This window comes from Nocardia sp. NPDC004718 (genome assembly GCF_053601535.1).
Window position 1 is genome coordinate 112801 of record NZ_JBSGCA010000004.1, and the last position, 57671, is coordinate 170471.

The 57671-nt window shown below is 69.0% G+C and carries 52 protein-coding genes, 1 tRNA gene and 1 pseudogene; 27 read left to right on the forward strand and 27 right to left on the reverse strand.

From position 1 onward, the window contains the following. Nucleotides 1–95: 95 nt before the first annotated feature. On the reverse strand, nucleotides 96–1247 hold the full coding sequence (locus tag ACWEH3_RS05165) for a class I SAM-dependent methyltransferase (RefSeq protein ID WP_450020719.1): 1152 nt from the start codon (nucleotides 1245–1247) through the stop codon (nucleotides 96–98). A gap of 398 nt (nucleotides 1248–1645) precedes the next feature. Here ACWEH3_RS05165 and ACWEH3_RS05170 point away from each other — a divergent pair, with 398 nt between their 5' ends. The 4 genes from ACWEH3_RS05170 to ACWEH3_RS05185 all read left to right on the forward strand — a co-directional run bounded on the left by ACWEH3_RS05170 (nucleotide 1646) and on the right by ACWEH3_RS05185 (nucleotide 10105). After that, on the forward strand, nucleotides 1646–2221 hold the full coding sequence (locus tag ACWEH3_RS05170; protein ID WP_450020717.1) for an AMIN-like domain-containing (lipo)protein: 576 nt from the start codon (nucleotides 1646–1648) through the stop codon (nucleotides 2219–2221). Between the two features lie 52 nt (nucleotides 2222–2273). Then, nucleotides 2274–2858 (forward strand): hypothetical protein, encoded by a 585-nt coding sequence (locus ACWEH3_RS05175; RefSeq protein ID WP_450020715.1) that lies wholly within the window; start codon nucleotides 2274–2276, stop codon nucleotides 2856–2858. An 87-nt stretch (nucleotides 2859–2945) separates the two neighbouring features. After that, complete coding sequence (locus tag ACWEH3_RS05180; RefSeq protein ID WP_450020713.1) at nucleotides 2946–3557, forward strand: DUF305 domain-containing protein; 612 nt, start codon at nucleotides 2946–2948, stop codon at nucleotides 3555–3557. 380 nt (nucleotides 3558–3937) lie between these two features. Then, nucleotides 3938–10105 carry an amino acid adenylation domain-containing protein gene (locus ACWEH3_RS05185; RefSeq protein WP_450020711.1) on the forward strand — a complete coding sequence of 2056 codons (6168 nt, stop codon included), beginning with the start codon at nucleotides 3938–3940 and terminating at the stop codon, nucleotides 10103–10105. 6 nt (nucleotides 10106–10111) lie between these two features. On the opposite strand, the gene ACWEH3_RS05190 is transcribed toward ACWEH3_RS05185, so the two are convergent. After that, nucleotides 10112–10435, reverse strand: coding sequence for a hypothetical protein (locus tag ACWEH3_RS05190; protein ID WP_450020709.1), 324 nt, complete (start codon nucleotides 10433–10435; stop codon nucleotides 10112–10114). Between the two features lie 104 nt (nucleotides 10436–10539). Next, nucleotides 10540–11943 carry a three-helix bundle dimerization domain-containing protein gene (locus tag ACWEH3_RS05195; protein ID WP_450020707.1) on the reverse strand — a complete coding sequence of 468 codons (1404 nt, stop codon included), beginning with the start codon at nucleotides 11941–11943 and terminating at the stop codon, nucleotides 10540–10542. A gap of 451 nt (nucleotides 11944–12394) precedes the next feature. Between ACWEH3_RS05195 and ACWEH3_RS05200 the strand changes: the two genes are divergently transcribed. Further along, nucleotides 12395–13198, forward strand: coding sequence for an SDR family oxidoreductase (locus tag ACWEH3_RS05200; protein WP_450020705.1), 804 nt, complete (start codon nucleotides 12395–12397; stop codon nucleotides 13196–13198). Between the two features lie 42 nt (nucleotides 13199–13240). Here the strand turns inward: ACWEH3_RS05200 and ACWEH3_RS05205 are convergent, their stop codons facing one another. Together ACWEH3_RS05205 and ACWEH3_RS05210 are read right to left on the reverse strand one after the other, a co-directional pair. Then, the gene (locus ACWEH3_RS05205) at nucleotides 13241–13384 is read right to left on the reverse strand and encodes a hypothetical protein (RefSeq protein ID WP_450020703.1); all 144 of its coding nucleotides are present in this window, start codon (nucleotides 13382–13384) and stop codon (nucleotides 13241–13243) included. A gap of 108 nt (nucleotides 13385–13492) precedes the next feature. Further along, nucleotides 13493–14674 carry a helix-turn-helix domain-containing protein gene (locus ACWEH3_RS05210; RefSeq protein WP_450020701.1) on the reverse strand — a complete coding sequence of 394 codons (1182 nt, stop codon included), beginning with the start codon at nucleotides 14672–14674 and terminating at the stop codon, nucleotides 13493–13495. A gap of 252 nt (nucleotides 14675–14926) precedes the next feature. On the opposite strand from ACWEH3_RS05210, the gene ACWEH3_RS05215 reads away from it, so the two are divergent. From ACWEH3_RS05215 to ACWEH3_RS05230, 4 genes are all read left to right on the forward strand, one after another. Next, on the forward strand, nucleotides 14927–15139 hold the full coding sequence (locus tag ACWEH3_RS05215; protein WP_379255342.1) for a hypothetical protein: 213 nt from the start codon (nucleotides 14927–14929) through the stop codon (nucleotides 15137–15139). After that, nucleotides 15127–15288, forward strand: a complete 162-nt coding sequence (locus tag ACWEH3_RS05220) for a hypothetical protein (protein WP_450020699.1) — start codon at nucleotides 15127–15129, stop codon at nucleotides 15286–15288. Before ACWEH3_RS05215 ends, ACWEH3_RS05220 begins: the two co-directional genes overlap by 13 nt. Nucleotides 15289–15517: 229 nt before the next feature. After that, nucleotides 15518–15952, forward strand: coding sequence for a hypothetical protein (locus ACWEH3_RS05225; protein WP_450020697.1), 435 nt, complete (start codon nucleotides 15518–15520; stop codon nucleotides 15950–15952). A 186-nt stretch (nucleotides 15953–16138) separates the two neighbouring features. Beyond that, nucleotides 16139–16918, forward strand: coding sequence for a hypothetical protein (locus ACWEH3_RS05230; RefSeq protein WP_450020695.1), 780 nt, complete (start codon nucleotides 16139–16141; stop codon nucleotides 16916–16918). Between the two features lie 124 nt (nucleotides 16919–17042). Here the strand turns inward: ACWEH3_RS05230 and ACWEH3_RS05235 are convergent. From ACWEH3_RS05235 to ACWEH3_RS05255, 5 genes and pseudogenes are all read right to left on the reverse strand, one after another. Continuing rightward, nucleotides 17043–17116: transfer RNA gene (locus ACWEH3_RS05235), tRNA-Leu, on the reverse strand. Nucleotides 17117–17347: 231 nt separating this feature from the next. Next, on the reverse strand, nucleotides 17348–18265 hold the full coding sequence (locus tag ACWEH3_RS05240; protein ID WP_450020693.1) for a ribonuclease Z: 918 nt from the start codon (nucleotides 18263–18265) through the stop codon (nucleotides 17348–17350). A 48-nt stretch (nucleotides 18266–18313) separates the two neighbouring features. Next, the gene (locus ACWEH3_RS05245; RefSeq protein WP_450020691.1) at nucleotides 18314–19819 is read right to left on the reverse strand and encodes an amino acid permease; all 1506 of its coding nucleotides are present in this window, start codon (nucleotides 19817–19819) and stop codon (nucleotides 18314–18316) included. A gap of 52 nt (nucleotides 19820–19871) precedes the next feature. Beyond that, nucleotides 19872–20057, reverse strand: coding sequence for a hypothetical protein (locus ACWEH3_RS05250; RefSeq protein WP_450020762.1), 186 nt, complete (start codon nucleotides 20055–20057; stop codon nucleotides 19872–19874). A gap of 21 nt (nucleotides 20058–20078) precedes the next feature. After that, nucleotides 20079–20473 (reverse strand): annotated as a pseudogene (locus ACWEH3_RS05255) (MFS transporter); the annotation flags it as partial. Nucleotides 20474–20631: 158 nt separating this feature from the next. Between ACWEH3_RS05255 and ACWEH3_RS05260 the strand changes: the two are divergent. Next, a complete protein-coding gene (locus ACWEH3_RS05260) occupies nucleotides 20632–21156 on the forward strand; it encodes an SRPBCC family protein (RefSeq protein WP_450020689.1) in 525 nt (174 codons plus the stop codon). A 24-nt stretch (nucleotides 21157–21180) separates the two neighbouring features. Here the strand turns inward: ACWEH3_RS05260 and ACWEH3_RS05265 are convergent, their stop codons facing one another. The 9 genes from ACWEH3_RS05265 to ACWEH3_RS05305 all read right to left on the reverse strand — a co-directional run bounded on the left by ACWEH3_RS05265 (nucleotide 21181) and on the right by ACWEH3_RS05305 (nucleotide 30386). Continuing rightward, a complete protein-coding gene (locus ACWEH3_RS05265) occupies nucleotides 21181–22128 on the reverse strand; it encodes a Ppx/GppA phosphatase family protein (protein ID WP_450020687.1) in 948 nt (315 codons plus the stop codon). Further along, nucleotides 22128–22661, reverse strand: coding sequence for a DUF501 domain-containing protein (locus ACWEH3_RS05270; protein ID WP_450020685.1), 534 nt, complete (start codon nucleotides 22659–22661; stop codon nucleotides 22128–22130). The genes ACWEH3_RS05265 and ACWEH3_RS05270 overlap by 1 nt, the downstream gene beginning before the upstream one ends. 38 nt (nucleotides 22662–22699) lie before the next feature. Further along, on the reverse strand, nucleotides 22700–23257 hold the full coding sequence (locus ACWEH3_RS05275; RefSeq protein WP_379255352.1) for an FtsB family cell division protein: 558 nt from the start codon (nucleotides 23255–23257) through the stop codon (nucleotides 22700–22702). Nucleotides 23258–23307: 50 nt separating this feature from the next. Continuing rightward, the gene (gene eno, locus ACWEH3_RS05280) at nucleotides 23308–24594 is read right to left on the reverse strand and encodes a phosphopyruvate hydratase (protein ID WP_450020683.1); all 1287 of its coding nucleotides are present in this window, start codon (nucleotides 24592–24594) and stop codon (nucleotides 23308–23310) included. A gap of 114 nt (nucleotides 24595–24708) precedes the next feature. Further along, nucleotides 24709–25425, reverse strand: a complete 717-nt coding sequence (locus ACWEH3_RS05285) for a lytic transglycosylase domain-containing protein (protein WP_450020681.1) — start codon at nucleotides 25423–25425, stop codon at nucleotides 24709–24711. Between the two features lie 95 nt (nucleotides 25426–25520). Then, nucleotides 25521–27128: an ABC transporter ATP-binding protein gene (locus tag ACWEH3_RS05290; protein WP_450020679.1), complete on the reverse strand. Its 1608-nt coding sequence runs from the start codon at nucleotides 27126–27128 to the stop codon at nucleotides 25521–25523. After that, a complete protein-coding gene (locus tag ACWEH3_RS05295; protein ID WP_450020677.1) occupies nucleotides 27125–27946 on the reverse strand; it encodes an ABC transporter permease in 822 nt (273 codons plus the stop codon). The genes ACWEH3_RS05290 and ACWEH3_RS05295 overlap by 4 nt, the downstream gene beginning before the upstream one ends. After that, the gene (locus tag ACWEH3_RS05300) at nucleotides 27943–28869 is read right to left on the reverse strand and encodes an ABC transporter permease (protein WP_450020760.1); all 927 of its coding nucleotides are present in this window, start codon (nucleotides 28867–28869) and stop codon (nucleotides 27943–27945) included. Before ACWEH3_RS05300 ends, ACWEH3_RS05295 begins: the two co-directional genes overlap by 4 nt. Further along, entirely contained in the window at nucleotides 28869–30386 is a 1518-nt protein-coding gene (locus ACWEH3_RS05305; RefSeq protein WP_450020675.1) for an ABC transporter substrate-binding protein, read from the reverse strand. Before ACWEH3_RS05305 ends, ACWEH3_RS05300 begins: the two co-directional genes overlap by 1 nt. Before the next feature lie 316 nt (nucleotides 30387–30702). On the opposite strand from ACWEH3_RS05305, the gene ACWEH3_RS05310 reads away from it, so the two are divergent. From ACWEH3_RS05310 to ACWEH3_RS05340, 7 genes are all read left to right on the forward strand, one after another. Beyond that, on the forward strand, nucleotides 30703–31860 hold the full coding sequence (locus tag ACWEH3_RS05310; RefSeq protein ID WP_450020673.1) for a TauD/TfdA family dioxygenase: 1158 nt from the start codon (nucleotides 30703–30705) through the stop codon (nucleotides 31858–31860). Next, complete coding sequence (locus tag ACWEH3_RS05315; protein ID WP_450020758.1) at nucleotides 31832–32842, forward strand: ornithine cyclodeaminase family protein; 1011 nt, start codon at nucleotides 31832–31834, stop codon at nucleotides 32840–32842. Before ACWEH3_RS05310 ends, ACWEH3_RS05315 begins: the two co-directional genes overlap by 29 nt. Before the next feature lie 94 nt (nucleotides 32843–32936). After that, a complete protein-coding gene (locus tag ACWEH3_RS05320; RefSeq protein ID WP_450020756.1) occupies nucleotides 32937–34241 on the forward strand; it encodes an alanine racemase in 1305 nt (434 codons plus the stop codon). A 32-nt stretch (nucleotides 34242–34273) separates the two neighbouring features. Further along, a complete protein-coding gene (locus tag ACWEH3_RS05325) occupies nucleotides 34274–35305 on the forward strand; it encodes a PLP-dependent cysteine synthase family protein (protein WP_450020671.1) in 1032 nt (343 codons plus the stop codon). 73 nt (nucleotides 35306–35378) lie between these two features. Next, nucleotides 35379–36782: an MATE family efflux transporter gene (locus tag ACWEH3_RS05330; protein WP_450020669.1), complete on the forward strand. Its 1404-nt coding sequence runs from the start codon at nucleotides 35379–35381 to the stop codon at nucleotides 36780–36782. A gap of 172 nt (nucleotides 36783–36954) precedes the next feature. After that, on the forward strand, nucleotides 36955–38043 hold the full coding sequence (locus ACWEH3_RS05335) for a glycerol dehydrogenase (protein ID WP_450020667.1): 1089 nt from the start codon (nucleotides 36955–36957) through the stop codon (nucleotides 38041–38043). A gap of 163 nt (nucleotides 38044–38206) precedes the next feature. Continuing rightward, nucleotides 38207–39160, forward strand: coding sequence for a phosphodiesterase (locus tag ACWEH3_RS05340; RefSeq protein ID WP_450020665.1), 954 nt, complete (start codon nucleotides 38207–38209; stop codon nucleotides 39158–39160). Here ACWEH3_RS05340 and ACWEH3_RS05345 read toward each other — a convergent pair. After that, nucleotides 39108–40571 carry a stealth family protein gene (locus tag ACWEH3_RS05345; RefSeq protein WP_450020663.1) on the reverse strand — a complete coding sequence of 488 codons (1464 nt, stop codon included), beginning with the start codon at nucleotides 40569–40571 and terminating at the stop codon, nucleotides 39108–39110. The two genes, ACWEH3_RS05340 and ACWEH3_RS05345, sit on opposite strands and share 53 nt — an antisense overlap. A 492-nt stretch (nucleotides 40572–41063) precedes the next feature. Here ACWEH3_RS05345 and ACWEH3_RS05350 point away from each other — a divergent pair, with 492 nt between their 5' ends. From ACWEH3_RS05350 to ACWEH3_RS05360, 3 genes are all read left to right on the forward strand, one after another. Next, on the forward strand, nucleotides 41064–41519 hold the full coding sequence (locus ACWEH3_RS05350) for a flavodoxin domain-containing protein (protein WP_450020754.1): 456 nt from the start codon (nucleotides 41064–41066) through the stop codon (nucleotides 41517–41519). Between the two features lie 142 nt (nucleotides 41520–41661). Further along, nucleotides 41662–42147: a pyridoxamine 5'-phosphate oxidase family protein gene (locus tag ACWEH3_RS05355; protein ID WP_450020752.1), complete on the forward strand. Its 486-nt coding sequence runs from the start codon at nucleotides 41662–41664 to the stop codon at nucleotides 42145–42147. 65 nt (nucleotides 42148–42212) lie between these two features. Further along, nucleotides 42213–42788, forward strand: coding sequence for a TerD family protein (locus ACWEH3_RS05360; protein WP_355074495.1), 576 nt, complete (start codon nucleotides 42213–42215; stop codon nucleotides 42786–42788). 99 nt (nucleotides 42789–42887) lie between these two features. Here ACWEH3_RS05360 and ACWEH3_RS05365 read toward each other — a convergent pair whose 3' ends face one another. The 5 genes from ACWEH3_RS05365 to ACWEH3_RS05385 all read right to left on the reverse strand — a co-directional run bounded on the left by ACWEH3_RS05365 (nucleotide 42888) and on the right by ACWEH3_RS05385 (nucleotide 49278). Beyond that, nucleotides 42888–43748, reverse strand: a complete 861-nt coding sequence (locus ACWEH3_RS05365) for a haloalkane dehalogenase (RefSeq protein ID WP_450020661.1) — start codon at nucleotides 43746–43748, stop codon at nucleotides 42888–42890. A gap of 120 nt (nucleotides 43749–43868) precedes the next feature. Beyond that, nucleotides 43869–44195, reverse strand: coding sequence for a hypothetical protein (locus tag ACWEH3_RS05370; RefSeq protein ID WP_450020659.1), 327 nt, complete (start codon nucleotides 44193–44195; stop codon nucleotides 43869–43871). A 61-nt stretch (nucleotides 44196–44256) separates the two neighbouring features. Then, a complete protein-coding gene (locus ACWEH3_RS05375; protein ID WP_450020750.1) occupies nucleotides 44257–44898 on the reverse strand; it encodes a MazG family protein in 642 nt (213 codons plus the stop codon). A 134-nt stretch (nucleotides 44899–45032) separates the two neighbouring features. Beyond that, entirely contained in the window at nucleotides 45033–48644 is a 3612-nt protein-coding gene (gene mfd, locus ACWEH3_RS05380; protein WP_450020657.1) for a transcription-repair coupling factor, read from the reverse strand. Nucleotides 48645–48984: 340 nt separating this feature from the next. Further along, nucleotides 48985–49278: a hypothetical protein gene (locus tag ACWEH3_RS05385; protein WP_450020655.1), complete on the reverse strand. Its 294-nt coding sequence runs from the start codon at nucleotides 49276–49278 to the stop codon at nucleotides 48985–48987. A 368-nt stretch (nucleotides 49279–49646) separates the two neighbouring features. Here ACWEH3_RS05385 and ACWEH3_RS05390 point away from each other — a divergent pair, with 368 nt between their 5' ends. The 7 genes from ACWEH3_RS05390 (at nucleotide 49647) to ACWEH3_RS05420 (ending at nucleotide 55279) form a co-directional block, all read left to right on the forward strand. Next, a complete protein-coding gene (locus ACWEH3_RS05390) occupies nucleotides 49647–50774 on the forward strand; it encodes a glycosyltransferase family 4 protein (RefSeq protein ID WP_450025664.1) in 1128 nt (375 codons plus the stop codon). 29 nt (nucleotides 50775–50803) lie between these two features. Continuing rightward, nucleotides 50804–51187, forward strand: a complete 384-nt coding sequence (locus ACWEH3_RS05395; protein WP_450025662.1) for a polyketide cyclase / dehydrase and lipid transport — start codon at nucleotides 50804–50806, stop codon at nucleotides 51185–51187. Nucleotides 51188–51224: 37 nt separating this feature from the next. After that, nucleotides 51225–51659 carry an SRPBCC family protein gene (locus ACWEH3_RS05400; protein WP_450025660.1) on the forward strand — a complete coding sequence of 145 codons (435 nt, stop codon included), beginning with the start codon at nucleotides 51225–51227 and terminating at the stop codon, nucleotides 51657–51659. A 29-nt stretch (nucleotides 51660–51688) separates the two neighbouring features. Further along, the gene (locus tag ACWEH3_RS05405; RefSeq protein WP_452358270.1) at nucleotides 51689–52957 is read left to right on the forward strand and encodes an ArsA family ATPase; all 1269 of its coding nucleotides are present in this window, start codon (nucleotides 51689–51691) and stop codon (nucleotides 52955–52957) included. Next, the gene (locus ACWEH3_RS05410) at nucleotides 52947–53363 is read left to right on the forward strand and encodes a hypothetical protein (RefSeq protein ID WP_450025658.1); all 417 of its coding nucleotides are present in this window, start codon (nucleotides 52947–52949) and stop codon (nucleotides 53361–53363) included. Before ACWEH3_RS05405 ends, ACWEH3_RS05410 begins: the two co-directional genes overlap by 11 nt. Continuing rightward, the gene (locus ACWEH3_RS05415) at nucleotides 53360–54370 is read left to right on the forward strand and encodes an ROK family protein (protein ID WP_450025656.1); all 1011 of its coding nucleotides are present in this window, start codon (nucleotides 53360–53362) and stop codon (nucleotides 54368–54370) included. The genes ACWEH3_RS05410 and ACWEH3_RS05415 overlap by 4 nt, the downstream gene beginning before the upstream one ends. Nucleotides 54371–54547: 177 nt before the next feature. Beyond that, a complete protein-coding gene (locus ACWEH3_RS05420; RefSeq protein ID WP_450025654.1) occupies nucleotides 54548–55279 on the forward strand; it encodes a lysophospholipid acyltransferase family protein in 732 nt (243 codons plus the stop codon). A 74-nt stretch (nucleotides 55280–55353) separates the two neighbouring features. Here the strand turns inward: ACWEH3_RS05420 and ACWEH3_RS05425 are convergent, their stop codons facing one another. Continuing rightward, nucleotides 55354–56505: a hypothetical protein gene (locus ACWEH3_RS05425; RefSeq protein ID WP_452358268.1), complete on the reverse strand. Its 1152-nt coding sequence runs from the start codon at nucleotides 56503–56505 to the stop codon at nucleotides 55354–55356. A 237-nt stretch (nucleotides 56506–56742) separates the two neighbouring features. Continuing rightward, complete coding sequence (locus ACWEH3_RS05430) at nucleotides 56743–57537, reverse strand: EamA family transporter (protein ID WP_450025650.1); 795 nt, start codon at nucleotides 57535–57537, stop codon at nucleotides 56743–56745. Nucleotides 57538–57671: the final 134 nt, after the last annotated feature.

The following is a 57671-nucleotide window of genomic DNA, read 5'->3' on the forward strand; positions in this document are numbered from 1 at the left end:
TCGAGTTGGTTCACTCGATATCCAACTGCCCTGTCCAACGTTTGTCATCCGTCGCGAGTTCCCGGGGAGTCGCACAGAGCCGGACAATTCGGACTCTACCGCTGTCGCGGGTCGTGCAGACCACGCACCGACCGAGTCACGGTGAATTTCCGGTTGCGGCCCATCACTTCGGTCCGGCCGACCATCCGTTCCACCACGGCCCGATAGTTCAAATGCGAGTTGAACACCGTCCACAGCTCTCCACCCGGGCGCAACACCCGCCCGGTCTCGGCGAACATCTTGATGGCCGATCCGGTGTGCACGGCCGCGCCGATATGGAACGGCGGATTACACAGCACCAGATCGGCGCTGTTGTCCGCCGCCGAAGACATGGCGTCGTCGCGCACAACGCACACTCGGTCGGCGACCCCGTTCGCCTCGGTGGTGGCCCGCGCCGAGGCGACCGCGGCGGCGGATTGGTCGGTGGCGATCACCTTGATGCCCGGCCGCGCCGTGGCCAGGGCGACGGCAAGGATGCCGGTGCCGCAGCCGAGATCGATGGCGTCGCGCGCGTCCGGCTTCATCAGTCTCAGGTGCTCGAGCAGGAACCTGGTGCCGATGTCCAGGCGGGCCCCGGAGAATGCCGCGCCGTGCGCGACCACGTCGAGACCGAGTTCGTCCAGCCGGTCGCGCACCGGGAACGGCCGACCGGCGACGGGTTTGGGTCCGGCCACCAGCAGGGTCCGCGACTTCTGCCTGCCGCGGCTGGCGCGCACCTCGGAGAACGACTGCGCCAGAACGTCGTTCATCGACTTGGTCAGATACTTGTCCCGCCCGCCCGCGAACACCTCGACCGCCGGATCCGCGTAGCGCGCGATCGCGTCGGCGACCTCGGCCAGACCGGCCAGCATCCGGGGCAGGCGAAGCAGGACCACCTGGGCATCACGCAGCAACTCGGGACCGAGCGGGTGCGCGGTGTAGCGATCCGACAAGCCCGCCGCGCGGGCGTTGTTCGCGAGGGCGAGTTCGCCGGTGAGCAAGTCCTGATGTACCCGGACGTCGCGCAGATCGTGTCCCGCGATAGCGCCGAGGGTCAGTGCACCATAGGCGTCACCGACGATGGCTACTTTCCCGCTATCCGCAGTCGCGAGGGCGTCGGCCGCGACGTCGAGAATCAGCCGATCGGCGGCGTCGACGGCGTAGAGGTTCAGCGCCTCCACGTCGGGATACCGCCGCAACCGGCCAAGTACGTCCTCGACATTTCCCACGCCTCAAGTGTGCTAGATCGTTGCCGCCTGGTCGCGCCCACCCCGCCCTATCGATCCCGCCGGATTCCCGGCATGGCGATCCGCACGCTGAATCCGGTCAGGACAGGCGGTTTGGCGGACGCATCGATGAATACGGCGTTCGATCAACCGCCGATCCTCTCGGGCTCGACGGAGGGCCGATCCGGCTCCGGCGCCCACACCACCGGCGAGGGCAGGACTCTCGCACACAGGACATAAACCATGGCAATCAAATAGCAATTAATCGGGCTCGGCAGGCCGACCATTCGAGGTACACGAGTGTTCGCACCCCCGTGTGGCTTGCGGCGGACCGGTGGCGAATGCCCCGCAACGCTCCCCGGTTACGCCATCCGAGGCCTTTCGCTGAGTAGCATCGGGCCATGCGCAACAGGATGGTGCTCATGGTCGCGGTCGCGACGGCACTGCTCGCGGGCTGCGGGGACGGCGAGACGGCACCGGGCCTACCGGCCGCGTCGAACACCGCTACGTCGGTCGAGGTAGCGCAGGCCCCGGCCCCCGGCGACACCGCACCGAAGCAGGGCAAGCCTTCCGGCGACGCCGCGCTCACGGTGACCGATGTGCGGCTGGGAAGTCAGCCCGGTTTCGATCGCGTGGTCTACGAACTCGGCGGGGCGGGCACGCCCGGTTGGATCGTCCGGTACACCGACCGGGCGGTGCAGGACGCCAGTGGCAATCCGGTGGACGTGGCGGGCCGGTCGATTCTGGAAGTACGAATCCTGGGCTCGGCTTACCCGTTCGACAGCGGCGTGACACCGTACGAGGGACCGGACCCGGCCGTCGACGCGGCGGTCTCCGGCATCACGGGCGTCTACCGGACGACGGTGTTCGAGGGCGTGACGCAGTCGTTCATCGGCGTGCGGGCCGACCGGCCCTCCTTCACCGTCACCACGCTGTCCAACCCGACCCGGTTGGTCGTCGACGTCGCAAGCTCCTAGATACCGGTACCGCCAACGGGTATATCGAGAGCGGGGGCTAGACTCGGTACTCGTGGTCGACCGCCGCGCACTTCCCGCCGCCGGGCTCGCCCAGCTCCTAGGGGTGCTGGCGTTGGCCGCCGGGGTCGTCGCGATGCATTCGGCGGTCTTCGGGTTCTCCGGCCACGCCCACGCGGCCGGCGTGCACACCCTCGCGCCCGCCTCCGACGCGGTAGCCGACGCACTCGAACGAGCTGCCGCCGCGCCCGGGTTTCCTCATCGACAGGCGACACCGCCAACCTCGGACAGCGCTCCGACCGGCCACGATCGACTTCCGCCGCAGGACAGGGGTCACCGCGACTCGTCTGCGCCTCTAGCCGTCGAGGCGACCTCAGGCGCGTCATGGCACGCGGCCGTCGCGGCGAAGATGTCCCACTGTGCGGGCGGCGGGTGCGACGGCGAGCACAGCGCACTGCACGGCTGCGTGTTCATCTCGGCCGCCTCCATCGCGTTGGCCGCGTTGGTGCTGCTCCGCCGATTGGCGTTCGATCGCCCCGGCGGCGGTGCGGCACGACCGCGGCACTGGCGGCCGCGGCGTGCACGACCGCCGCCGTGGACCGTGCTCACCTTGGCCGAACTGGCGATTCTGCGGATCTGACAGCTCCGTCGCCGCCGTGTGTCCGAACCACGGTGGCGGCGCAGTCCACTCCGTCCTCAGACTTCGCACTTCGCAAGGAGCGACCCCATGTTCATCACTCGCACCCGATCGGCCCTCGCTCTCGCCGCGGCGGCCGCGGTGAGCCTCGCCGGATGCGGCGACGCCGACACCGGGCACACCACCGAGCACGGCACCTCGACCACCACGGCGGCCGTCACGACCGCACCCGCCCGAGCGGCGCACAACGACGCGGACGTGATGTTCCTCCAGATGATGTATCCGCATCACGCCCAAGCCGTCGAGATGGCGCGGCTGGTGCCGACGCACACCGACAACCAGCAGTTGCGCGCGCTCGCCACGCAGGTGGAGCAAGCACAAGCGCCGGAGATGCAGCAGATCACCACCCTCTTGCAGAGCTTCGGCAAACCGGCGCCCACCCCGAGCGATGAGCACGGCGGCCACGAAATGCCCGGCATGATGTCCGCCGAACAGATGGCGGCGCTGGACGCGGCATCGGGTCCGGACTTCGACCGTCAATGGCTGACCATGATGATCGAGCATCACGCGGGCGCGATCGCCATGGCCCAGACCGAGCTGGCCGAGGGTGAGAACGCCGACGCGAAGGCGCTCGCTCAGCGGATCATCGCCGCCCAACAGGCCGAAATAGCGCAGATGCGAGTCATGCTCGGCCAGAGCTGAACCGCTCCCCCCGCGCCGATATCGGTTGGCCATCGTTATCGGCGCGGGCCCGGCGGGGCGGGCCCCGGCGACGTACCTTCGGATTGCCCGCGCCTACCGCGACGACACCAACGCCTTGGCCGACACGCTGGCCCGCCGCCCGACACCGACACTTCGAACGCGGCGATCGACCGGTTCAACGCCACGAAGAACCCCGCGCTGACCGCCTGTCAGGGGCACGGCACCCGCTGAACCGTACCGGCCGGGCTCACGCGCGTGCGACGGCATCGCGGCACACGCCGCCGTTCGACCGGAGCGGTGTCGACTTCTCATCGTTGAGGAATCCCGCCGTGCGGCTGTAGCATCTGGCCGTTTACTGCCACGCGGAACGGGACGATTACATGACCAGCGGTATCCGGGATACTCGTCCACCCGCCCGGAAAGGCCGCCGCCGCAGATCCGCCGAATCGGCGACGCCGACGTTCGCCGCGCTGCTGGCCGCCGCCGCGGAGCACAATCCCGACGGCGTCGCTGTGGTCTGCGACGACGGCGAGATCACCTACCGCGACCTCGACGCGCGCTCCTCGCGGCTGGCCCGCACGCTGATCGCCGCGGGCGCGGGCCCCGAAACAGCGGTAGCGGTGGCGCTGCCACGTTCGCTCGATTCGGTGCTCGCGGTGTGGGCGATCGCGAAGTCCGGTGCGGCGTTCGTCCCTGTGGATCCGGCGCTTCCCTTGTCCCGCATCAAGTTCCAGGTCATCGATAGCGGTGCCGCGCTGGGCCTGACCCAGGCCGCCCACGCGGCGACACTACCCACCGAGGTGCGCTGGCTCGCGCTGGACGATGCCGAAGTGATCGCACAGGTGGCGGCGAATCCCGCGAGCCCTATCGCGTATTTCGAACGCCCCGTCCGCCTTCGCGCCACCCACGCGGCCTACGTGATCTACACATCGGGATCGACCGGACGCCCGAAAGGCGTCGCCGTGACCCATGCCGGACTCGCCCCGCTGTGCGCCGAACTGGCCGCGCGCCACGCGCTGGACAAAGACGCGCGGGTGCTGCACTTCGCGTCACCGAGCTTCGACGCCTCGGTGCTGGAGTTGCTGCTCGCGATCTGCTCCGCCGCCACGCTGGTGATCGCCCCACCGACCCTGTACGGCGGCACCGCGCTGGTGGAACTGCTCGCACGGCAGGCGATCACCCACGCCTTCCTCACTCCGTCCGCGCTGGCCACGATCGAGCCGACCGGACTGCCCGCCCTGCGTTCGGTCATGGTCGGCGGCGAGCCGTGCCCGCCGATGTTGCCCCGGCACTGGGCAGGCGACGGCCGCCTGTTCCACAACGCCTACGGCCCGACGGAATCCACCATCGTGGCGACGCTGAGCCCGCCGCTGTCACCGGACGCACCGGTCACCATCGGGTCGGCTGTGCCAGGTATGCGCTGCCAGGTACTCGATCACCGGTTGCGCCCGGTCGGCGTCGGCGTCGTCGGCGAGCTGTACGTGTCCGGGCCCGGGGTGGCGCGGGGGTACCACGGACGCCCGGATCTGACCGGACAGCGGTTCCTCGCCGATCCGTTCGGACCGCCCGGCTCGCGGATGTACCGCACCGGCGACCTCGTCCGGCGCACCACCTCGGGCCATCTGGACTATTTCGGCCGGGCCGACGACCAGGTCAAGGTCAGGGGTTTCCGGATCGAACTCGGCGAGATCGACGCCATCCTGTCGACACAGCCCGGCGTCCGGCTGGCCGTGACCGTCGACCGCAAGACCGCCGCGGGTGAGACCACGCTGGCCGCCTTCGTCCAACCCGAACCGGGCCATGCCCCTGACCCCGCCACGCTGGCCGACGCGCTGGCCGCGCTGCTGCCGAAGTACATGGTGCCCAACACGATCACGGTCGTGGATCGGATCCCGCGCACCCCGACGGGCAAGGCCGATCGGCCCGCGCTGCGCGTGCGCGCCCTGGACGAGCCGGACTACCGGCCCGCCGTCGACCTCGGCGAGGAGACGGTCGCCGAGGTCTTCGCACGCGTGCTGGGCCGGGAACGGTTCAGTGCCGACGCCGATTTCTTCGCGGCGGGCGGCAACTCGCTGCTGGCGACGCAGGTCGCCGCGCGCCTGAGCGAAACATGGCGGCTGCGCATCCCACCCCGGCTGGTGTTCGACCATCCGACGGTCGCCACCTTGTCCAAGGCGATCCGCTCGCAGCAATTCGACACTGCGCGCCCGGTGTTGCGCGCACGGACCAGGCCGGAGCGCATCCCGCTGTCGCCGGCCCAGCTGCGGTTCTGGCTGCGCAACCAGTTCGACACGACGTCCTCGGTGGACAACATCGGCTTCGCGCTGCGGCTGTCGGAGCTGGATATTCCCGCCTTACGCGCGGCATTCGCCGACACGGTCGAGCGGCACGAGTCGCTGCGTACGAGATATCCCGCCGATGCGACCGGACCGCGGCAACTCATCCTCGGCACCGAGCAGGTGGTCGACGATTTCGCGGTGGAGGAACTGTCCGACGACGCGGTACCCGACCGGGTCCGCGCGATCCTGCGGCACGGGTTCGACGTGTCGGCCCAGGTGCCGCTGCGCGTCCGGCTGCTGCGCACCCCCACCGAGTACGTCCTGGTCTGCGCCCTCCACCACATCTGCGCCGACGGATCCTCACTGGCGCCGCTGGCCCGCGACGTGGCTTTGGCCTACGCCGCCCGCAGCGCGGGGGCCGCCCCGGCCTGGCTGCCACCGGATGTGCAGTACGCCGACTACGCCCTGTGGCAGCAGGATCTGCTCGGTTCCCGCGACGACCCCGAGTCACCGCTGTCGCGGCAACTGGCGTACTGGACCGGCGAGCTGGCCGGTCTGCCCGACGAACTCGATCTGCCCGCCGACCGGCCGCGCCCGCCGGTGGCCACACTGCGTGGCTCGGCCACTCAGCGGACGGTGCCGGCGACCTTGCACCGCGACCTGCTCGCCGTCGCGCGCGCCCACCGATCGACGCTGTTCATGGTGATGCGCTCGGCGCTCGCCGTGCTGCTGGCCCGCCTGTCCGGAAGCTACGACATCGCGATCGGCGTGCCGATGACCAACCGGGCCGAGCCCGCGCTCGCGGATGTCGTCGGCATGTTCGTCAACACCACCGTCTCCCGGACCAGGATCGAGCCCGCGGAGAGTTTCACCGCTCTGCTGCGCCGCACCAGGGAACGGGATCTGGTCAACTTCGCGCACTCCGAGGTGCCGTTCGAGCACGTGGTCGACGCCGTCGATCCGACCCGATCACCCGGACGCCACCCGCTCTACCAGGTGGGCTTCGCGTTCCAGAACTTCACGCAGGCAACACTGGACCTGTCCGGCCCCAACGTGTCGTTCCTCGACGTGGACGCCGACACGGCGAAAACCGATCTGCACATCGGTGTGGTCGACATCCGCGACGACGACGGCGAGCCCGGCGAGATCATCATCCGATTCGGTTACAGCACAGACCTGTTCGACGAGCACACGGTGCAGCGCTTCCTCGACGGCTACATCCGCACCCTGTTGCGGGTCGCGGCCGAGCCCGACGCCGTGGTCGGCGACATCGACATCATGGACCCGGTCGAGCACAAACGCATCCGCTCCTGGGGCGCCGGAGCCGAGCACGACGTGCGGGCCGAGCCGCTCACCGCCGCGACGGCGCGGCAGGCCGCGGCGACGCCGGACGCGATCGCGGTGGTCTGCGGATCCGAGACGCTCACTTACGCGCGACTGCTCGAACGATCCGCGCGGCTGGCTCGCTGGCTGATCGAACGAGGCGTGGGTGCGGAGACCGTCGTGGCGGTGGCGATGCGGCGGTCGATCCAGCAGGTCGTCGCGTTGCACGCGATCGTGGCGGCGGGCGCGGCCTGGGTGCCGATCGACCCGGGACACCCGGCCGAACGCATCCGGTATGTGCTCGAATCGGCGGCGCCACGGTGCGTGCTGACCACCGCGGCGGACGGTTTCACCGCGGCCGAGGCTTATGACGTCGACACCCTGGACCTCGACCGCTTCGGCGCGGAACCCGTACTCGACGCCGAGCGCCGGACACCGTGGCACGCCGACCACCCCGCCTATCTCATCTACACCTCCGGGTCGACCGGCCGCCCCAAGGGCGTGGCGATCAGCCATCGGGCGATCGTGCACCAGCTCGCCTGGATGCAGGCGGAATACGGTGTCGACGCCACCGACGTCTATCTGCACAAGACTCCCGCGACCTTCGACGTGTCCCTGTGGGGCTACTTCCTGCCGCTGCGCGCGGGCGCGCGGATGGTGCTGGCCGGACCGGACGAGCATCGCGACCCGGCGGCGCTGTCCCGGCTGATCGCCGAGCACCGGGTGACGCTCACCGATTTCGTTCCCGCGATGCTCACCATATTCGCCCAGCAGGCAACGGCGGACGAACTGTCCTCGCTACGAGCTGTTTTCGTCATCGGGGAGGCGCTGCCGCCGGAAACCGCGCGTGCCTTCGCGAACGTGACCAAGGCCGAGTTGCACAACCTGTACGGACCTACCGAGGCCGCGGTGAGTATCACGCGACACGCGGTCTCGGCCGCCGATCGCACCGCGGCAGGCGTATCCATCGGTGTGCCGGAATGGAATTCGCGCTGCCACGTGCTGGACGACCGGTTGCGGCCGGTTCCGGTGGGAGTGGCGGGCGAACTCTACCTCGGTGGCGTTCAACTGGCCCGCGGTTACCATGGCGCGCCGGGTCTGACCGCGGCCCGGTTCGTCGCCGATCCGCTGCACCCGGGCGAACGGATGTACCGGACCGGTGACCTGGTGCGCTGGAACCGCATCGGCACCCTGGACTATCTGGGCCGCACGGACTTCCAGGTCAAGGTCCGCGGCCACCGCATCGAACTCGGTGAGATCGAAGCGGCTTTGCTGGCCGACCCGGCGGTGGGCCGGGCCGCGGTGGCGGTCAAGGGCTCCGATGCCGGGGACCGGCTGGTCGGCTACGTCGTCGCCGCGCCGGGGGCCACGGTCGACCCGGATGTCGTGCGTCAGTCCGTCGCTCGCGTGCTGCCCGGTTACATGGTGCCGACGGCGGTGCTGGCGCTCGACGCGTTCCCGGTGAACACCAGCGGAAAGCTCGACCGCGCCGCGCTACCCCAACCGGTGTTCGCCGCACGCACCGGTGCGCAGCCCGGCACCGCGCTGGAGCGCGCGGTCGCGGAGGTCTTCGCCGACGTGCTCGGCGTGTCCCCGATCGGGGTGGCCGACGACTTCTTCGAACTCGGCGGGTCGTCACTGCTCGCGTTCACGTTGCACCAGCGGCTGTCGGAGCGGCTCCGCCGCGACGTGCCGATGTCGGCGATCCTCGCGACCCCGACCGTCGGCGGCCTCGCGGCGCGACTGGCGGGCGGGTCCGCCCCCACCGCGGCGACGCCGGAACGCGACGCCGTGCTGGAGCCGGAGATCGGCATCGGCGGATGCGAGCCCGCGCACACCGGTCCGCCACAGGAAATCCTGTTGACCGGCGCGACCGGTTTTCTCGGCGTGCACCTGCTGCAAGCCCTGCTGGATCGCACCGAGGCGAGGGTGTGGTGCGTGGTGCGCGCCGCCGACGCCGAGGAAGGCATCGACCGAATCCTCGGTGCGCTGAGCCACTACCGGCTCTGCGGGACCACCGCCGCGGAGCGGATCGTCGTCGTCGCGGGCGACCTCACCGCACCACGCCTCGGCCTCGACCCCGCCGACTACGACCGATTGGCCGACAGCATCGACGTGATCTATCACAACGGCGCGCGCGTCAATCACGTCGACCCTTATGCCCGGCTGCGGCAGGCCAACGTCGAGGGCACCCGCGAGTTGTTGCGGCTGGCGACGGCGCGGCGGGTCAAGCCGTTCCACCTGGTCTCCACCATGGGCGCGGCCGTCGCGGCGAGGCCGGATTCGCCGGTGGTCACCGAGGACATCCGCCTACCCGCGGGGCAGGTGTCCGGCAACGGCTACCTCGCCTCCAAATGGGCCGCCGAGGAACTGGTCCGCCAAGCGGGCGAACGTGGTGTGCCCGTCGCCATCTACCGTCCGAGCACCATCTGCGGTTGCCCGGACGTAGGCGTGAACAGCCCGCAGGATTCGCTGTGGAACATGGTGCGAGCCGCCGCGATGCTCGGCATGGCGCCCGACGTGGGCGACGCGACCGTTTCCTTGGTTCCGGTGAACTACGTGGCGAGCGCGATCGTGGAGATCTCGGCTCGTCCGCGCTCGGAGACCGTCTATCACCTGGTCAATCGGGCCCCGGTAGCGGTCGGGGAGATCCTCGCCAGTCTGCGCGCGCACGGTTTGCCGGTGGCGACGATGCCGGAGGACACGGTGCGCGCGGGCCTGGCCAGGGAAGCGCGGCGGCGCGACGCGCTCGGCGACGATTCGCTGGTGCGCGCGGCCCTGCTGAGCCACGACTTCGCCGGACTCGCCGGTCACCTCGACTGGGCCGACGAACACACCCGCGCCGCGCTCGCGGACACCGGCATGGCCTGCCCGAAGATCGACCGTGCGGTGGTGGACACCTTCGTCCGGGAATTCATCGAGTCGGGTTTCCTACCCCGGGATTGACGCTCCTCAGTACCCCGGCGGCACGGTGGTCCGTTCGGCGGGCTTTTCGGCGTGCCTGCGGGCCCGCACCTGCTCCAGCACGATCAGGCCCACCCCGATCAACAGGAAGACGACGGTGATGATCGCGGCCACGACCGAGAGCCTGCCGAGCCCCCAGCCGGCGAGCACCGCCGCGGTTATCGCACCCGCCGCGGCGACCAGCAGCAACCCGTACCCCGGCCAGTTCCTGGTGTCGGCCATAGTCGCTCCCGGCGGCGGCGCGGAGTCGCGCGCGATATCCGGGGCGTCATCGATCGGAGGGATCTCCCATGGGCCGTCGTCCGCTGTCACTGGTTGTTCCTCCCGCCGCGATACCGGCCGTTGTTCCGGTATCTGATGCGCAAAGGGTGCCCGGTTCCTCTCCACCGAAACGCGAGCGGCGATCCGCTGCGGGTTCAGTTGTAGGACTTGGTTACTCCGTCGAGCAGGTGCTCCAGGGTGTCGTAGGTCGGCGTGGCGACGACGTCCAGCAGGTCCGGGGCCACCGGGACGTTGCGTTCTGCGACGACCTTCGCGAACTGGGCGCCGTCGTTGGTGCGGAAGCCGTGCTCGGCGGCCAGGCGCTGCAATTCCGGGTCGGTGGACAGCAGGCGCCCGAGCCGGTCACCCGTCGCACCGAACGGCACCAGCGTGTGCCGGGACAACACCGTCGGTGACGGGTACAGCAGCGTCATCTCGGGCTTGATCTGGCCGCGCACGGTCGCCTCGACGTACTGCGCCTCGTAGATCCAGGCCATCGGCGTCGGGCCCATGCCCGTGGCGAGATAGTTGTTGAACGGGCCCTCGGTGGTGTTCTCGGTGTAACCCTGGCCCACGAAAAGCCGCGACACCGCGGGGAGGACGGCCTGCTCGGCGTTCTGCCCCTGCACGATCGTGTTGTTGTTCGCGACGTAGCTCGCCGCGGCCAGATACATGGCCGCGGAGTTGGAGCTGCGCGGGTCGGTGGTGGAGATCAGGATGTTCTTGCGCACCGGGTAGGCGGTGTTGTCGGGCAGTTCGTCCCAGCGGGTGCCGTTGCGGACCAGATCGAGGTAGCGGCGCAGGTCGAGCGTCGGCGCCTGGCCGGGGCGCACCGCTCCCGCCCGGGTGAGCAGCTCGGCGATCGGCGCGAACGTCGCGACGGCCATCGGCGAGGAGAACGGCGTGTACTTCGCGGTCACGTTGCGCTGCCGCTGGATTCGCTCGGCGGCCTGTTCGCTGGACGGGAAGGCGAAATCGAACTTCGTGAGATCGATGGACGTGGCGATCTGCCGCGAACCGGCGGGCTCGACCTCGACGCGCACGCCGTTGCGCGCCAGCGCGTCGATCACCTTGGGGTCCTGGAAGAACGGCATCTTCTCCGAGCCGACCACACCGTGGACGACCGTGAGCGCCGCGGCGGGCGCGGGAGCGGCGGCGGGCGCCTCCGGAGCGGGTTGCCGCACGACGAGAACCACGGCGATCACCGTCAGAACGACGACAGCGCCCACGGCGTACGGCGCGAAACGCTTCTTGGACGACAAAAGCTCACGGATCTCCGGCAGTTTTCCGGGAGCGGCGGTGGGGGCCTGCGGCGACTTGTCCATCGGGACCGTGGTGGGTTGCACTTCCGCCTCGGGAGACTTCTCCAATTCCCGCCGCACCAACCGCTCGATCAGAATCGGAACGAACTGCCGCACCGGGCGGCCCTCGAATTTCTGCCGCGCCGCACCGACGGCGCTCTCGATATGGTCCGGAGAATAAGTCTCGGTGTAGTTTTCGACCAGCCGCTCCGTCATCTGACGGATCGCCTGTTCCTCACGGACGGTATCGACAACCACCACAATCTCCTCGGCGTCGGGGGTAACGCGGCAGTGTCTCCGGCCCGCACCGCGCCGGCCAACACTAGCCCCATCCCTCCGCCGCCGACATCCGGAAGGACTTCCCTCCGGTGAACGATTTCGACTGCGCCGGTGCGCATCTCACGTCGCCACGCACACCCGTCCGCCCAGCTCACAGGCCCGCGAACCACGCGAGCGCGGCACGCACGACAGCCCGCCGACGCCACGCCCGGGCTCGAACCCGCCATGCAGAATTCAATGGGCAATATCCGAGCCGCCACCACGTGTTGTACTCCCGTTTCCCACCGCCATTGGACCGGGCGGGCGCATCGACGCCGCGTTCGTCGTGCGGTCGGGCTCCGCGGCACATCGACGGCACCGAAGTTACTTTCTGGTAGCACAGAGCGAGAGTTGACGATATCGTCAGCATGTTGCCGTCGAAAGGAGCGTTATGTCTCGCGTCGCTGTGGTCACCGGTGCGTCGTCCGGAATCGGGAAGGCTACGGCCGCCGCGCTGGCCGGGCGGGGGTATCGGGTGATCGGCACCAGCCGCAATCCCGACGCCATCGGTTCGGACGCCGTGCTGCCGGGGGTCGAGTACCGGGCGCTCGACCTCACCGATCCGGCTTCGATCGAGGCCTTCGCCGCCGGTCTGGACCACGTCGACGTGCTCGTGAACAACGCGGGCGAGAGCCAGGCGGGGCCGCTGGCCGAGTTGCCCACCGACGCCGTCGAGCGACTGTTCCAACTGAATGTGCTCGGCCCGATCGCCCTGACCAAGGCGGTGCTGCCCGGCATGCGGGATCGCCGCTACGGGCGTGTCGTCATGGTGGGGTCGATGCTCGCCAGCTTCCCCATGCCCTACCGCTCCTCCTATGTCGCCACCAAGGCGGCGCTGCGTGGCTTCGCGGTCGCCGCCCGCTTCGAGGAATCCCCCTTCGGCGTCTGGATCACCGCCGTCGAGCCCGGCCAGATCGACACCGGTCTGCGCGAACGCCGCACCAAGTACCTCACCGACGGCTCCCCCCACACCGCCGATTTCACGACCTTCATGGCGAAACTGGACGAAAACCAGTCCAAGGGTATCACCCCCGAAAAGGTCGCCACCACGATCGTCAAAGCGATCGAAGCCCCGCGCCCCCAACCCCTCTACGCCGTAGGCAGCAACGCCCCCGCCCTCTTCACCCTCCGCCGCCTCCTTCCCCGCACCGCCATGGAACGCATAATCGCCCGCGCCCACGGACTCTCACGCTGACAGGTTGCGGGCCGGGTGGCCCGCAACTCACCGCCGTTACAGCTACGTCATGTCGCGATCGCCCACTGCCCGTGGCGTGCAGCCGGTAGCACCGATCACGAAGACACAGGGCTTGCCGATCTTGTCCATCTCGTGCAGATGGGTCGACATCAACGTCACCAAATCCGGCACCGACGAGCTAGGCACCTCCACCTCTTGGGAACGCCGCGATAATTCGACTTACTCATTACCCAAGACGCCAGAGGCCATTTCGGTACCGCACAAGCGGCGTTGATGCGATATCCGTGGTGGCGCTCACAGTTGGACGCCGAGCCACGAGGCAAACCCGGTGAGATTGTTGGTCTGTCTGCGCTGCGCTGCCGCGATGCCATACACCGTTTCACGGACCGACGGGTGCAATCGGGTCTGTTGCGGAGCGACGCGGCGGGCACGGTTCAGGGCGTCGAGCGCCTGGTCCGGCTTGCCGATCATCAGCCACGCGCGGCTCACGTCCTGCCAGTGGTGCCCCGCTCGGGGCGGTGCAATTTTGCTAGGAAGCAGAAGAGCTGAGCCTTCGTGCGCTGCTTTGCCGGGGTCACCCGCTTCGAGCGCGACGGCAACGGAGTGGATACCGACGTTCGCAGGGCCGAACAGGGTGCCGTACAGATCGGATTCACCGCGCATTGCCGGAGCAAGACGCCGCGCATGATCGATGTGCTCTGCGGCGATATCGGAACGGGCACTCCGCGCGGCCACGATCGCGCCGCACAGGTGCCCATAGCCGCGCACCGCATTGGATGCTTCGTCGTCACCTTCGATCTCGTCGAGCGCACTCTCTACCAACCGAAGGCCGGTGTCGTTGGAGTCGTGGTACATGAGAATTCGCGCGCGTTTGATTTTGGCTTGAGCCGCGTAGCGAGGATCGTCCGCCGATGCCGCAGCCCATTCGAGCCGATCAAGTGCGGTCGGTGCCAGATGTATGAATCCGAATCGCCTGCATAGCCGTTCAGTAGTCACGTAGGCGGCACACAACAGCGAGAACACCGCTCCACGCTCTCCGTGGGCAGCGTTATGCAGTGCTCCATACAGTCGTCGCAGCAAGTCCGGCATACGTGCAAGCGCGACCCGACCCTTGTCGTTCCGATACGCGAGGTCCACCGCGGCCATCTCTGCGGCGAGTGCCGCGAGCGAGGGCGGTTCGACAGGGCGCACGTACGCACCCTCGGCGAGCACGGCGCGTAATTCGGCCAGCCCCTCCAGCGGCCCGTCCTTCTCGATGAGGTCGCGGTACGGGATGCCGGTCAGCCGTTCGGGTTCCACGCGCAGCACCCGCGCGGCGGCGGCCAGAAACGCCGGGCTTGCTGGTTCGCGTCCCTGCTCGACCGCCTTGACCATGGCCAGGCTGTAGTTGGCGCGGTCGGCCAGTTGGCGCTGGCTCAGGCCCGCGAGTTTCCGCTCGGCCGCGATCGCCTGTCCGGCATGTGTCGAAAGGCTCATGCCTCCAGGGTAAAAGGCTATTCCAGACCTAGCCCTTGGAAGCATGAACATTTAAGAGGCTTTTCGTCAACACCCGGTATCGGGGTGATGGCGATCGACCCCTCGATACCGGGTGTAACCAAACCGGAATCAGGAGGGCTAGTGACGGACCAACAGGGGCCAAGGCAGGCTGTAGCTCTGCTCCACAGTGACCACGATCCAACCGAGTTCGAAGTGCTGGTGCAGCGGCACAGGCTGAGAATCGTCTACACCGTGCACACAGACGCGCAAGCCGCGTTGGCGGCGCTGATCGCAGTCCAGTACGCGCTGGAGCACATGGCCGACGCGGTGGTTGTCCCTCACCTCGGCGTACTGAGACCCGATACGCCTTGGTGGGCCGTCACCGAGATGGCCGACCTGATCACCGGCACGCGGGAATACCCGCTGGGTTCGGCGCTGCGCACAGTAGTGGGGTGGGCACCCTGATCGCGCTGGGTTTCATCGTCGCTATCGGTCTGCCGCTGGTCGTACTGGCACTCGTCATACTGTGGCCCGCGCACATTCCCCAGGACCGCACGGTGGACGCAATACGCCAGCGCATCGAAGGGGAGAACCACTCGCAGAACGAGCTCTGATCCGCCTGCGTGTTGGACGGGCTAGTGGCAACGTGCGTACGGCCCTCCACACGACGCCCACGACGCAGGGCAGGAGGCGCGGCTCGGGCACTAAGAGTCTGCGAATCAGTGGAACCGGTCGACGTTGCGATGCGTCATATCCAGTGTCACCACATTTCTCCGCAGTGCACAGCGCGCAGCGGACGCCGAAAGTGGCGACGTCTCAACATATTTCTCGGGGTGGAAAACTATGAAGATTCATAAGTCTATTGTGGCGACACTCACCGTAGGCGCGTTTGCGGTGGCGGGAATGATCACGAACCCGGCCGCAGCGGCCGCCGGGTCGGGGGCGTGTGCCGGGAACTTCCATGTGATCAGGGCCGTGAACGGGTACATCGAATGGGGAGTGACGTCCCAGTGCACCGGTGATGACTGGCACCCGCACAAGGTCACCGTCCAGCTCGAGACGCAGGTCGGCGACTCGTGGGTACAGGTGTTACGCAGGAGCAACCCCGCTTTCGAGGAAGGGAAGCAGGTGGTTGTCATGCAGTATCACAACGATCGCTGCCGGACGAACACCACCAACAGATACCGGGCGAAGGGCTGGATCAGCGCCGGTAAGCACGCAACTTCCGGGACCTCAGAGGTGGCCTCGCTGCCCTGTGGCGATGTTGAGGGTGGGTGATAACGCGGCTAGTGCGACGCGACCGGGTGATCGCCGTTCGGTCAGCCGGTCGCCGCAATTGCCGGGGAAGCCGACGCACAGCAGAAGCAGCCTGCGCCGCACTGTTACGTTGATCTAGGGGCGATCGCAGGGCCCGAACAGATCGTTCCGCCTCCGCCAACGCGATCCAGAGGAGCACAGCCGACGATGTCACCGAGCGAGCGCACTACCGATCGTGTACTGGCCGTGTGGGCGCCCCCGGAATTCGTGTCCGACGGCAGCAACGGAATTCTGAGTTGGGTCGGACCAGCGTTGCGTACGCCCACCGGGTTGCGGCTGTCCCTCGCGGCGGAAGTGGTCGGCGATGCCGCGCCGTCGTTGCGGAGTTACCAGGTCGGGGTGTCGGCACTGGCCAACGGTGTGGCCACCGACGTGGGCTGGGGAAGCAGTTCGTCCGACACCCACGCCGGCACGACCTTCACATTGCCCGACCTCGGCCCGGATACGACACCGGTCGATATCGAGCTGACCATCGACGACGTCACCACCGACGGCCCCTGGGTGAGGCGACTGTCTCGGCCGAACGACATCGTCTACTCAGCGCCGCTGGGCGATCCACGGGGCCGATTGGCCATGCTGACGAATCCAGCTTTCGTCACCGACGAGGATGGTCCGATCGAGGCCTGGATCGGACCGATCACGCTCGATCCCAACGGTATCGAGTTCCTCTACACCGCAACCGCGCTCGACGAACGCGCACCATCCATCTGGGACTACGAGGTCGATGCCGTCCTGCGCGCCAACTTCGGAACCTCGGAGGTGGTGGCCGGCGAATCGACCTCGGCGACACGAACGATCAGAACCTTCCAGGCCCCGATCCCGGACGACATCGCAGACACGCCCTGGGACTTCCAGCTGACCCTTACCGACCACACGGCAGGACTCACCTGGTCGACCGAATTTTCGTGGAATGGGCCGATGTCCTAGCGCTCGCACTGCCAGCTCCCTGGTACAGGTCGGCACAATAGCTCGACCCGAGGACTGCAGACGGAGGGCGTCTGCACGGGTGCGAAGGGCAGCGAGGAAAGCGATCTACCTTCGGCTCGGTAAGTGCCCCCAGTCGGACTCGAACCGACACTTGGCGGATTTTAAGTCCGCTGCCTCTGCCAATTGGGCTATAGGGGCGTCCGGGACAGCGTACCGAGTCGTACGGCTGTACCGGAATTCCGACAATTTGTCGGGGTGGCGGGGCGTCGGCCGTGGCCGGGTGCCGGACGGCGCGGTCGGGTGACCGGTGCCGGTGGCGGTTGTTCGCAGCCCGGGTTGGCAGGCGTCCCAGAGAACTAGATCGGTGGCGGCGGGCTGGTGTTAGCGTCCGCGAGTCATCTCGGCGTGTCGGATGTTCGCGGCGGGGTGTCAGCGCCGGGGTGGCAGCGGGATCCTGGCGAGGTCGGTGGCTACGTGGATCTCGCCGGAGAAGTACTTCGCCGCTTCGGCCAAGTGCTCGTCGAGGTCGCGGTAGCGCTGGGAGAAGTGGGTGAGCACCAGGGTGCGAACGCCTGCGTCGGCGGCCACCCGGGCGGCTTGGCCCGCCGTGAGATGGCCGTATTCGAGAGCCAGGTGTTCGTCGGCGTCCAGGAACGTGGCTTCGATGACGAGCATGTCGACGTCGGCGGCCAGCTCCCCGATTCCTGGGCACAGCCGGGTGTCCATCACGAAGGCGAAGCTCTGACCGGAGCGCGGTTCGCTGATCTCCGCCAAAGTGATCGTGCGCCCCACGAATTCGACACTGCCGCGCTGTTGCAGTTCGGAGATGATCGGGCCGCGCAATCCCAGGGCGCGCAACCGGTCCGGCAGAATGCGCCGCCCGGGCGGCTCGCTGAGCCGATAGCCGAAGGTGTCCACCGGATGGGAGAGCCGCACCGCCGTCACCGTGAACGGCGCCTCGGGCAGGTCGACGGGACCTGGCGCGAGGATCGGGCGAGGCCGCAGCTCGGCGCGGTGATAGTACGACGTCGCGTTGACCAGGCGCTCGTAGTACGCCGCGCCGGACGCCGGGAAGCAGACGTCGACCGGATGCGGCACCCGGTCGAGGTTGATCCGCTGCACCACTCCGGCCAGCCCGAGACTGTGGTCGCCGTGGAAATGGGTGATGGCGATCCGGGTGAGCCCGGTGACGGTCACACCGGCATAGGTCATCTGCCGTTGCGTGCCCTCACCGGGATCGAACAGGATCGCCTCGTCGTCCCACCGGAGCAGGTACCCGTTGTGGTTTCGCTGTTTCGTCGGCACCTGACTAGCGGTCCCGAGAACAACCAACTCACGCTGCGACACGGCGTCAGGCTATCCGCCGCCACCCCACACCCGAACTCCGGCCGCGTACTAGGTGACGGAAGCCTTCCGGAGCACGGAGTTGTGCCGCGAGTAGGCGAAGTAGACGACGAACCCGATCACCATCCACACCAGGAACCGCAGCCAGGTCTCCACCGAGAGATTCAGCATCAGCCACGCGCACGCCAGCACCGCCAGGACGGGGATCAGCGGCACCAGCGGAACCCGGAATCCACGCGGCAGGTCCGGACGCGTGCGTCGCAGGATGAGCACACCGACCGACACCAGCACGAACGCGAACAGCGTCCCGATGTTGACCATCTCCTCCAGCGTGCCGAAGTCCACGAACCCGGCCAGCAGCGCGCACGCCACGCCGACGATGACGGTGACCCGCACCGGCGTGCCGTTCTTACCGGTGTGCGAGAGCTTGCGCGGCATCAGCCCGTCACGCGACATCGCGAACAGCACCCGGGTCTGCCCGAGATACATCACCATGACCACCGTGGTGAGCCCGGCGAGGGCGCCGATCGAGATGATGTTCTTCGCCCAGGTCACCCCGTGGATGCCGAACGCCGTGGCCAGTGTCGCGTCGCCATGGGACAACTCGGTGTAGGGCACCATGCCGGTGAGCACGAGCGATACCGCGACGTACAGGATCGTCACGATGAGCAGCGAGCCGAGGATGCCGCGGGGCACCGCCTTCTGCGGGTTGCGGGTCTCCTCCGCCGTCGTGGCGACGACGTCGAAGCCGATGAACGCGAAGAACACCAAGCTGGCCGCGGCGAGCAGGCCGTACCAGCCGAAGTTGCTGTGTCCGGCGCCGGTCAGGAAGGAGAACAGCGACTGCCGCAGCCCCTCGCCCCGCTCACCGGGCTGCGACGGCGGGATGTAGGGCGAGAGGTTCGAGGACTTGAAGTACGTGAGGCCGACGACCAGCACCAACGCGATCACGCCCAGCTTGATGGCGACGGCGACCGCCGACACCCGCGAGGACACCTTGGTCCCGGTCGCGAGCAGCACACCGAGCACCGTGATGAGCAGCACCGCGCCCCAGTCGAAGGTCACCGGGCCGAAGTGCGCGATCGGAGACGTGGTGCCGAGCACCTCGCCGAGGTATTGCGACCAACCCTTGGCCACGACCGCCACGGCGAGCGCGAACTCCAGGATCAGGTCCCAGCCGATGATCCAGGCGACGAGCTCGCCGAAGGTGGCGTAGGAGTAGGTGTAGGCGCTGCCCGCCACCGGCACCGTGGAGGCGAACTCGGCGTAGCAGAGCGCGGTCAGCCCGCAGGCGATCGCGGCGAACACGAAGGCCAGCGAGACGGACGGACCCGCGACGGTGCCCGCGGTGCGCGCGGTGAGGGTGAAGATGCCCGCGCCGACCACGACGGCCACGCCGAAGACGGTGAGGTCCCAGGCGGTCAAATCCTTGCGTAGTTTCGAGTCGGGTTCGTCGGTGTCGTGGATCGACTGTTCGACGGACTTGGTGCGGAACAGACCGCCCCACCGAGACGAGACATCACCCGCCGAATCGGCTCGTGGCCCGGGTTTCGTCACGCGTTCTCCTTAATTCGTGCCAATTGCTTGTGTTCTGTACCCAGACGGCGAGTCAACGCACGCCTGCCATGAATTTGCTGATCCATGGTGCGATGGCGGCGACGATCAGCCCCGCACACACCACGGCCGTCCCGGTGATACCGAAATACGCGAACTCGTGACCTGGGTCATAGAACCGCGCCAAACTACCCGACAGCGACGTGCCGAGACCAACCGAGAAAAAATACAATGCCATCATCTGAGCCCGAAAGCCTCCGGGGCCGCTGCCCAGAGCGACCGATGCCAGTCCAGCCCGACACCGGACAGGCCGGGCAGCACGGCCAGGGCGACGTGCCCGGCCATGACCACGATGCCGCCGTAGAAGAGGGTGCGTCTCATCTTGAGCAAACGGTCGGCGATCCAGCCGCCGCCCGGGACGGTGGACCAATAGACCAGGCCGCCGTAGGCGCCGACGATGCCCACGGCCGTGTCCTTGCCCAGGCCCAGACCGCCGTAGGTCGCCGAGTAGTAGAGGTAGTACCCGAGGATGGTGACCATCCCGTAGAACGAGAAGCGCTCCCAGAGTTCGACGCCGAACAAGTTGGCCAGCCCGATCGGGTGGCCGAACACGGTTCGTGTCCCCACTGGTTCCCGCGATGTTTTCGCTTCGACCATGCTCCGAAGATCGCATCTCGAACCGCGCCGGGGAGGATTCGTTTGTTCTGTTCAGGCGGGCCGCGAAACCTGGGCGCGGCCGGTGGTTTGCCCCCGCACCCACCGGGCACCCCGCAATCGAAAGGCAAACCGGCCCGCACCCAGAAAGCGTTGAGCTGATGGTCCATGTGGAAATCACCGTGCCGACGACACCGGAGCAGGTTTTCTCCGTCCTGGCCGACGGATGGCTGTTCGCCGCCTGGGTCGTCGGCGCCACGCACATTCGCGACGTCGATGACGGATGGCCCGGCGTCGGCGCGGCGCTGCACTACAGCGCGGGCGTATGGCCGTTCACCGTGAGCGACACCACGGAGGTCGTGTCGGTGGATCCGCCGCACATGCTCGAACTGGAGGCCAAGCTCTCGCCGTTCGGCGCCGCGTGGATCCGGCTGGAACTCGTCGAGACCGCCCCCGACGAGACCCAGATCCGGATGTACGAGCACGCCGAACGCGGGTTGGGCCTGCTCATGCCCAACGCGCTGCAAGAACTCCTGCTGGCGCCGCGGAACATGGAATCGCTCTGCCGGCTCGCCGATATCGCCATCGGCAAGGCGCGCCACGCGGGTCACGCCGGAATCGGAGTCCGCGCCGGAACCGAGACACACGCCGAGGTGAAGCTGAACGGACACGTCCGGCAGACCTGACCGCGGCCAGGCGACCGAGCCGGATCAGGCGATCGACAGTGCGATGCCGTCGAGAATGTCGTGCTCACTGACGATCAGCTCGGTAATACCCGCGCGCCGGGACAATTCCTCCGCCAGCACTTCGGTGATGACCGCGCCGCCGCCGATCACGTCGACCCGGCCGGGGTGCATCGGCCCCAGCGCGGCGCGCTCATCGTGGTCCATGGCGATCAGCCGGTCGCAGACCTGATGCACCTGCTCCGAGGTCAAACGAGTGAGATGCACCCGCTCCGAGTCGTATTCGGGGAGATCGAGCGCGACCGCGGCGAGCGTGGTCATCGTGCCCGCCACGCCGACCCAGGTGTGCGCCCCCTCCACCGGGACGTGCGTGAACGCTTCGGTCAACCGCTCGGTGGCGAAGGCGCGGGCGGCGGCGATCTCCTCGGCGGTCGGCGGATTGCCCGCCAGGCACCGTTCGGTGATCCGGACGCAGCCGATGTCGGCGGAGAACGCGGCGCGCACCCCCGCGCTGTCCCCGAACACCAGCTCGGTGGAACCGCCGCCCAGGTCGACGACGACGAACGGACCCGCCGCGCTGGACAATTCGCCGATGGCGCCGGCGAACGACAGGCGCGCCTCCTCGTCGCCGGTGATCACCTCGGCTTCCGCGCCCGCGACCACCGCGCCGAGTTCGGCCCGCGCCATGGCGAAGAAATCCTCCCGGTTGGCGGCGTCCCGGGTGGCGGACGTGGCCACCATCCGCACCCGGCCGACGCCCGCCTCGCGCATCAGCGCGACGTAGTCGGCCAGGGCCGCGCGGGTGCGTTCGATCGCCTCCGGCGCCAGCGACCCGGTCGCGTCGACGCCTTGACCGAGGCGGACGATGCGCATCTCGCGGTGCACGTCGGCCAAGCGCCCGTCGTCGAGCACGTCGGCGATCAGCAGTCGGATGGAGTTCGTGCCGCAATCCACGGCGGCTACCCGGTCACTCATCACTGTGCTCCAGTCTCTCGCGGGCCCCCCGGCCGGGCAGCGGGCCAGTCGGCCGGAATCGCGGTGCCGCGCAGGCCGTGATCGGCGGCCAGCGCCACCGACTCGTCGCCGAGCGGATTCACCCCCGGCCCCTTGGCCAATGCGTGGGCGATCAGCACGTGCAGGCACTTGACCCGCTCGGGCATCCCGCCGCCGGTGAAATCCGTGCCGAGCGACTCGATTTCGTCGCGTTCGGCCAGATAGCTCTCGTGCGCGGCGCGGTAGGCGGCGGCCAGCTCCTCGTCCGCGGCGAGCCGCTCGGTCATCTCCCGCATCACGCCGGCCGATTCCTGCCTGCTCGCCTCCGCGGTGAGCCGGGGATCGGTGAGGTAGTAGAGGGTCGGGAAGGGGGTGCCATCCGGTAACCGGGGCGCGGTCTTCACAACGGCCGGGATCCCGTCCGGGGTGCGGTAGGCGATGGCGAGCACGCCGCGCGGCGCACGGCCCAGCTGCTCGGCGATGATCGCGAGATCCTGGTCGGTGGGTGCGGTCACCTATGTCCTTCCGGTGCTCGAGGTGGTGGCGCGGCGGCCTAGGGCGTCGGCTGCGGCTCGGAGATGCTGCGCCACAAATCGGTGTACCAAGGCTGGGGGTCCCTGGCTCTGGTGGGCGCGGGCGGCGGCGCGGGCGCCTCGATGCCGGGCACCTGCACGATATACGGCGTCTCGCCTGGCATCACCAGACGCAGGCGGTCCCGCGCCTCGCTGCGGATGTAGGCCGGATCCTGTTGCTGCGCACGACGATCCCGCAACCGGGCCAGATCCGTCTCGAGTTCCTCGCGCTGCTGCGCCAGCTGCGCTGCCTCCGCGCGCTGGGTGAAATATGTGCGCATCGGCACGGCGAGGGTGAGCGCGAGCCCGCACACCACCATCGCGAGGATCACCGCTTTGCCGGTGGAGAGGCCGAGGAACGTGTGGTCGTGCCTGTCGCCGACCGAACCCGTCTTGCGCGGTTTCGGCTTCTCCGCGGGCTCCGATCGCCTGCGGCCGCGCTTGGCGGCGGAGTCGGCCGGGCGCGATCCGGCGGCACGCGACGTGCGGCGGTCCCCGCGTCCGGCCGGACTGGTCCCACGCGCACGTCGCTCCGTCATCTCACGCCTCTGTCTCTACTTCGCGGTACTCCCGGGGTTCGTGCCCCAGCTCAGCCTTCGAACGCGAAGCGGGGGAACGCGACGTCACCCGCGTAGCGCGCCGAATCACCGAGCGCGTCCTCGATGCGCAGCAGCTGGTTGTACTTGGCGACCCGCTCGCTGCGCGCCGGGGCGCCGGTCTTGATCTGGCCGCTGCCCACCGCGACGGCGAGGTCGGCGATGGTGGTGTCCTCGGTCTCGCCGGAACGGTGCGACATCATCGTCTTGTAGCCGTTGCGATGCGCCAGCTCCACCGCGTCCAGGGTCTCGGTGAGGGTGCCGATCTGGTTCACCTTGACCAGCAGCGCGTTGGCGGCGCCCTTGGCGATGCCCTCCTCCAGGCGCTCCGGGTTGGTGACGAACAGGTCGTCGCCGACGAGCTGGATCTTCTCGCCGATCTGGTCGGTCAGGGTGACCCAGCCGTTCCAGTCGTCCTCCGCCAGCGGGTCCTCGATGGACACCAGCGGGTAGGCGGCGATCAACTCGGCGTAGAACTGCGCCATCTCCTCGGCCGAACGCACCACACCCTCGAACTTGTAGCCGCTGCCGGAGGTGAAGAACTCGGTGGCGGCCACGTCCAGCGCCAGCGCCACATCGCTGCCCAGCTTCAGGCCGGTCTTGGCGATGGCCTCGCTGATCAGGTCGAGCGCCGCCTTGGTACCCGCCACGTCGGGCGCGAAACCGCCTTCGTCACCGAGGCCGGTGGACAGGCCCTTGGCCTTCAGCACCGACTTCAGCGCGTGGTAGACCTCCGCGCCCCAGCGCAGCGACTCCTTGAAGGTGGGCGCGCCGATCGGGGCGACCATGAATTCCTGCACGTCGACGCCCGTATCGGCGTGCGCGCCGCCGTTGAGGATGTTCATCATCGGGACGGGCAGCACGTGCGCGTTCGGACCGCCGAGGTAGCGGAACAGTTCGAGGCCGGAGGACTCGGCGGCGGCGCGGGCCACCGCCAGCGAGACACCGAGCAAGGCGTTGGCGCCGAGCCGGGACTTGTCCTGGGTGCCGTCGAGGTCGAGCAGCACCTGGTCGACGGTGCGCTGCTCCACGGCGTCCAGGCCGATGACGGCGGGCGCGATCTCGTCGAGCACGCCCTCGACCGCCTTGCGCACGCCCTTGCCGCCGTAGCGCTCGCCGCCGTCGCGCAGTTCGACGGCCTCGTGCTCGCCGGTGGACGCGCCGGAGGGCACGGCCGCCCGGGTCAGGGTGCCGTCGTCGAGAGCGATCTCGACCTCGACAGTGGGGTTACCGCGCGAATCGAGGATCTCGCGAGCTCCGACCTGTTCGATGATGGCCACGAAAAAGACACTCCTTCGGCTGCTGACACGGTATGTCTCACGGGATGGGCCGTGCGCTGCGAGCCTATCGTCCCGGCGGCGAGGCGGGTAACCGGCACTCCGGCGACCGGGAGATCACACCCGGCGGCCGATGCTGTAGCTCGCGGCCCGGTCGCGCACGGTCAACAGGTAGCTGTGCGACTGGTTGTAGGTGAGCAACGCCCGCTGCCAGCCGTGCTCGGAGGTGAGGTCGCCGCCGCTGGCGCACAGGTACCTGGCGGCGGTGAGCGCGGCGTCATCGATGTTCTGCGGATCCGCGACGCCGTCCCCGTTGGCGTCGACGCCCCAGCGCTTCCAGGTCTCCGGGATGAACTGCAGCGGTCCGACGGCGCGATCGTGCTCCGGATCGCCGTCGAGCACGCCGTCGTCGGTGTCGCGCACCAACGCGACGCCCGGCGAGCCGTCCAGCGGGACTCCGATGATCGGCGGGCGGACCGAGCCGTCCGCGCCGAGCCGCGCCCCGCGATGGGTGCCGTGCCTGCTCTCCACGCTCGCGATGCCCGCGAGCGTCGTCCACGCGATGCCGCAGTCGGGACGGGCCCTGGTCATCACAGCCGCCGCGTAGCCGTACGCCTCCAGCGCGATCGGCGGTATGCCGAGCCCATCGGCCTGCTCCTCGGCCCAGCCGCGCAACTGGACGGCCGTGCGACCGGGAGCGTCCAGGTCGATCACGGGCAGCGGGGTGCCCGGTCCGGGCGGGATGCCCTCCGGGATCGGGGTGCGGTCGGTCCCGCAACCGGCGAGCCCGAGGAGCACCACGATGGCGGCCGAGACGCCGGTCTTTCGCAACACCCTTCCATCATCCAGATGACGGCGCGGGCCCGCGGCAAGCCGGTGACGGAGCGCACTGCGTGTCGAAAGCGCGTATGACCCGCACGGTCGCCGTGTCAGACCAGCAGTTCGCTGGTCGCGCCGTGCGTCGGCGCGGCGAGAACCGTTCCGGTGTCCCCGGATTCGACGACGCATCCCTGGTCGAGGACGAGCAGCCGGGGACAGTATTCGGCGACCAAGGCCATGTCGTGCGTGACGACCAGCAGTGCGGTGTCACGTTCGGACCGGATCCGATCCAGCAGCGCCATGATCGCCGCCGCGGTGGAGTGGTCCAGTGCCGAGGTGATCTCGTCGCACAGGAGCACGGCCGGTTCGGCGGCGAGGGCGCGGGCCAGCGCCACCCGTTGCCGCTGGCCGCCGGACAGTTCGTGCGGATAGCGGGCGGCCAGGTCGGCGGACAGCTCGACCGCGGCGAGCAGTTCGGCGATTCGCCGCGAAAGATCCCGGCGCGCGACGCGCCCGATCCGCCGCAAAGGGCGGCCGAGCGTTTGCGCCACGGTGCGGTGCGGATTGAGCGCGGACCGTGGGTTTTGAGTGACCAATTGAATGCCGCCCGCGCCGTGGTGAATTCGCCGGTTCGCCCCAACGATGATCGGGTCGCCACGCAGTTCGAGCGATCCGGTCGCCGAATGGTGCAGCCCCGCGAGCACGCGAGCCAAGGTGGTCTTGCCCGCGCCCGACGCGCCCACCACCGCGAGCGCCGAGCCCGCCTCCAGCGCGAGGTCGATGTCGGCGAGCACTCGGTGTCCGTCGATCGAGGCGCTGATGTTCTCGGCGCGCAGCACGACGCCGGGCGGTCGGTTGTCCGCCGAGACGGCCGAAGGCTTGTGACCGTTGCGCGCTCGCTCTCCGGTCGAGGCGACGTCCGGCGGAGGGAGAGCACTTCGCCGTTCGGCACGCAGCTGTGTACCGCCCGCCGGAGACGGAGGCAGGGACGCCGGACGGACCACGCCGAGTTCGATGATGTCGTCGGCGATCGAGTGCACGAGAGCGGTGTCGTGCCCGGACAGCAAGATCGCCGCCGAACGCTCGCGGGCGAGTGCCGCCAGCTGCCCGGCGATATCGGTGCGCAGTGCGCCGTGCAGCCCGGCCAGCGGCTCGTCGAGCACCAGCACGCCGGTCCGGCGGATCAGCGCCCTGGCGAGGGCGACGCGGCGCTGCTGACCGCCGGACAATTCACCGGGGCGGCGGCGAAGGTAGTCCGGCGACAGACCGACCAGCGCGAGCGTGTCGATCAGGGTGGACTCGGGCGCGCGCGGCGCGACCTCGCGCAAGAGGGCGCGCACGCGCAGCAGCGGGTTCAGCGCCGACCCGGGATCCTGCCCGACGTAAGCGATATGCTGACGCCGGAAGCGTTGCAGCGCAACGCGATCGAGCGATAGCACATCGTGTCCGGCAACCGATGCCGAGCCCGTCGTGCGCGCCGCCGCGGACGGGAGTTGCCCGAGCAGTGCGCGCATCACCGTGGTCTTGCCCGACCCGGACGGGCCGGTGAGCGCCGTGACCGTGCCCGCCGGTATCCGGAAAGTCGCGGGTCCGGCCAATTCTCGCCCGTCCTGACCCAGCACGGTCAGGCCGTCGACCGCGACGAGATCGGCCCGCACCTGCCCGGCGCCATCCGCCTCGGCCGTCCGACGCGCGCTCGTCGTGACGTTCACGTTCATTCCCGCTCCCCTCGCCCGAACGCCGACACCGCCAGGTTCACGCTCACCGCGACGATCGCGATCGCGAGGCTCGGAGCGAGCACGGCCCAGGGATTGAGCAGCATGCCGGAGGCGTTCTCGCGCACCATGACCGCCCAGTTGCTCGCACCGAGCGTCGTGGGCAACTGGAGGAAGGACGCCGTGCTCACCAGATAGACCGCCGCCACGAAACGCAGCCCGAGCTGAGCCGTCGACACCGCGCGCAGGTTCGGGATCACTTCCCGGAACACCAGGTGCCCGAGCGACTCACCGGCGGCTCGCGCGCTCTCGACATATCCGGACGCCGCGACCCCCGCGGCGGCGGCCGTGCAGATTCGCGCGCAATAGGGAACGCCGAACAGCAGCGCCAGGACGATCAGTCCCAGGGTTCCCGCGTCGGGCCACGAGGTCAGCACGAGGAGAATCCCCAGCACCGCTGGTAGCAGGATGAACAAGTCGGTGCCGAGTTCGATCCACTCGCCGATCCGCGGGCGCAGCGCCGCGACCGCGCCGAGGACACACGACAGTCCGGTCACCGACACCGCGATCACCGCGGCCACCAGCAGCAATCCCCAACCGCCATAGAGCAACTGGCTGAGCACGTCGCGGCCGAGCCGGTCGGTGCCCAACGGCGCGCCGGCAGCGGGATCGCCGAACGGGATGGCGATCGCTTCCTCTGCCGGGTGCGGCGCCAGCGTCGGTCCCAGCGCCGCCGCCAGCGTGACCAGCAGAGCGGGTGCGACGGCCAGCTGCCCGAGCCGCCGCCGGGCCGGGTTCGCGATCTTCGCGGGAACCGTCATCGCCGCCCCCGCAACGACCACGCGCGGATGCCGTCGGCGGCGGCGAGCACGATCATGATGAGCACCCCGGACAACGCGACCACCGCGGCCACCACCGAGATGTCGCGATCGGCCACCGAGCCGGCCAGGACCGCCCCGAGGCCGGGATAGTTGAACACGGTCTCCACCACCAGAGCACCGCCGAGCAGCATCCCGACCGTGGTGGCGAAGCTGGCGACGATCGTGGGCAACGCGAACGGCAACACGTGCCGCGCCAGCACCGTACGGCCCGAAAGGCCGTCGAGCAACGCGCTTTCCACGTGCGGTGCCAGCGCGGCGTCGGACAAGGCGGCGCGCACCACCCTGGTGTTCCATCCGACCTGGGGCAACGCGAGTGCGAGCACCGGCAGCACCAGCATCTCCGGTCCGGCCGGCATCCCCGACCGGCCGGTGATGGTCACGGCGGGCAGCCAGCCCAGCGCCAGCGCGAACACCAGGATCAGCACCGTGGCGATCACGAATTCGGGAACGGCCACCGCGGTGGTCGTCGTCGGCTGCAAGACACGCGCGGCCACGCTGCCCGGACGCGTCGCCCACCACGCGCCGAGCGCGAGCGACGCGAGCACGGTCACCGCGAGGGCGACACCGCCGAGCAGCAGCGTCGGCGGGAACTTGTCGATGAGCAGGTCGTCGACCGGCCGTCCGCGCGCGGTACGTCCGAAATCGCCGGTCACGACGCCCGCAATCCAGTTCCAGAACCGCACCGCCAGTGGGCGGTCCAGTCCGAGTTCGTGTTCTTTGGCGGCGATCTGCTCGGGCGTGGCCTCCCGGCCGAGGACGGCGCGTGCGGTGTCGCCCGGCAGCAGGTCCACGGCGACGAAGACGCAGGCCAGCAGCGTCACCAGCAGGATGACGCGCCGGAGCAGCAGTCGCGCGAACAGCATCACCCGGCCAGCCAGGCCTTCTCCAGCTGGACCCTGGCGAACCCGCCGAGCGTGGGCAGGTCGCGCACCCGGGAGGCGGCGATGTCGATGCCGTCGGCCATGCCCCAGACCAGGTAGCCGCCGCGCTCGTACTGGATGCGCTGCAACTCCTGATTCGCCTGCCGGTACTCCGTGTCGGTGCGCGCGGCGAGCGCCTTCGCGGTCGCGGCGTCGAATTCGGCGTCCTTGAAACCGGTTTCGTTGCGGTTCGATCCGCTCGACAGCAATTTGCTCGCGAAGAAGAGGGTGGAGTCGTTGGTGCCCCAGGAGATCGTGTACAGCGGCGCCTTCAGCCAGGTCTGGTCGTAGAAGGCGTTCGGCTCCTGGGTGACCACGTCCAGCCGGACGCCGATCTCGGCGAGCTGGGTGGCGATCACCTTCGCCGATTCCACCTCACCGGGCGCCTCGGCCTTGGTGACGAAGGGGTAACTGCGCCCGGTGTCGAATTTCGCCTCGCGCAACAGCGCTTTCGCGCGATCGAGGTCGCGGGCGCGCTGGGCGAGGGAGGTGTCGTAGAGCGGATCGGCCGTGCCGAGAATGTCGTTGGCCACCGTTCCGTATCCGGAATGCACCTGGTTGACCAGGGCTTTGCGGTCGACGCCGAGCCGTAGGGCGGTGCGCACCCGTGCGTCGGCGAACGGGCCGTCGGAGCTGCGCATGGCGACGCCGACCACCGTGTCGTTCGGTCGGCGCACGACGGCCAGGTCGCCGCGCCCCTCGGCGGTGCGGCCCGCGATGGCGCCGACGTTGGAGGCCAGGTCGATCTGCCCGCTGAGCACCGCGTTGCCCAGCGCGGTCACGCTTTCGAACATGGTTACCTCGATGGCGTCCAGCGGCGGTGGCCCGCCGTGCCACCGCTCGTTGCGCACCAGCCGGGCGTTGCCGCCCTGATAGGACTCCAACCGGAACGGTCCGCTGCCCACGGCCTTGGTGAAATCAGTGGTGTCCTTCTTGACCGTGAACGTCATCAGCCGCACCAGCAGCGGCAGTTGGGTATTCGGTTCGGGCACGGCCAGCACCACCCGGTTCGGCCCGTCGGCGGAGATGTCCTCCACGGCCACCGGCATCTTCGACGCGCCACCGACCGTGCGCAGCCTGCGCAGCGACCACACGACATCTTCGGACGTCACCGGTGTCCCGTCGTGGAAGGTCGCGTTCTCGGCCAGGGTGAAGCTCCAGCGCCGCCGGTCGGCGTCCGGCTCCCACCGATTCGCCAGACGGGGAACGACGTTCGGGTTGCCGCCCGGCACGGTGAGGGCGTCGTAGACCAGGGAGGTGACGAGGAAGTCGCTGTCGTTGCTGAGGTTGGCGTGCGGATCGCGTTCGATGCGCGCCGCGGTGCCGAGCGCGCCGACTCGCAGCGTGCCGCCAGGCCGGGCGGGCCCGGACACGTCGGCGTCATCGGAACAAGCGGCCACCAGCAGCACAGCCCCTACGCCGAGACTCGACCGCAGCAGGTCCCTTCGATTCAAAACCATTGTGCTGCCCCTCTTCCTGAACCGAACCCACGGCGGTACCGCACACAGTGCCTCGATCAGGACAGGCTAGCCTAATGCACGGCGCGACTCGCCGATACCGGCATCAAAACGGCAGTGCAAGGGCGCATCTCCCGCAAACCCCCGACCGAGCCCCGGCACGTCCACAGGGCCGACTTCACCCGAGCCGAAGTTATGCGATTCGGCTATTTTTTGCCGACTCGCTTAGGTAAGCCTTGCTTCACTTCCTACAAAGGGCTACCTTCCCATACTAATCGTGAACCCTGCTTTTCCCACTGCTGCGAAGAAGGGATACCCGGTGAAAAGCGTTCTCTCCGAACGTAAGCCGCTTCACCCCCTAGACCTCGAACGACGCGAGCTTTCCCCGGAAGCGGGCCGCGCGGTGCGCGCTCTCGCCAGAGAGATATCGACCACGCTCGATCTCGCACTCGCCGATCCGGCGGCCGCGGCGCGCACCCTCTGCGACCCCGCGCTCATCGAACGGATCGATGCGGGCGCCGCACGACTCCCTGCCGAAGTGCGCCACGCCATGCGCCCGCCCGCCACCCCCGCGGGTGCCACGGTCGTCGGTCGTCTTCCGCTGCTGAACAACGAATTCGGACCGACTCCGCCCAGCTGGCGGGAGGCGGCGCGCTGGAGCGGAGATTCGGAGCGGCGCGCGCATTCGTTCGAACTCGACTTGGTGATGCTGCTGCTGGCGCGGAGCGCGGGCGAGCCGTTCGGCTGGCAGGGCCAGCAGGACGGCCGATTGGTCAACAACATCGTTCCCGCGGCCGGTCACGAACACGAACAGTCCGGCGCCAGCAGCGAAGTGCTGCTCAGCCCGCACACCGAGGACGCCTTCCATCCGGAGCGCGCCCACCTGCTCATGCTCGGTTGCCTACGTAACCCGGATCTGGTCGGCACCACCGTGTCATCGGTGCGCCGGATCGAACTGTCCACCGCGCAACGCGAACTGCTCAGCACTCCCGTACTGCCGATCCTGCCGGATGTCTCCTACGGCGACGGTCACGAAACCTACCCGGCCACACCGATTCCGACGCTGTGGAGCGTCGCGGGCGCCGACCGGCAGACGCTTCGCTACGACCCGGCGTACACGCCGCTCGACGACGCCGACCCGGAATTCCGCGCGGCCTACGCACAACTCGCCGCCGAGCTCGAACGCGTCCGCGTCAGCGCGTCGCTCGCCCCCGGCGAGCTGTTGCTGGTGGACAACGACGTCGCCGTGCACGGCCGAGTGCCGTTCACCGCGCGGTACGACGGCACCGACCGGTGGCTCAAGCGAGTGAACATCCGGCTTCCGCAACGGCGGCGGCGGGCCGAGGAAGCCGACGAGAATGGCTACGGGCAACAAACCGTAGCCCCGTTCCGGACGGCGGCCACCCCGCCGGTTCGGAGCGGCACTCATGAGCGGGATGCAGTACGACATGATCGAGGACCCCTTGAGCACGCGTGACCGAAGCACACCCCTGCGGGTGTTGAGCCGAAGCGACCTCGCCGACGTGCCGATCACACCGGCCGCGGTGGTACGCGCCGTGGAAGAGGCATATCTCGCCCTGGCGGCGGGCAGTTCGGACAATCCGCGCAAGCTCAGCGTCGCCAATCCCGACGGCTGGTCGGTCGCCTACGCCATGCTCGGCCGAGACGGCCGCAGGCGCGTGGTGGCGATGAAGACCTCCTACAAGTTCGATCCAGGCCACGATCGCAGCACGAAGCGGTACTACACGACCATCACGCTCTACGACGACAGCACCGGCGCGCCGATCGCGATGATGGACTGCGCGCGGGTCGGCGCGTTGCGTACGCCCGCGGTGTCGGCTCTGCTGGTGCGCGAGACGATCCGGCGGGGCGCGGAGAGCGTGCTGCTGATCGGCACCGGAACTCAAGGCCGCAACGCCCTTCCGCATCTGCTCGCCGCGAACCCGCAGCTGCGCAAGCTGATGGTCTACGGCACGCACCCCGAGGGCCTGGCAGCCGTGCACCGCGTGCTCGCCGAGCACCATCCGCACGCGCTGCTCGAGACCGTCACCGATCCACGCGCCGCGGCGGCCACGGCCGATGTCGTGCTGGCCACGGCGGGCCCGGCCACCGAAGTGGCGCTCGAATCCGACGATCTGGCGCCCGGTTCGGTGGCGGTGCTGGTCGGTTACGGGCTCGCGCCGTCCGCGCTGACCGATGCCGACCGCGTGATCGCGACCAGCGCCGAGCAGATGGCGCTGACCGGCACCGACATGGCCGGGCCCGACGGCACGCTGCGCACGGTGGACGCCGAGCTGCCGCACATCCTCGATCGCCGTGCGGTCGCGCGCCGCTCCGACGACGAGCGCGTCTTCGTCTACAACAGCGGGCTGGTGCTGACCGACATCGCGGTGGCCCACGCGCTGGCGGAGCGGGCGATCGCGGAAGGCCGTGGCACGGAGGTGCCGCTGTGGGACTAGAACACGGAGGTGCACGGTGGGACTAGAACACGCGAGTGTCACCGTGGAGCCTACGGACGAAGCGGCTACGCGCGATTCGATCAGCGCGGCACCGATGCCCGCGCATCTCGATCCGTGGGAGCGCCGCCTGTTCGCCGATCCGGATCTGCTCGGTGACCTCGCTTTCACAATGGGCGGGCCGTTCCACGTGATGTACCCGGCGCGGGTCGGCCACAACATCCGGGCCTTCCGCACAGCTTTCGAGAGCGCCGGGGTGCAAGGTGCCATCTACTACGGCAAGAAAGCGAACAAGGCCGCATGCGTCGCGCGGGCCTGCGCGGAACACGGTGCGGGCGTCGACGTCGCCAGCGTCGGCGAGCTGACCGCCGCGCTGGCTCGAGGCGTACGCGGTGCCGAGCTGATGGTGACCGGACCGGCGAAGGCGGACGACCTGCTGTGGCTGGCCGTCCGGCACGGTGCGCTGATCGCCGTGGACGATCTCGGCGAGCTCGAACGGCTCGCCGCGCCGGCGTCCGCCGACTGGCCCGCGCGAGTGCTGATCCGCGTGCTGCCCGCGGCCTCGGCCAGCCGGTTCGGCATGACCTCCGGCGAAATCGGGGACGCCCTCGCGCTGTGCGGCGCACGCGATTCGATTCGCTTGGAGGGCTTCAGTTTCCATCTGTCGGGCTACGACGCGGTGGCGCGCTCGGAACTGGCGGGCGAGCTGATCGCCCGCTGTCTGCGCGCGCGCACGCTGGGGCATCCGGCCACCACCGTGTCGATCGGCGGCGGCTTCGGCGTCGACTACGTTCCGGCGGACGCGGCGATGGAGTTCACGGCGCGGGCGGGCAGGCAGTGGTTCCACTCCGGCAAGTCCTTCGATTCGTACTATCCGTACCACTTTCCGGTGCCCGGCGCGGCCATGCTCGCGCAGATCCTCGACCACGCGGATCTCGCCGGACGACTGCGCGACAACGCCGTACGGCTGGCCGTCGAGCCGGGGCGCGCGCTGCTCGCGCACGCGGGCTGCACCGTCTTCCGCGTCCAGGGCAGCAAGACCAGGCACGCGCACGGCGAGCCCTACCGGTTGCTCACCGTGGACGGCACCAGCCTCAGTCTCTCGGAGCAATGGTTCGACAGCGAGTACCTGCCCGATCCGGTGCTGTGGCCCGCGCGGCCCGGCACCGCGACGCCGACCAGCGTCGGGGCGGCCACCTGCCTGGATTCCGACATGCTGAGCTGGCGGCGGGTGCCGCTGCCACGCCCCGCCGAGGTCGGCGATCTGCTGATCTACCCGAATACCGCCGGTTATCAGATGGATTCGAACGAGTCCGCGTTTCACGAACTGCCCATCCCACCGAAAGTCGTACTGCACGACGCACCCGGCGATCGCTTCCGCTGGACCCGCGACGGCAGCTGACCCGACTTCCCGACCACAACCAGGAGACCTCGATGCCGCTCGTCACGCGCGTGACGGATCTGATCGGCCGCACGCCGCTGTTCGAGCTCGCGGCCACCGCGACCGGCACCCGCCTGCTGCTCAAACTGGAGCAGTTCAACCCGACCGGTGCGGCCAAGATCAGGATGGCGCGCGAAATGGTCCTCGACGCCGAACGTCGGGGTTTGCTACGCAGTGGCGGACATATCATCGAGTCCACATCCGGCAATACCGGGCTCGGCCTCGCGGTAGTTGCCGCGGAACGTGGGTATCGCTTCACCGCAGTGGTCGACCATCACGCATGTAAGGACAAACTGCGCGCGATGCGAGCAATGGGTGCGGAACTGGTGTTCGTCGCCGACGAGGGCGACGACAACCTGGCCACCTCGGCACGGGAGGACCTGGCCGAGGCGATAGCGGCCGAGCGGGACGACGCGTACTTCACCGAGCAGCACAACAACGACGCCAACGCGGTGGGCTACTACCCGGTGGCCGAGGAATTGCTCGAGGACGTCGATCGGGTCGACATCCTGCTGTCCGCCGTGGGAACCGGAGGTTCGCTGTTCGGCACCGCGACCCGGCTGCGCCAGCTCGGCTGCACGCCGCACGTCATCGGGGTCGAACCGGTCGGCTCGATCGCCTTCGGCGGGCCGGGCGGTCCGTACTGGCAGTCGGGCACCGGCACCCCGCCGGGCGCCACCATCGGCACCGCCGTGGACTATTCGCTGCTGGACGAAGGCGTGAAGGTCACCGACGTGGCGGCCTTCGCGGCCGCCCGCGCGATCGCCGCCGAATTGGGACTGATGATGGGCGGGTCGGCGGGCGGCTCGGTGTACGCCGCGCTCACCCGGCTGGAGGAGTTCCCGCCGGGCTCCACCGTGGTCACCATCGTGTGCGACGGCGGGGAGAAGTACTTGGACACGGTGTTCGACGACGAGTGGATGAACGAGCGCGACCTGCTCGACCCCGGCACCGAACGCGAGATCGCGCTGCTGCTGCGGCGCTACACGCCCGCCGCCAGGAACACGTTGGTGGAAGCGCGGTGAGGTCCGGTCGTCGGTACGGTGCGACGCTGCGCCCGCGCGGGACGACGCTCCCGCCCGCTGTGAAGGAGAACCGGTGATCGCGACGAGTTTCCGCGGCGACGGCGGGCGGCTCACCGCGCTCGCGACGCCGATCGCGCTGACCCAGCTCGCCCAGATCGCGGTGTCCACCACGAACATCGCGCTGATGGGCACGCTCGGCGTGCGGCAGGTGGCCGCGGGCGGCCTGGCGATCGTGCTGTTCAACCAGATCCGCACGATGTGCGTCGGTTTGATCACCGGCAGCGGCAACCAGATCGCCACCGCCGTGAGCGCGGCGGGCAAACGCGGCGAATCGCCGGATCCGGAGATCCGCGACCTGCTGCGCTCCAGCTTCGCGATCGCCACGATCGCCGGGTTGCTCGGCGGTGCCGTGCTGATCGGGCTCGGCTGGGTGCTGCCCTGGCTCGGACAGGACCCGGGAGTGCTCGCCGACGCCCGCCCGCTGATGGTGGCGCTCGCGCCGGGCCTGGTGCCGTGCCTGTGGTTCCAGGTGCTGCGCCAGTACACGGTCGGCATGCAGCGCCCGCAGGCGCTGCTGCTGGTGACGCTCGGCTCGGTGGCGCTGAATCTGCTGTTGGCGCTCGGCTTCATCCACGGCAAGGGCGGCCTGCCCGAACTCGGGCTCACCGGTATCGGTGTCGCGACCTCGCTGGTCTTCCTGGTCACCTTCGGCGTGTTCTGGGTGATGGTGTGGCGCGACGAGGAACTCGGCCGCACCCTGCCCGGCACGCCGCTGCCGCTGCGGCTCACCACCGTGCGCGCCGAGCTGCGACTGGGTACGCCGATCGCACTGACCTACGGCTCCGAGGCGGGCATGTTCTCGGTGCTCGCGCTGGTCATGGGCAGCATCGGCCCGGCCGCGCTGGCCGCGCACAACGTCGTCTACCAGATCATCTACATCGTGTTCCAGGTGGCGATCGGTCTCTCGCACGGTGCGTCGATCCTGGTCAGCCACGCGGTCGCGCGCGACGAGCACGCGCACGCCCGTGCACTGGCCTGGCTGGCGCTGCGGCACGCCGCGGTGATCGCCGCGGTGACGGGCGCGGTGTACGTGATGGCCCCCGATCTGGTGCTGCGCCCCTTCCTGGACTCCTCGGACGCCGACACCATCCAGGTCGCGCACACCCTGCTGCTGATCGGAATCGTGCTGCAATTCTTCGACGCTGCCCAGAACATCGGCACCGGCCTGCTACGCGGGCTGAAGGCGACCAACGCGGGCTTCCGGCTCTCCCTGATCGGCTACTGGGGCGTCGGCCTGCCCGTCGCCCTGTTGCTGGCCTACCCGGCCGGGCTCGGCGCCGCGGGCGTCTGGTGGGGACTCACCGCGGGCCTGGCCACCACCGCGATCCTCATGCTGCGCCGCTACTTCGCGTTGCTCGATGAGAAGGACCGCGACCGGCCGCATCTGCTCCCGGGGACCCTCACGACCCAGAGCTGATCGGTCCCGATCGCGCTCCGGGCACCTCCGGGTCGTCGGACGGCTCTCGCGATCGCCGAAGCACGGCGGGTTCTCTCGACAACGACCGTGGCGGAGGGTGTGTCGCGTAGCGTTGAAAACGTCGTCGGCCGGGCTGGGATGACGTGCGCGGCCCGGGATCGGGAGGTGCCGGATGCTGAGCGTGTTCTCCTCGCCGGGGCACTACGTGCAGGGCCGGGACGCCACCGCCGCGCTCGGGGCGGAGATGACCCGCCTCGGCATCGGCGGGCCGGTGCTCATCGTGGCGGGCTCCAGCGCTTTCCGGCTGCTGGCAAGCACCTGGGAGCGCTCGCTGACGGACGCGAAGATCGCCTATTCGATCCATCTGTCCGGTGGTGAATGCAGCCGAGCCGAGATCGCCCGGATCGCCCACGCCGTCGAGGAATCCGGCAGCACGGTCGTCCTCGGGGCGGGCGGCGGCAAGGTGCTCGACGCGGCCCGCGCGGTCGCCGACGACCTCGAGCTGCCGATGATCAGTTGCCCGAGCACCGCCTCCAGCGACGCACCGTGCAGCGCGTTGTCGGTGATCTACACCGACGCGGGCGAGTTCGAGGCGTATCAGCTCGTCCGGCGGAATCCGGCGCTGGTGCTGGTGGACACCTCGGTCGTCGCGCGGGCCCCGGCTCGGCTGCTCGCCGCGGGCATGGGCGATGCCCTGGCGACCTGGTTCGAGGCGCGCACGTGCAGCGCCGCCCAGGTGCGCAACATGCGCGGCGGCGCCTCCACTCGCAGCGCCACCGCCTTGGCCGAACTCTGCTATCGCACCTTGCTCGCCGACGGCGCGCAGGCGCTGACCGCCGTCCGCACCCGCAGCGTCACACCGGCGCTGGAGCGCGTCGTCGAGGCCAACACCTTGCTGTCCGGACTCGGCTTCGAATCGTCCGGACTGGCCGCGGCGCACGCCGTGCACAACGGTCTCACCGCCGCCGCGCGAACGCGCCCGTTCCTGCACGGCGAGAAGGTCGCGTTCGGCACCCTCACCCAATTGGTGCTCGAGGGCGCGCCCGCGTCCGAGATCGGCACGGTGCTCGATTTCTGCGCCGAGGTGGGTTTGCCGACCACGCTGGCCGCCCTCGGGCTGCCCGATGCCGACGACGAGGCACTGGCGGCCATCGCACAGCGGGCGACCGCTCCGGGCGAGACGATCCACAACGAACCCTTCACGGTGGATGCCGCGATGGTCGTGGACGCCCTGCGCACCGCCGACGCCCTCGGTCGGTGACCAATCCCACATCCACCCGCGTTCACCCAGCGTCCGACACCGAAACCTCACCTTCCCGCAAGCGAGTCTTCACCAACCACCGGGAAACCTGTCCGTAACCGGCGCTATCGTGGCGACGGAGCCAAGCCAATGGCGGGCAAACCGCCAGGAGGGATTCGGTCCGGTGTCCATCACCAGAGTCGCGGAGTATCCGCGTCCGGATCACGTGTTGTTTCACTTCAGCGACACACATCTCATCGCGGGCGACGACCCCCTGTACGGCGATGTCGACGCCGATCTGCGGTTACGGCAGCTACTGGACCAGGCCGTGGCGAGCCGGATCCGGCCGACCGCGATCGTGTTCAGCGGCGACCTCACCGACCGGGGCGAGCCCGCCGCGTACGCCAAGCTGAAGTCGATCGTCGAACCATTCGCCAGAAGCTTGCAGGCGCCCATCGTGTGGGTCACCGGCAACCACGACGACCGCGCCGCCCTCCGCGCCCGCCTGCTGCACGAGTACCCCACCACCTCCCCGCTGGACCGGGTGCATCTGATCGACGGATTGCGCATCGTCGCCCTGGACACCTCGGTGCCCGGCCACCACCACGGGGAGATCTCCGACGACCAGCTGGAGTGGCTGCGCTCGGTCCTGGCCGAGCCCGCGCCCTTCGGCACCATCCTGGCCATGCACCACCCACCGGTGCCGTGCGTGATCGACCTCGCCGTCACCGTAGAACTACGGGATCAGCGCCGACTGGCCGACGTGCTGGACGGCACCGACGTGCGCGCCATCCTCGCCGGGCACCTGCACTTCTCCACCAGCGCCACGTTCGCGGGCATCCCCGTCTCGGTGGCGTCGGCCACCTGCTACAGCCAGGATCTCGGTGTAGCGCAGGGTGGCCTGCGCGGCCGGGACGGCGCGCAGGCCTTCAACTACGTGCACATCTATCCGGACACCGTGGTGCACTCGGTGGTGCCCATCGAGCGCGGTCGCACGGTGGGCGCTCCCGCCACGCCGGAGGAGGCGCGGCAACGGCTGACGGAGGAGGGCATCGTGATCCCGCCCGCCGCGCGCATCCCGCACGTCATGCGGCGCCCTGCGTCGACTCCGGAAGCGGATGACGAGGCGGTGTACTGAGCCGTTCCCACGGCGCCGGCTCGGGGTAGTAGCGGGCCAGGAACTCCGAGACGATCCGCACCCGGTCGGACTCGGCGACTTCGGGGAAACTGCCGTCGTTGAGGCAGAAGAAGTCGACGTCGCGATGACGCGCCAGCCCGTCCAGCAAAGCCAGACCGTGGTAGCTGGTCGTGTCGACGTACCGCACCTTCGCCGACTCCTGCGGCACCGCGCGCCCGGTCAGCATGGCGTAGTAGTGATACAGCGAATTGGTGACCGAGATGTCGGTGGCCGCCCGGAACCGGCTCGCGCTCGTGCGCGCGAAGTCCGCGGCGAACTCCTCCTCCATCTCCATGAGCACGCTGCGTCGCAATGGCGCGGGCGTGTGCTCCAGGTGCCGCGTGATGACATAACCGAAGCGCTCCGCCAGCAGCGCCCGATTCACCCGGGCGGCGTTCTCGAAACCGCTGCGCCGCTCGTTGTTGCGTCCGGGCCCGATCCTGGTGTCCGCTTCGATGAATCGGCTCACGCCGCCCGGCGTGAAGAACATCGAGGGACGCACCGGACGTGCGAAGAACATGTCGTCGTTGGAGTACAGGAAGTGCTCGCCGAGCCCGTCGATGTGCTGCAACTGGCATTCCACCGCGTGCGAATTGAACACCGGCAAACCGCTGACGTCCCGGAAGTGGTCCGCCGCAGGCACCACGGTCACCTTCGGATGCGCGGTCAGCCACTCCGGCGGCGTGGAGTCGGTCGCGATGAAGATCCTGCGGATCCACGGCGCGTTCTTGTGCACCGACCGCAGGGCGTACCTCAACTCGTCGATCTGGCGGATCCTGGCGTCCGCGTCGTCGCCCTCGCCGACCACGACCTGAGCGAGCATCCCGGCGCGGCGGGCGCGGAATTCCGGATCGGAGCCGTCCACCCAGGAGAACACCAGGTCGATGTCGAACCCGACGTCACCGGTCTGCGGCGCGAACATGTCCGTCAGCGTGGGCCAGGTCCGGTCGAACAGCCGCACCTGCGTGCGCTGGACGTCGGCGAGGTCGAAGACCGGGCGGGTCAGCGCGTTCGGGCGCGGGCAGGTCACCGTGTCGCCGTGGTATTCCCACAGTTCCAGCTCGACATGGTGCGCCGGGTCGTGGTCGCGCCCGAGCCGGAAGACGTTGCGCTGCAATTCGACACAGGAGAACCCCGCCGACATCGCCGCGGCGGTCACCCGGCGCACCATCAGACGCTGCGCCGCGTCGGCCGCGAGCACGAGCCGGTGCCCGCTGTCGCGCACCAGCAGGAACGGCACCTCCGCGGCGGCCAGTTCCGCGCGCAGGTAGCCGAGATCCTCGATCATCGCGGCGGACACGGCGAGATTGCTCGCCATGGCCCGCGTGACCATTTCCACCGCCCCCGAATCCACTGCTCCCCTGTCCGTCATGACTGCCTCCACTTCCGTCGAACCACCGGTCTGAAGATTGCGTCCGGGGCACCGCGCCGAGCGGCGATCCGTCGATGCCGGGGCATCGACGTGCGAGGACCGCGCGCCTGGCGCGGTGACATTCAGAAGTGGGGAAGGGTGCCGAAGCGGGGGTACGAATTGATCACCCGGTATATAGACGACTGGTAGACCATTTCGTTTCACCTCACTCACGGCCGGACGCGCATGGCGTCATGGATGGAAGCGCTGCACTCGTGCGGGAACGATCGAAGGGCACGGGTGGCAGCCGCACGCCGGACAGTCATCGGCCGGCTGGAAAAGTGGTCTGCCCAGGAAACTCCGGGCACCTCTACGAATGATGCAACGCGCTCGACATTCCGTCAATCGGTGCAGCTGAACCGCCCCTGCCCGTGCGCTGCCCACGGCAGTGGCACACACTGGGCAATATAATTAGGATAGGCTCACCATATCATGAGAGGAAGGGTTGTGCCGGTGCGCGTCGTCATTCTGTTCGGATCCGAGATGGGCACCGCGGAGTCCGCCGCGGACACCATCGCCGCGGAGCTGCGCGCGGCGCACGACGTCTCGGTGCACGACATGACCGACTTCGACCTCGCGGATCTGGACGTCCGCGACTTCCACGTCGTCGTGTGCTCGAACTACGGCGACGGCGAGCTGCCGACCGGCGCCGAACCCTTCGCCGCCGCGCTCGACCGCGACACGCCGGATCTGAACGGGCTGCGTTTCGCCGTCTTCGGGCTCGGCGACATCGTGTACGGCGACACGTTCAACCGCGGCGGCGAGATCATCGCCGAGAAACTCGCCGCGCGCGGCGCCGTGCAGGTGGGCGAGCACGCGCGACACGACGCGTCGACAGAGGTCCGCGTGCGGGACATGGCCAGGGAGTGGGCCGCCGCGCTCGACATTCCCGCGCTGATCTCGGCCTGACCGGCGCCAGGCACGCGCCGCCGGTCACCGAAGCGCGGTCCGGACAAAGCGCCCAGCGCCAGCGCGCAAGGCGCACAGCGCCTTAGACTGCTATCAAGCGCGGTACAGCCCGCCGCGCTCGACGATCCATGAGGTGACGAAGATGGCAGCCGGAGCGAGCCCCGCCCAGCGTCAGCACAACTCGACAGATCATCCCGAGCTGGACGCGCTTCCGGAATGGCCGCTGGAGACCATCGGTGTGCTGGTGACCACCGACCCTGCACCGCATGCGATTCCGGTGTCCTGGCCGGTGCGGGCCGGTGACCGGCGCATCCTGATCAGCCTCAAGTACGATCGCGGTTCGCTGGCGCGATTGCGCGAACATCCCGAGGTGGCCCTGTTGATCCTCGGTGGGGGCAACGTGGCGATGTGCGCCAGGGGCACCGCGCGCGTGGTCGCCGAGCAGATGCCCGACGCCGCCGACTACGTCGCCGTCCGCATCGACGTCGACGTGATCGACGACCATCGCCAGTCGGCCTTCGCGGTCGTGCAAGGCATCCAGCGCACGGTGCTCGACGACGAGAGCGAGTTGCGCGCGCTGAAGGGCCGGGTCGACACCCTGAGATCCTGGGCAGACCACCAGAACTAGATCGGCCCGGCGTTCCCGGGAGCAGAGAAAGAGGCGGCACCGGCCGTGCCGCGCGGAAGGGGATCATGAGCGTCACTCTGGCCAAAGGCGGCAATGTCTCGCTGTCGAAGCAGGCCGCGAATCTCACCAAGGTGTCGGTGGGGCTCGGCTGGGACGTGCGCACCACCACCGGCGCCGACTACGACCTCGACGCCAGCGCGCTCGCCTGCGGACCCAATCTGAAAGTGCTGTCCGATCAGCATTTCGTCTTCTACAACAACCTGCGCTCGCCCGATGGATCCATCGAGCACACCGGCGACAACCTCACCGGCGCGGGCGAGGGCGACGACGAGGTGATCAACATCGACCTCACCGCCACGCCGCCGAACATCACCAACATCTTCTTCCCGGTGTCCATCCACGACGCCGACGCCCGCGGCCAGTCGTTCGGCCAGATCCGCAACGCCTTCATCCGCGTCGTCGACGCCGCCACCGGCGTCGAACTGGCCCGCTACGACCTCACCGAAGACGCCTCCACCGAAACGGCCATGATCTTCGGCGAGCTCTACCGCCACAACAACGAGTGGAAGTTCCGCGCCATCGGCCAGGGCTACGCCTCCGGGCTCGCGGGCATCGCCCGGGACTACGGGGTCAACGTCTGACGGTTCGATTCGAGTTCGCCGCGCCGGTCTTTCGGCATCGTGCTCCATCGGCATCGAGAGCCGGAGGACCCGCGCGGCACGTTTCGGCTCCGGTCGAACTCACGGGAACCGCTTCGCGATCGCCGCGGCGATCGCTTCCGGTGCGTGTTCTTGAATGAAATGCCGCGCGTGCGGCAGCTCGACTACGTCGAGATCGGTGAAGGCGGCTCGCATTCGCGGGATACAGGCGTTCGGACGGAACACCATGTCCCGCATTCCCCACACCAACAGGGCCGGCTTGTCGCCGAGCAGGACGGGCACATCTCGGGCGAGTCGGTCCAGCAGCGGGCGTGCGGCACGAATTTCCTTGGGCGTCGCGGCGAGTCCGCGTCGGGCTTCCGCGGTGGGCTGCACCGCGCGATAGTGGTCGGCCTCGGCCGCGGTCAGCTTGCGCCCCAGTTCTGCGAGCAGGACGCGCTCGACGAGGAAATTTTGTTCGAGAATCCGCCGCTGCATCGGACGGCTGCCCATGATCACGCTGAACGCCCGATTCGCCATCGCTTCGGTCGGCCAGAACGAGGTATTGCCCAGCACGATCCCCCGCACCCGATCAGCGCGCGCGGCGCTCGCGCCCAGACCGATGGGGCCGCCCCAGTCCTGTCCCATCAGAACGAAGCCGTCGAGCCGCAGGTGATCGATCAGTTCGCCGAGGACCGCGGTGTGCTCGGCGATCGTGTAGCCGAAGCCCTCGGGACGTTCGGACAATCCGAAACCCAGATGGTCGATGGCGATACACCGGTACCGGTCGCGCAGGTCCTTCACGATGTGGCGGTAAAGAAAGCTCCAAGCCGGAGCGCCATGACAGAACAGGAGCGGCGGCCCGGCTCCCTCGTCGATGTAGTGAACCCGGCCCACCGACGAGTCGAACCAGCGCGACTCGAAGGGGTACAGATTCCCGTCAGGAACGAAATCGATCAGCATTGGCCCCTCCCTCCGAGACAGGCTACCTCCGGTGCACCCGAGCGCGCGGTCGCCTCCACCGAGATGTCCGACGATTTCAGCTCAGGCTGTCGGCCGAGCGGAATGACACGGCACGCGGAATCACCCGCAACAGACCGGGTCGTCGCAGGGGTCGCCTACTTCGCTGCCGTAGGCGATGAAGTGCTGGATGGGTGTCAGGATTCGTTCGGCGGTGTGGGCGTCGAGGGGCGGTGCGGACCGGTCGCTGGGGCGGCCCCACGTTGGCGGGGTGTCATCGATGTCCAGGCGCGGTGCGCCGTCGACGAACAGTGTCCACAGCGGGTGGTCGGGGAAGCCGTTGATGCGCAAGACCCACCACTGGCCGTCGATGTGGGCGGCGACGGGGAATCGGCCGTTCCCGGTCGACTGCCATTGCGGTCGTGCGTTCACCAGTTCGGGATACCGCATTCTTTCAGTGTCCCCTGAATCGGACGGCCGCGCGGATAGCACCACGTTCGGGGCGGGATCCCTACCCGGTTCCCTCCGGCCAGAAGGCGTGCCAATCCTCGGCGGTGAGCGGAAGACGTTCACCGCGTTCTTTCTCCGCCACATCCTCCGCCGCGCGGATGTCGGCGGCGAAGGTGAGCGTCGCTTTGCGGAGGCGTTCTTCGGCGCTTTCCGGGCCACCGAGGTGCACGACGCGCAGGGCTTCCGGAACGAGCGCGGGTGGCAGGCCCGCTTTGGTGCTGCGGGAGACGATCTTCTCGGCGAGGGCCAACGCGGGCTGGGCCATGGCTATGCCATCCAGGCAGGAGCGGCGGGACTTCTCGGCGGATTTGCGTTCTTCCCAGGCGCGTTCCTGGGCGGCGATCTTCTCGGCCACCGAGGCGTCGGGATCGATCGCGGAATTCACCAGGTGCGGGCTGCGGTTGACCAGCTTGGCCACCAGCGCGGCGGCGACGTCGTCGACGGTGAATTCGCCTGCGGCTTCGGCGATCCGGGAGTGGAAGAGCACTTGCAGCAGCAGGTCGCCGAGTTCTTCCTTGATCGTCTCGGTATCGTCGTGCTGGATGGCGTCGAGCAGTTCGTAGGTCTCCTCGAGCAGATAAGGGCGCAGCGAGTCGTGGGTCTGGGTGACCTCCCACCCACCGAAATGCCAGAGGCGGTCCATGACCTCGACCGCACCGGCCAGCCCCGCCGCGACCACCGCGGTGTCCGTGCGCGGTGTCGCCGCACCGTCGCGCTCCACGCCGTGAACCGCGCGATGGCGGGCGGCCCGCAGAACGGACTCGTCGCGTGTCGAGCTCATCGCGACGCCATCTCGGCGGCGACGGTGAGGTCGACCGCTCCCTGCGCCTTCCCGTCCAACGCCAGCAACAGATCGGCGACGAACTGCAGCAGCACGACATCGCGGACGCGCTCGGCCCCGACACTGTCCTGCACGCGCGGCAGCGGAATCTGCACCACCCCGGACGCGGCGCGGTACCCCGCGCTCGGGTAGAGCCGCTTGAGGCGCATCTGCTTGGAATCGGGCAGGTGCAGCGGCGAGATCTTCAAGGTCGTCCCGGTGACCGCGATCTCGGTGACCTCGTACTCGCGGGCGAGCAGGCGCAGCTTGGCCACCGACACCAGACGCCCGACCTCCACCGGCAACGGGCCGTACCGGTCGACGAGTTCTTCCACGACCTGCGCGAGCACCGAATCTTCCTGTGCAGCAGCGAGTTTGCGGTATGCCTCCAGGCGCAGCCGGTCACTGGCGATGTAATCCGGCGGGATGTGCGCGTCGACGGGCAGGTCGATGCGCACCTCCTTGACCTCCTCGGTGGTGATCGGCTTGCCGTCCGCGGCGGCGCGATACGCCTCGACGGCCTCCCCGACCAGCCGCACGTAGAGATCGAAGCCGACGCCTGCGACATGGCCGGACTGTTCGGCGCCGAGCACGTTGCCCGCGCCGCGGATCTCCAGGTCCTTCATCGCGACCGCCATGCCCGCGCCGAGATCGGAGTTCTGCGAGATGGTGGCCAGTCGGTCGTAGGCCGTCTCGGTGAGCGGCTTCTCCGGCTGGTAGAGGAAGTAGGCATAGCCGCGTTCCCGGCTGCGCCCGACCCGGCCGCGCAACTGATGCAACTGCGAAAGGCCCAGTGCGTCGGCGCGTTCCACGATCAGGGTGTTGGCGTTCGAGATGTCCAGACCGGTCTCGATGATCGTGGTGCACACCAGCACGTCGTATTCGCGCTGCCAGAAGCCCTGTACGGTGGACTCCAGCGCGTCCTCGTTCATCTGGCCGTGCGCGACCGCCACCCGCGCTTCGGGCACCAGATCGCGAATCCGCTTGGCCGCCTTGTCGATCGACGACACGCGGTTGTGCACGTAGAACACCTGGCCGTCGCGCAGCAACTCGCGCCGGATCGCGGCGGTGACCTGCTTGTCGTTGTAGGCGCCCACGTAGGTGAGCACCGGGTGGCGCTCCTCCGGCGGGGTGAGGATGGTCGACATCTCACGGATTCCCGCCAGGCTCATCTCCAGGGTGCGCGGAATCGGGGTGGCCGACATGGTGAGCACGTCGACGTGCGTGCGCAGCGCCTTGATGTGCTCTTTGTGCTCGACGCCGAATCGCTGTTCCTCATCGACCACCACGAGGCCGAGGTCCTTCCAGCGCACGCCGGTCTGCAACAGCCGGTGTGTGCCCACCACGATGTCGACGCCGCCGTCGGCCATTCCCTCCAGCACCGTGCGGGCCTCGGCCGGATCGGTGAAGCGGGACAGGCCTTTCACCGTGATCGGGAAACCCGCGACGCGCTCGGTGAAGGTCTGCAGATGCTGCTGCGCGAGCAGCGTGGTCGGCACCAGCACGACGACCTGTTTGCCGTCCTGCACCGCCTTGAACGCCGCGCGCACCGCGATCTCGGTCTTGCCGTAGCCGACGTCGCCGCAGACCACGCGGTCCATCGGGACGGCCTTCTCCATGTCCGATTTCACCTCGGCGATGGCGGTCATCTGGTCGACGGTCTCGGTGAACGCGAACGCGTCCTCCATCTCCTTCTGCCACGGCGTGTCCGGTCCGAACGCGTGACCGGGCGCCGCCTGGCGGGCGGCGTACAGCTGCACCAGCTCGCCGGCGATCTCGCGAACCGCTTTGCGCGCCTTGCGTTTGGTGTTGGCCCAGTCCGAGCCGCCGAGCTTGGACAGGCTGGGCATCTCGCCGCCGACGTAGCGGGAGAGCTGGTCGAGCGACTCCATCGGCACGAACAGCCGGTCACCGGGCTGGCCGCGTTTGCTCGGCGCGTACTCGATCACCAGATACTCGCGGCGCGCGCCGCCGACGGTGCGCTCGATCATCTCGACGAACTTGCCGATGCCGTGCTGGTCGTGCACCACCATGTCGCCCGCGCTCAACGCGAGCGGGTCGACCTGGTTGCGCCGTTTGGCGGGCATCCGCTTGCCCTCGGTCGGTGCGGTGACCCGGTTGCCGGTGAGGTCGGATTCGGCGACGACCACCAGACCGGCGCCCTCGAAGACCAAGCCGTCGTGCAGCGAGCCGCACAGCACGCCCACCACGCCCTCGTTCGGCTCCGCGCCCGCCTCCAGCGCCGCGGCGGGGACCTCCGCGTCCGCCAGCCGTTCCAGGATGCGCTGCGCGGTGCCGTGACCAGCGACGACCACCACGGCCCTGCCGCCGGTGAGCACGTGGGCGCGCAACGAGGCGAACATCGTCGCCACCAGTTCGTCGGACCCGCGCGCGGCCGGGCCGGGCAGCACGGGCAGCACGACCTCGGAGGAATCCCCGGAGGCGAGCGGGCTCAGCGTCCACCATGGCAGGCCCTGCCGGTCAGCGCTGGCCTGGATCTCGGGCAGCGGGCGGTAGGCGGAGGCGGCCAGGTCGAGTCCGTGTCCGCCGAGCGGCGCGGCGCCGCCGAACGAGGCCGCGGTCCAGGATGCCTCCAGGAATTCCTCGCCGGTGCGCACCAGGTCGGCCGCGCGGGTGCGGATCTTCTCCGGATCGCACAGCAGTACGTGGGTTCCCTCCGGCAGCACCTCGGTGAGCAGGCACAACTCCCCCGGTTGCAGCACCGGCAACAGCGCTTCCATGCCCTCGACCGGGATGCCCTGCGCGAGTTTCTCCAGCATCTCCACCAGCGCCGCGTCGGCCGCGTTGGCGGCGGCGACCTCGGCCGCCCGCTCGCGCACCTCGGGGGTGAGCAGCAGTTCCCGGCACGGCGGCGCGACCACGACGTCCACCGCGACGTCCGGCAGCGAGCGCTGGTCGGCGACGGAGAACGGCCGCAGTTCGGTGACCTCGTCACCCCAGAATTCCACGCGCACCGGATGGTCGGCGGTGGGCGGGAAGACGTCCAGGATGCCGCCGCGCACCGCGAACTCGCCGCGCTTGCCCACCATGTCGACCCGGGTGTAAGCGAATTCCACCAGACGCGTGAGCAATTCGTCGAAGTCCAGCTCGGCGCCGACGCGCAGCACGATCGGCTCGATCTCGCCGAGCCCGCCCGCCATCGGCTGCATCAGCGACCGCACCGTGGTCACCACCACGCGCAGCGGCGCGGGGAAATGCGGGTCGTCGGGGTGGGCGATCCGGCGCAGCACCTCCAGCCTGCGCCCCACCGTGTCGGCGCCCGGCGAGAGCCGCTCGTGCGGCAGCGTCTCCCAGGACGGGAACTGCGCGACCACGGGACCGAGCATCTCCACGAGTTCGACACTCAGGTCGTCTGCCTCCCGCCCCGTGGCCGTGACCACCACCAACGGCCGCTCGGCGGCCAACCGCGACGCGACGAACGGTCGCACCGCCGACGGCGCGACCAGCTCGACCGACGAGGTGCCGATCAGCTCCGCGACGGTCCGTAGCGAGGAATCGGCACCGGCCGCGGCGGCCAGTCCCGCCAACGGGGGGCGGTGGGTGGACATCGACAACTCCTGAGCGCAGGCGACACGTTTCGAGCGGCCAACCGAGTCTAGTTAAGCGGGCATCTCGTTTTTGCAGCGCCCGCGCCGCCACGAGGCGACTGCCGCCCCTGCCCGGTACCAGAGCGCCCATCCGCGATCTATTTCGTCGCCGACACGGCCGCCAACCCGAACACGCTCAGGCTCCTCCCGGCAAGAAGCGAGCCACACCGAGAAGGGCCTGGCGGAACCCGTCAGCATGGTCCGCGGCTACATCATCCGGCGGAACAAGTGCACCACCGACGAGCACCTACGTCAGGCCATAGCCAGGGCGAATGTCGCCCGACCCACACTGCGGGGCCCTTCACCAGAGGCGCGGGAAACTCCGGACGTCATCGAAACCGTCGAGTGCCCGCCCGTCCACGTCCGACGGATCCACCTCGGCACGCGCCGCCAAGGAGCGCGCCAACGCAACGGACTCATCGCTGAGCCGCCCGAACCGCCGAGCGGTATGCCCCAGGCACAGCCCGGCCAGCGGGCTGCCCGACATCCGCCGTTCGCGGCCCGGCCCGCGTTTCCACCACCCCAGCGCACGCAAGAGCAGCCCGAGCCGCCAGCCAGCCACTACACGCGTGCACAGCGCAGCGAGCTTCCACACCAACGCACCCAGCGCACCGCAACCCCGTCTTTCGAGCGAAGCGAGACCGAGCATGCGCCGGTCGCGGCGCGGCCCGCGTTTCCACGACCGCAGCGCACGCGACGAAAGAGCAGCCCGAGCCGCCAGCCAGCCACTACACGCGTGCACAGCGCGGCGAGCTTCCACACCAACGCACCCTGCGCACCGCAACCCCGTCTTTCGAGCGAAGCGAGACCGAGCATGCGCCGTTCGCGGCCCGGCTCACGTTTGCGCGGCCGCCGCGTACGCGACGAAGGAGCAAGCGGCGGCCGCGCACACGCGAGCCACAAAGGGGCCGCGAACACGCAGCGCCGCAGGCGCTGCAAATCAGACCCAGTATTTTGTTGCGCATGGCTCGAACTTTGCTGGTTACCAATGATTTCCCGCCGCGGCCGGGCGGTATCCAGTCGTATCTGCAGGCGTTGGCTGGTGAGCTGCCGCCGGACGACCTGGTGGTCTACGCTCCGCGCTGGCGTGGCGACAGCCATCTGAAGTTCGATGCCCGGCAGAAGTTCCAGGTCATTCGCCATCCCACCACGCTGATGCTGCCGACTCCGCTGGTGCTGCGCCGCGCCGCGCGGCTGTTGCGCAGCGAGCAGTGCGACACGGTGTGGTTCGGGGCCGCGGCACCGCTGGCGCTGCTGTCGCCCGCGCTGCGTCGCGCGGGCGCCGAGCGGATTCTGGCCAGTACCCACGGCCACGAGGTCGGCTGGTCGATGCTGCCGGGGGCCAGGCAGGCGCTGCGTGCCATCGGCGAGCACACCGATGTGGTCACCTACGTCAGCCGCTATACCCGCCGCCGGTTCGCGTCCGCGTTCGGTTCGAACGCGGCGCTCGAGTATCTGCCGCCCGGCGTGGACTCCGAGGTTTTCCGCCCGGATCCGGCCGCGCGGGCCGAGCTGCGCGAACGATACGGCCTCGGCGACCGGCCGACCATTCTGTGCCTGTCCCGGCTGGTGCCGCGCAAGGGGCAGGACGCGCTGATCTTGGCGATGCGCGATATCCGCGAGCGTGTGCCGGGCGCGGTCCTGGTGATCGCGGGTGGCGGCCCCTTCGAGGACAAGCTGCGCGCCTTGGCGGTCGCCGCGGGCGTCACCGAGGACGTGTTGTTCACCGGCCGCGTCCCGTCCGGTGAGTTGGCCGCGCATCACACGCTGGCGGACGTCTTCGCGATGCCGTGCCGGACCAGGGGCGCGGGGCTAGATGTGGAGGGGCTCGGCATCGTCTACCTGGAGGCGTCGGCGTCCGGTGTCCCGGTGGTGGCGGGTAACTCCGGCGGCGCGCCGGAGACGGTGATCGAGGGCAAGACCGGTCGCGTGGTGGACGGGCGTTCTCTGCAGGAGATCGCCGACGCCCTGGTGGACATTCTGTCCGACCGGGATGCCGCCGCGCGGATGGGCGCGGCGGGGCGCGCGTTCGTCGAGCAGCAGTGGCGCTGGGACAGCTTGGGCGCGCGCCTGCGCCAGCTGCTGCGGTGATCCGCGTCGCATCTACTACGCTCAGCGGAGTGAGCAGTATCCAGGTCGCAGATCAGACCTTCGTCGCCGCACCGGGGGCCGCCGTGGCCGAGCTGCTGGCGGGACCGAACAATTGGCGCCGTTGGTGGCCCGACCTGGCCCTGGATGTGCGTGAAAATCGGGGCGAGAAGGGCATCCGCTGGTCGGTGTCCGGCGGCCTGACGGGGACCATGGAGGTGTGGCTGGAGCCCGCGCTCGACGGGGTGATCCTGCACTACTTCCTGCACGCCGAGCCGGAGCCCGCGCTGCCAGCGGGCAAGCTCGCCGCCGCCAACCGGGCGCGCCGGGTCGCGGGCAAGAACATGTCGTTCGAGGTGAAGTCCCGGCTGGAGGCGGGCCGCCCCGCCGGTGTCACTCCCGCGCCCCAGCCTTGATCTACCAGCACCGACGCTGAAAGGAACCGCTGTCCGTATGGCCGACCGGACCCAGAGATCGATCGTCATCGAGGCCCCGTCGCAGCAGGTGATGTCCGTCATCGCCGATCTGGGGTCCTATCCCGAGTGGGTATCCGCGGCGAAGTCGGTGGAGGTGCTGGAGGTCGGGCCGGACGGTTTGGCCAAAACCGCGCGGTTCGTGTTGGACGCCGGGGTGGTCAAGGACACCTACGTCCTGTCCTACGAGTGGCGCGCCGACCGTAAGGCGGTCAGCTGGCGGCTACTCAGCGGCGAGTTGCAGAAGGCGCAGAACGGCACCTACGAGCTGATCGATCGGCCCGGCGGCACCGAGGTCGTCTACACGCTCACCGTCGATCTGAACATCCCGATGATCGGCATGTTCAAGCGCAAGGCCGAGAAAGTGATCACCGATACCGCGCTGAAGGAACTGAAGAAACGGGTCGAAGGCTGACCGCGCACAAGACCGGGGTCGAGCTGTTCATCGGCAAGGGTGGGGTGGGCAAGACCACGCTCGCGTGCGCCACCGCCATGGCCGAGGCCAGGTCGGGCCGTCGCGTGCTGATCGCCTCGCTGGATCAGGCGCATTCGCTCGGCGACGCGCTCGGCTTCCGGTTCCCGCACGATCCTGGCACCGTCACCGGCGTCGCCACCGTGCTGCCCGGACTGGACGTGATCGAGATCGATTCGCTCGCGCTGCTCGAGGACCGGTTCCGCGACGTGGTGCGTGTGATCTCGGCCGGCCGCGGGCACGAGCACGGTTTCGACCTGGCCGCGCTGGACCCGGCGGAACTGACCGGATTGCCCGGCGTGCAGGAACTGCTGATGCTGGTGGAGATCGCCCAGTTCGCCGCCGAGGACGACTGGGATCTGATCGTCGTCGACTGCCCGCCCTCGGCGGACATGCTGCGCATCGTCACCGCGCCGGGCACGCTGCTGGGTTACGTGGAACGGATATGGCCGCCGCACGCACGGGCGATGAGCGCCGTCGGCACCGATCTGCGGCGCGCCGTGCTCGCGGCCACGGTGGAACGAATCGTACGGGCGGTCACGGAAGTTCGCGATCTGCTCGCCGACCACCGGCGCACGCGGGCCCGGCTGGTCACCCTCGCCGAGCGCGTCGCGGTGGCCGAGTCGCAGCGGGTGCGCTCCGCCGCGGCGCTGCTGGGCCTGCGGCTGGACGCCGTCGTGGTGAACAAGGTGCTGCCCGATCTCGCGACGCCCGACGGAGCCGAACATCCGGCGGTGCAGTGGTATTCGAACCGGCGCGGCGAGCAATCCGACGTGATCGCCGAGTTGCGGAGCACGATGCCGGGTATACCGGTGCTGATCGCGCGGCACACCGGTCCCGAGCCGATCGGGCTGAACTCGCTGGCCGCGCTGTCGTACGCGATGGACTCGGCGGGCGACACCGGGGACGCTGCGCTTATGCTGAGCGACAATCAGACGGAGGTCGACGCGAGTTCCGGCGAACCGCTGGTTCTCCTGGAATCCGGCACCGGATTGCAGTCGGTGTACGCGCTGCGCATGCACCTGCCGGTGGTCGACGCCGCCACATTGCGCCTTGGCCGAGTGGAGGACGATTTGATCGTGGGAGCGGACGGTGTCCGGCGCCGGGTGCGCCTGGCGCCGGTATTGCGGCGGTGCACGGTCGGCGGCGCCGAACTCGATGACGGATACCTGGTGGTCCGCTTCCGGCCCGATCCGCGGGTCTGGGCGCACGCGTCCGAAAGTCGCGACCATGACCGGTGATCCGCACTCGCCCAGGGGCGAGCAGGTCGGCGGCCACACCGCGCCGGACGGTGTCGCCGAATTCGCCGAGGAACTGAAGCTGCTGGCCGAGGCGGTACTGGAGCGGGTCGAGCCGGTGCTGCGGCGCGCGGCCGACGGACAGGTCGAGTGGTCCAGCTGCAGCTGGTGCCCGGTGTGCGCGGCCGCGGCGCTGGTGCGCGGGGAGCACCACGACGTGCTGGCCGCGGTCGCCGATCACGGCACCGCGATCGTCACCGTGCTGCGCGAGGCGCTGGCCGGAGTGCCGGTCGAACCCGTCATGCCCACCGACGCCGACCCGGAGACCGGCGCGCCGCATCGCCATGGTCGGCCCGGGGACGACGACGGTCCCCGTTATGTCGACATCCCCGTGACGATCAAGGTATGACGCACCAGATGGCCGGTACGCGACCGCTGACCGTCGGAATAGACGTCGGCGGCACCAACATTCGGGCGTCGGTGATCGATGACAGCGGCGAGGTGCTGGACACGGTCCAGGCGCCGACGCCGCATTCCGCGCGAGCGCTGGAGGACGCGCTGGACCGGGCCGTGCGCGACCTGTCCGGCAGGCATCCCATCGGCGCGGTCGGCCTCGCGGTCGCCGGGTTCATCAACGGCGATCGCTCCACCGTCCGGTTCGCCCCGCATCTGCCCTGGCAGGACGCCCCGGTCGCCCAGCGTCTCACCGAACGGCTGGAACTGCCGGTGATCCTGGAACACGACGCCAACGCGGCGATGTGGGCCGAGTATCGGTTCGGCGCCGCCACGGGCGGGCACAACGTGGTGCTGATCGCGATCGGCACCGGCATCGGCGCCGCCCTGCTGATCGACGGCCAGCTGTATCGGGGCACGCACGGCGTCGCACCTGAACTGGGTCATCTGCAAGTCGTTCCGCAGGGGCGGCCCTGTCCGTGCGGCAAGCACGGGTGCTGGGAGCGCTACTGCAGCGGAACCGCTTTGGCAGAGACCGCGATCGAGATGCTGGCCAGCGATACCCTGCGCTCCGTGCTGGCCAGGGATGTGGCCCGCGATCCCGGCTCGCTGACCGGACGACGGGTCGCGGGCGCCGCGCAGGACGGCGACCCGCTCGCCGTGCGGGTAATGGCCGACTTCGCGCGCTGGCTCGGGCTCGGGCTGGCGTTCGTCAGCGACATCTTCGATCCGGACCTGGTAGTCATCGCGGGCGGCGTGAGCAGTTCGGCGCCGTTGTTCCTGGACGAGGCGCGCGAAGAGTACGCGCGCGCGATCACGGGCGCGGGACACCGGCCGCTGGCCCGCATACGAACCACCCAACTGGGTGAGGCCGCGGGCATGATCGGCGCGGCCGACCTCGCGAGGGCGGCACTGCCCTTGGGCGCGCACAAGTCCGCGCGCGTGGCACGGACCAGCCGGTGACGCTCCGGTCACGACCCTCGTGGCCTGCCGCGACACGCCGACTGTCGCCATCGCTCGGCGTCGGGGCCGAAGTGTGGTGAGATTCGCCGCTGCGGTTGGATGTGATCTTGCACCGGCGGTAAAGTCGGCAATTGAAGCAGGTGCCCGCAACTATCCCGGTCCCGGGGGAAGGACGTCATGTTCTACTGGCTGCTGAAGTTCGTGCTGCTGGGACCGTTCATTCATCTCTACAACCGGCCTACGGTCGAAGGCGTGGAGAACATTCCGGCGGACGGGCCGGCCATCATGGCGGGTAACCATCTCTCCTTCGCCGACTGGCTGTTCGCTCCGTTGCTCAGCCCGCGGCGGATCAACTACCTCGCGAAGGCCGAGTACTTCAACACCCCGGGCATCAAGGGCCGGTTCCAGAAGTTCTTCTTCAGCGCCTCGGGCCAGTACCCGATCGATCGCAGCGGCGCCGACGCCGCCGAGGACGCGCTCAACGCCGCCCGCAAGCTGCTCGACCAGGGACGTCTGGTCGGCCTCTACCCCGAGGGCACCCGCTCCCCCGACGGCCGCCTGTACAAGGGCAAGACCGGCTTGGCCCGCCTTGCGCTGGAGACCGGTGTCCCCGTCATCCCGGTCGCCGTCATCGGCACCGACGAGGTGAGCCCGCCCGGACCGTTCCGCTGGCGCCGCAGGAAGGTGAAAGTCAAGTTCGGCGAGCCCATCGACTTCTCCCGCTACGACGGCATGGGCGGCAACCGCTTCGTCGAGCGCGCCGTCACCGACGAGGTCATGTACGAGCTCATGCGACTCACCGGCCAGGAGTACGTCGACGTCTACGCCCACAGCCTGAAGAAGGGCGTCCCCAGCGGCAGCCACCCCGCCGCCGTCCCCGTCCGCATCCCGGACACCGCCGCAGGCTGATCACTCAGCCCGGCACTGGCCCCGGGACCGCTTGTTCTCCGGGGCCGTTCTGGTAGTAGCTGAAGCCGGAAAGGCTATGCGAGCAGAAAAGCGACGACGGGAAACACGATCGCGGTAAACGCGGCGAATACCACCGCACCCACTTTCGCTTTGGGGATCGAGTTCAACCGGGTGGCCGCGAAACCATAGATTCCGAGGAAGACGAAAAGCGTTCCCCAAGAGACCAGCGCCCGGCTGGCGACGTCCCCCAGCCTGTCAGCGAAGATCAGAGCCAGGCTGACGATCGTAGATCCGGACGCCGCGCCCATCGCCAGGAACGCCGCTCCCGCCGGACTGTTCATGACCATCGGCGCACGGCCGACCGGAACGACCTCCTGCGGGTCGGTGTGATGGACGCCTTCGCGTCGGCACAACAAATCGAAGACCGTTGCCGGGTTGACCCATTCGCCGACCTGGGACCGTACCTGAGCAAGTGCGTGCACCGCCTGTGCGCTCGCATAGGAGGTGATGAAACCTTCGCGTGACGTGCGGAATCCACCGCGATCTCGATGGATCGGTGACAACTGTTGGTAGTCGAGCAACTCGATGAAGGCACTGCGGAAAGTGGGGTGGAACATCCAACGGTCACCCGAGGTCGCCAGCGCCGCCACCGACAGCTGCAAGGTGGCGTGATGCCAGGTTTGCGCCACGTTGCCGCGACGTATCTGCTCCTCCTCGAGCTTGCCGAGATCGAGGTCCAGCCCGCCGAGTACCCGTTCGGTCGCCAACTCGTGGGCTCGGCGCACGCGGGTGCCGCCGAGCACCGCGATCTCCGGTACCGCCAGCAGGCTCGCGATCTGCGCGGCCGCGTAGTTGGGCTCGACCCGCGGGTCTCCGGCGAGCACCGCGGAGATCAGAAAGGTGGTGCCGCGCAGTGCGGCACGCGCGGCCTCGTCGTCGGAGGCGGACAACTCCAGCAGTGCCCGTATCGCCGCCGTCGTGGCTGTCACCGAGACCGCAGAGATACCGTCGGCCAGCGACCAACCACCCGTATCCGGGTCCTGTGCAGTGAGCAACGCGTCGCGGCAGGCCACCAGATCGGCGTCCGCGAGAGCGATACCGAAGCATCGCAGAGCACGCAGCCGCCAGGCCGCATCCACCGGAGCATGGAACTCCCACTCCCCGCGCGTGCTGTGCGGAACCACGTCGCGCCGCACCAGCGCCAGCACCGCCGCTGAATCTGGCACGGGCCGGTTCACTCTGGACAGCGCGCACACAACCTCGGCGGTGTCCTGCGGATTGGGCGGCACGTCGGTCGACCACCCCCAACCTGCATAACCGTCGTCGTGCCGAACCAGGTTTCTGCCGAACCATTCGGCAGCCAGTCCGATGCGGTCGTCGACATATGACACAGCGCCCCCTTACGAACGGTGAAAAACGCTGTCCTGACCGGTAATACGTCTCGCCAGCCGGGACGGTGTCCGTCAATATATCCGTTCTCCGGCATCCAGCAGAACCGCTGCGGCGACGAGAACTCCACCGGCTACCGTCGGCAGCGACAGCTGTGATCTGTCCACCGCCGCGACAACGATCGAGGCCACGAGCGCCTCGTTCACGCCGAGCGCACCGGCGATCTGCGGGCTGAGGCGTCGCATTGCACGCCAGTACAACGCGAACCCCGGACCCAGCAGGGCTGCGCCGAGCGCCAACTCGGCGAACGTTCGCTCCCAATCCCATGCGGTCATCGTCAGCAAGGGCGCGGTGAGCACTCCGGCAACGGCCAACTGCAGTCCCGCCGAGACCGTTGGGTCGCGATTGGGAGACTCTCGAGCTACCAGGACGATCAACGCGGTCACCGCAGCCGCGCTACCGAGTGCCAGGCCACAACCGATCAACGCGCTACCAGTGTCGATCTCCGCCGCGGGTCGAGCGGAGACCAGAACGATGGCGGCTACCAGCAGGAGCAACTCGACCAGGATCCGTACGTTCACCGCCCGCTTGCCGGTACACATGGCCAGAACCAGCAACATGATAGGAGATGCCAGGTGCAAAGCGACGACCACCGGTACGGGGCCGGTGGCCAAGGCCGCGACGTACAGCGAAATATTGATGGCCTCGAGCAAGCCCAGTCGGAAATAGATCTTCCCGTGCGAATACAGCTCCAGGGCCGGACGCCGACCGGTGACCGCTGCGACGCTCAGCAGAGGAATCGCCGCGCCTATCGCGACCAGCGGTCCAGCGCGGTCGGAACCCAGCAACGCGAGCCCGGCACTGAACAATCCCCATAGGCTGGTCCCAGCGACGGATAGCGCCACCGACGATGCCCGAGCTCCACCAGACCGTCGCACACCAACCCTCCTCCCCTTTCTTGGAGTCGGCGGTTACCGTGCCTCACGACTCCGCGATCGCAGCA

Coding starts and splice junctions, on each gene's coding strand:
- ACWEH3_RS05300 (WP_450020760.1), bottom strand. CDS start 28,869: ATGCTGTTCGCGCGACTGCTGCTCCGGCGCGTCATCCTGCTGGTGACG.
- ACWEH3_RS05210 (WP_450020701.1), bottom strand. CDS start 14,674: ATGAGCCTTTCGACACATGCCGGACAGGCGATCGCGGCCGAGCGGAAA.
- ACWEH3_RS05275 (WP_379255352.1), bottom strand. CDS start 23,257: ATGACGGAGCGACGTGCGCGTGGGACCAGTCCGGCCGGACGCGGGGAC.
- ACWEH3_RS05335 (WP_450020667.1), top strand. CDS start 36,955: ATGCTGAGCGTGTTCTCCTCGCCGGGGCACTACGTGCAGGGCCGGGAC.
- ACWEH3_RS05250 (WP_450020762.1), bottom strand. CDS start 20,057: ATGATGGCATTGTATTTTTTCTCGGTTGGTCTCGGCACGTCGCTGTCG.
- ACWEH3_RS05320 (WP_450020756.1), top strand. CDS start 32,937: ATGCCCGCGCATCTCGATCCGTGGGAGCGCCGCCTGTTCGCCGATCCG.
- ACWEH3_RS05265 (WP_450020687.1), bottom strand. CDS start 22,128: ATGAGTGACCGGGTAGCCGCCGTGGATTGCGGCACGAACTCCATCCGA.
- ACWEH3_RS05170 (WP_450020717.1), top strand. CDS start 1,646: ATGCGCAACAGGATGGTGCTCATGGTCGCGGTCGCGACGGCACTGCTC.
- ACWEH3_RS05325 (WP_450020671.1), top strand. CDS start 34,274: ATGCCGCTCGTCACGCGCGTGACGGATCTGATCGGCCGCACGCCGCTG.
- ACWEH3_RS05410 (WP_450025658.1), top strand. CDS start 52,947: ATGACCGGTGATCCGCACTCGCCCAGGGGCGAGCAGGTCGGCGGCCAC.
- ACWEH3_RS05290 (WP_450020679.1), bottom strand. CDS start 27,128: ATGAACGTGAACGTCACGACGAGCGCGCGTCGGACGGCCGAGGCGGAT.
- ACWEH3_RS05200 (WP_450020705.1), top strand. CDS start 12,395: ATGTCTCGCGTCGCTGTGGTCACCGGTGCGTCGTCCGGAATCGGGAAG.
- ACWEH3_RS05415 (WP_450025656.1), top strand. CDS start 53,360: ATGACGCACCAGATGGCCGGTACGCGACCGCTGACCGTCGGAATAGAC.
- ACWEH3_RS05260 (WP_450020689.1), top strand. CDS start 20,632: ATGGTCCATGTGGAAATCACCGTGCCGACGACACCGGAGCAGGTTTTC.
- ACWEH3_RS05345 (WP_450020663.1), bottom strand. CDS start 40,571: ATGACGGACAGGGGAGCAGTGGATTCGGGGGCGGTGGAAATGGTCACG.
- ACWEH3_RS05365 (WP_450020661.1), bottom strand. CDS start 43,748: ATGCTGATCGATTTCGTTCCTGACGGGAATCTGTACCCCTTCGAGTCG.
- ACWEH3_RS05375 (WP_450020750.1), bottom strand. CDS start 44,898: ATGGACCGCCTCTGGCATTTCGGTGGGTGGGAGGTCACCCAGACCCAC.
- ACWEH3_RS05185 (WP_450020711.1), top strand. CDS start 3,938: ATGACCAGCGGTATCCGGGATACTCGTCCACCCGCCCGGAAAGGCCGC.
- ACWEH3_RS05370 (WP_450020659.1), bottom strand. CDS start 44,195: ATGCGGTATCCCGAACTGGTGAACGCACGACCGCAATGGCAGTCGACC.
- ACWEH3_RS05400 (WP_450025660.1), top strand. CDS start 51,225: ATGGCCGACCGGACCCAGAGATCGATCGTCATCGAGGCCCCGTCGCAG.
- ACWEH3_RS05230 (WP_450020695.1), top strand. CDS start 16,139: ATGTCACCGAGCGAGCGCACTACCGATCGTGTACTGGCCGTGTGGGCG.
- ACWEH3_RS05355 (WP_450020752.1), top strand. CDS start 41,662: ATGGCAGCCGGAGCGAGCCCCGCCCAGCGTCAGCACAACTCGACAGAT.
- ACWEH3_RS05420 (WP_450025654.1), top strand. CDS start 54,548: ATGTTCTACTGGCTGCTGAAGTTCGTGCTGCTGGGACCGTTCATTCAT.
- ACWEH3_RS05295 (WP_450020677.1), bottom strand. CDS start 27,946: ATGACGGTTCCCGCGAAGATCGCGAACCCGGCCCGGCGGCGGCTCGGG.
- ACWEH3_RS05180 (WP_450020713.1), top strand. CDS start 2,946: ATGTTCATCACTCGCACCCGATCGGCCCTCGCTCTCGCCGCGGCGGCC.
- mfd (WP_450020657.1), bottom strand. CDS start 48,644: ATGTCCACCCACCGCCCCCCGTTGGCGGGACTGGCCGCCGCGGCCGGT.
- ACWEH3_RS05390 (WP_450025664.1), top strand. CDS start 49,647: ATGGCTCGAACTTTGCTGGTTACCAATGATTTCCCGCCGCGGCCGGGC.
- ACWEH3_RS05305 (WP_450020675.1), bottom strand. CDS start 30,386: ATGGTTTTGAATCGAAGGGACCTGCTGCGGTCGAGTCTCGGCGTAGGG.
- ACWEH3_RS05315 (WP_450020758.1), top strand. CDS start 31,832: ATGATCGAGGACCCCTTGAGCACGCGTGACCGAAGCACACCCCTGCGG.
- ACWEH3_RS05360 (WP_355074495.1), top strand. CDS start 42,213: ATGAGCGTCACTCTGGCCAAAGGCGGCAATGTCTCGCTGTCGAAGCAG.
- ACWEH3_RS05225 (WP_450020697.1), top strand. CDS start 15,518: ATGAAGATTCATAAGTCTATTGTGGCGACACTCACCGTAGGCGCGTTT.